General features: G+C 72.0%; 43 protein-coding genes. 21 read left to right on the top strand and 22 right to left on the bottom strand.

Features of this window, described 5'->3' with window-relative positions; all coding sequences use genetic code 11:
- Positions 1–51: 51 nt before the first annotated feature.
- Genes ABCR83_RS23685 through ABCR83_RS23675 form a run of 3 tightly spaced genes read right to left on the bottom strand, consistent with a single transcriptional unit; the run spans position 52 to position 2,597 of the window.
- Positions 52–936, bottom strand: a complete 885-nt coding sequence (locus ABCR83_RS23685; RefSeq protein WP_462697163.1) for an inositol monophosphatase family protein — start codon at positions 934–936, stop codon at positions 52–54.
- Positions 917–1,609: a hypothetical protein gene (locus ABCR83_RS23680; RefSeq protein ID WP_462697162.1), complete on the bottom strand. Its 693-nt coding sequence runs from the start codon at positions 1,607–1,609 to the stop codon at positions 917–919. Before ABCR83_RS23680 ends, ABCR83_RS23685 begins: the two co-directional genes overlap by 20 nt.
- 19 nt (positions 1,610–1,628) lie before the next feature.
- Positions 1,629–2,597, bottom strand: coding sequence for a hypothetical protein (locus ABCR83_RS23675; protein ID WP_462697165.1), 969 nt, complete (start codon positions 2,595–2,597; stop codon positions 1,629–1,631).
- Between the two features lie 180 nt (positions 2,598–2,777).
- On the opposite strand from ABCR83_RS23675, the gene ABCR83_RS23670 reads away from it, so the two are divergent.
- The gene (locus ABCR83_RS23670) at positions 2,778–4,196 is read left to right on the top strand and encodes a M1 family metallopeptidase (protein ID WP_462697161.1); all 1,419 of its coding nucleotides are present in this window, start codon (positions 2,778–2,780) and stop codon (positions 4,194–4,196) included.
- On the opposite strand, the gene ABCR83_RS23665 is transcribed toward ABCR83_RS23670, so the two are convergent.
- Complete coding sequence (locus tag ABCR83_RS23665) at positions 4,153–6,420, bottom strand: terpene synthase family protein (RefSeq protein ID WP_462697160.1); 2,268 nt, start codon at positions 6,418–6,420, stop codon at positions 4,153–4,155. The genes ABCR83_RS23670 and ABCR83_RS23665 overlap by 44 nt on opposite strands.
- 258 nt (positions 6,421–6,678) lie before the next feature.
- Between ABCR83_RS23665 and ABCR83_RS23660 the strand changes: the two genes are divergently transcribed.
- The 5 genes from ABCR83_RS23660 (at position 6,679) to ABCR83_RS23640 (ending at position 11,628) form a co-directional block, all read left to right on the top strand.
- The gene (locus ABCR83_RS23660) at positions 6,679–8,139 is read left to right on the top strand and encodes a purine-cytosine permease family protein (RefSeq protein WP_462697159.1); all 1,461 of its coding nucleotides are present in this window, start codon (positions 6,679–6,681) and stop codon (positions 8,137–8,139) included.
- A gap of 73 nt (positions 8,140–8,212) precedes the next feature.
- Positions 8,213–9,517, top strand: coding sequence for an OFA family MFS transporter (locus ABCR83_RS23655; protein ID WP_462697158.1), 1,305 nt, complete (start codon positions 8,213–8,215; stop codon positions 9,515–9,517).
- Positions 9,514–9,627 (top strand): MFS transporter small subunit, encoded by a 114-nt coding sequence (locus tag ABCR83_RS23650; protein ID WP_462697157.1) that lies wholly within the window; start codon positions 9,514–9,516, stop codon positions 9,625–9,627. Before ABCR83_RS23655 ends, ABCR83_RS23650 begins: the two co-directional genes overlap by 4 nt.
- 25 nt (positions 9,628–9,652) lie before the next feature.
- The gene (locus ABCR83_RS23645) at positions 9,653–11,038 is read left to right on the top strand and encodes a salicylate synthase (protein WP_462697156.1); all 1,386 of its coding nucleotides are present in this window, start codon (positions 9,653–9,655) and stop codon (positions 11,036–11,038) included.
- A gap of 59 nt (positions 11,039–11,097) precedes the next feature.
- On the top strand, positions 11,098–11,628 hold the full coding sequence (locus tag ABCR83_RS23640) for an N-acetyltransferase family protein (protein ID WP_462697155.1): 531 nt from the start codon (positions 11,098–11,100) through the stop codon (positions 11,626–11,628).
- Here ABCR83_RS23640 and ABCR83_RS23635 read toward each other — a convergent pair.
- Positions 11,602–12,720, bottom strand: a complete 1,119-nt coding sequence (locus tag ABCR83_RS23635; RefSeq protein WP_462697154.1) for a methyltransferase — start codon at positions 12,718–12,720, stop codon at positions 11,602–11,604. The genes ABCR83_RS23640 and ABCR83_RS23635 overlap by 27 nt on opposite strands.
- Positions 12,720–13,067 carry an MmcQ/YjbR family DNA-binding protein gene (locus ABCR83_RS23630; protein WP_462697153.1) on the bottom strand — a complete coding sequence of 116 codons (348 nt, stop codon included), beginning with the start codon at positions 13,065–13,067 and terminating at the stop codon, positions 12,720–12,722. Before ABCR83_RS23630 ends, ABCR83_RS23635 begins: the two co-directional genes overlap by 1 nt.
- 149 nt (positions 13,068–13,216) lie before the next feature.
- On the opposite strand from ABCR83_RS23630, the gene ABCR83_RS23625 reads away from it, so the two are divergent.
- Entirely contained in the window at positions 13,217–15,277 is a 2,061-nt protein-coding gene (locus tag ABCR83_RS23625; protein WP_462697152.1) for a phosphocholine-specific phospholipase C, read from the top strand.
- Between the two features lie 10 nt (positions 15,278–15,287).
- Here the strand turns inward: ABCR83_RS23625 and ABCR83_RS23620 are convergent, their stop codons facing one another.
- Both ABCR83_RS23620 and ABCR83_RS23615 read right to left on the bottom strand, forming a co-directional pair.
- Positions 15,288–16,508, bottom strand: coding sequence for a hypothetical protein (locus ABCR83_RS23620; protein ID WP_462697151.1), 1,221 nt, complete (start codon positions 16,506–16,508; stop codon positions 15,288–15,290).
- Positions 16,505–20,749, bottom strand: a complete 4,245-nt coding sequence (locus ABCR83_RS23615) for an SNF2-related protein (RefSeq protein WP_462697150.1) — start codon at positions 20,747–20,749, stop codon at positions 16,505–16,507. The genes ABCR83_RS23620 and ABCR83_RS23615 overlap by 4 nt, the downstream gene beginning before the upstream one ends.
- Positions 20,750–21,068: 319 nt before the next feature.
- Here ABCR83_RS23615 and tap point away from each other — a divergent pair, with 319 nt between their 5' ends.
- Together tap and tpg are read left to right on the top strand one after the other, a co-directional pair.
- Positions 21,069–23,150, top strand: coding sequence for a telomere-associated protein Tap (gene tap, locus ABCR83_RS23610; RefSeq protein ID WP_462697149.1), 2,082 nt, complete (start codon positions 21,069–21,071; stop codon positions 23,148–23,150).
- A 3-nt stretch (positions 23,151–23,153) separates the two neighbouring features.
- A complete protein-coding gene (gene tpg / locus ABCR83_RS23605; protein WP_462697148.1) occupies positions 23,154–23,711 on the top strand; it encodes a telomere-protecting terminal protein Tpg in 558 nt (185 codons plus the stop codon).
- Between the two features lie 43 nt (positions 23,712–23,754).
- On the opposite strand, the gene ABCR83_RS23600 is transcribed toward tpg, so the two are convergent.
- Together ABCR83_RS23600 and ABCR83_RS23595 are read right to left on the bottom strand one after the other, a co-directional pair.
- Complete coding sequence (locus ABCR83_RS23600; RefSeq protein WP_462697147.1) at positions 23,755–24,057, bottom strand: hypothetical protein; 303 nt, start codon at positions 24,055–24,057, stop codon at positions 23,755–23,757.
- A gap of 112 nt (positions 24,058–24,169) precedes the next feature.
- Positions 24,170–25,036 carry an EamA family transporter gene (locus ABCR83_RS23595; RefSeq protein WP_462697146.1) on the bottom strand — a complete coding sequence of 289 codons (867 nt, stop codon included), beginning with the start codon at positions 25,034–25,036 and terminating at the stop codon, positions 24,170–24,172.
- A 97-nt stretch (positions 25,037–25,133) separates the two neighbouring features.
- On the opposite strand from ABCR83_RS23595, the gene ABCR83_RS23590 reads away from it, so the two are divergent.
- From ABCR83_RS23590 to ABCR83_RS23580, 3 genes are all read left to right on the top strand, one after another.
- Positions 25,134–26,024, top strand: a complete 891-nt coding sequence (locus ABCR83_RS23590; RefSeq protein ID WP_462697145.1) for a LysR family transcriptional regulator — start codon at positions 25,134–25,136, stop codon at positions 26,022–26,024.
- A gap of 91 nt (positions 26,025–26,115) precedes the next feature.
- Entirely contained in the window at positions 26,116–27,327 is a 1,212-nt protein-coding gene (locus ABCR83_RS23585; protein ID WP_462697144.1) for an MFS transporter, read from the top strand.
- Positions 27,328–27,391: 64 nt separating this feature from the next.
- Positions 27,392–28,240: a class I SAM-dependent methyltransferase gene (locus ABCR83_RS23580; protein WP_462697143.1), complete on the top strand. Its 849-nt coding sequence runs from the start codon at positions 27,392–27,394 to the stop codon at positions 28,238–28,240.
- A gap of 7 nt (positions 28,241–28,247) precedes the next feature.
- Here the strand turns inward: ABCR83_RS23580 and ABCR83_RS23575 are convergent, their stop codons facing one another.
- A complete protein-coding gene (locus ABCR83_RS23575) occupies positions 28,248–29,306 on the bottom strand; it encodes an ArsR/SmtB family transcription factor (RefSeq protein WP_462697142.1) in 1,059 nt (352 codons plus the stop codon).
- A gap of 39 nt (positions 29,307–29,345) precedes the next feature.
- Positions 29,346–31,094 carry a TIGR03767 family metallophosphoesterase gene (locus ABCR83_RS23570; protein ID WP_462697141.1) on the bottom strand — a complete coding sequence of 583 codons (1,749 nt, stop codon included), beginning with the start codon at positions 31,092–31,094 and terminating at the stop codon, positions 29,346–29,348.
- Between the two features lie 219 nt (positions 31,095–31,313).
- Between ABCR83_RS23570 and ABCR83_RS23565 the strand changes: the two genes are divergently transcribed.
- From ABCR83_RS23565 to ABCR83_RS23540, 6 genes are all read left to right on the top strand, one after another.
- Positions 31,314–32,645, top strand: a complete 1,332-nt coding sequence (locus ABCR83_RS23565; RefSeq protein ID WP_462697140.1) for a hypothetical protein — start codon at positions 31,314–31,316, stop codon at positions 32,643–32,645.
- A gap of 231 nt (positions 32,646–32,876) precedes the next feature.
- Positions 32,877–34,244, top strand: a complete 1,368-nt coding sequence (locus ABCR83_RS23560; protein WP_462697139.1) for a TrpB-like pyridoxal phosphate-dependent enzyme — start codon at positions 32,877–32,879, stop codon at positions 34,242–34,244.
- A 9-nt stretch (positions 34,245–34,253) separates the two neighbouring features.
- Positions 34,254–36,059 (top strand): gamma-glutamyltransferase family protein, encoded by a 1,806-nt coding sequence (locus ABCR83_RS23555; RefSeq protein WP_462697138.1) that lies wholly within the window; start codon positions 34,254–34,256, stop codon positions 36,057–36,059.
- A 17-nt stretch (positions 36,060–36,076) separates the two neighbouring features.
- Complete coding sequence (locus ABCR83_RS23550) at positions 36,077–36,562, top strand: VOC family protein (RefSeq protein ID WP_462697137.1); 486 nt, start codon at positions 36,077–36,079, stop codon at positions 36,560–36,562.
- Entirely contained in the window at positions 36,559–37,437 is an 879-nt protein-coding gene (locus ABCR83_RS23545) for an L-tyrosine 3-hydroxylase (protein WP_462697136.1), read from the top strand. Before ABCR83_RS23550 ends, ABCR83_RS23545 begins: the two co-directional genes overlap by 4 nt.
- A 17-nt stretch (positions 37,438–37,454) precedes the next feature.
- A complete protein-coding gene (locus ABCR83_RS23540; RefSeq protein WP_462697135.1) occupies positions 37,455–38,639 on the top strand; it encodes an NAD(P)/FAD-dependent oxidoreductase in 1,185 nt (394 codons plus the stop codon).
- A 54-nt stretch (positions 38,640–38,693) separates the two neighbouring features.
- Here ABCR83_RS23540 and ABCR83_RS23535 read toward each other — a convergent pair whose 3' ends face one another.
- Complete coding sequence (locus ABCR83_RS23535) at positions 38,694–39,965, bottom strand: cation:proton antiporter (RefSeq protein ID WP_462697134.1); 1,272 nt, start codon at positions 39,963–39,965, stop codon at positions 38,694–38,696.
- A 4-nt stretch (positions 39,966–39,969) separates the two neighbouring features.
- Positions 39,970–41,517 carry a tryptophan halogenase family protein gene (locus tag ABCR83_RS23530; protein ID WP_462697133.1) on the bottom strand — a complete coding sequence of 516 codons (1,548 nt, stop codon included), beginning with the start codon at positions 41,515–41,517 and terminating at the stop codon, positions 39,970–39,972.
- Positions 41,518–41,736: 219 nt separating this feature from the next.
- Between ABCR83_RS23530 and ABCR83_RS23525 the strand changes: the two genes are divergently transcribed.
- Positions 41,737–42,408 carry a response regulator transcription factor gene (locus ABCR83_RS23525; RefSeq protein WP_462697132.1) on the top strand — a complete coding sequence of 224 codons (672 nt, stop codon included), beginning with the start codon at positions 41,737–41,739 and terminating at the stop codon, positions 42,406–42,408.
- 21 nt (positions 42,409–42,429) lie between these two features.
- Here the strand turns inward: ABCR83_RS23525 and ABCR83_RS23520 are convergent, their stop codons facing one another.
- Positions 42,430–43,062, bottom strand: a complete 633-nt coding sequence (locus ABCR83_RS23520) for a LysE family translocator (RefSeq protein ID WP_462697164.1) — start codon at positions 43,060–43,062, stop codon at positions 42,430–42,432.
- Positions 43,063–43,127: 65 nt separating this feature from the next.
- Here ABCR83_RS23520 and ABCR83_RS23515 point away from each other — a divergent pair, with 65 nt between their 5' ends.
- Positions 43,128–44,282 (top strand): methyltransferase, encoded by a 1,155-nt coding sequence (locus ABCR83_RS23515; protein ID WP_462697131.1) that lies wholly within the window; start codon positions 43,128–43,130, stop codon positions 44,280–44,282.
- A 220-nt stretch (positions 44,283–44,502) separates the two neighbouring features.
- Here ABCR83_RS23515 and ABCR83_RS23510 read toward each other — a convergent pair whose 3' ends face one another.
- From ABCR83_RS23510 to ABCR83_RS23500, 3 genes are all read right to left on the bottom strand, one after another.
- Positions 44,503–47,415 (bottom strand): hypothetical protein, encoded by a 2,913-nt coding sequence (locus ABCR83_RS23510; protein WP_462697130.1) that lies wholly within the window; start codon positions 47,413–47,415, stop codon positions 44,503–44,505.
- Positions 47,415–49,265, bottom strand: coding sequence for an HSP90 family protein (locus tag ABCR83_RS23505; protein WP_462697129.1), 1,851 nt, complete (start codon positions 49,263–49,265; stop codon positions 47,415–47,417). Before ABCR83_RS23505 ends, ABCR83_RS23510 begins: the two co-directional genes overlap by 1 nt.
- A gap of 126 nt (positions 49,266–49,391) precedes the next feature.
- On the bottom strand, positions 49,392–49,889 hold the full coding sequence (locus ABCR83_RS23500; protein WP_462697128.1) for a DUF4188 domain-containing protein: 498 nt from the start codon (positions 49,887–49,889) through the stop codon (positions 49,392–49,394).
- 85 nt (positions 49,890–49,974) lie between these two features.
- Between ABCR83_RS23500 and ABCR83_RS23495 the strand changes: the two genes are divergently transcribed.
- A complete protein-coding gene (locus ABCR83_RS23495; RefSeq protein WP_462697127.1) occupies positions 49,975–50,616 on the top strand; it encodes a MerR family transcriptional regulator in 642 nt (213 codons plus the stop codon).
- 24 nt (positions 50,617–50,640) lie between these two features.
- Here ABCR83_RS23495 and ABCR83_RS23490 read toward each other — a convergent pair whose 3' ends face one another.
- The 4 genes from ABCR83_RS23490 to ABCR83_RS23475 all read right to left on the bottom strand — a co-directional run bounded on the left by ABCR83_RS23490 (position 50,641) and on the right by ABCR83_RS23475 (position 54,341).
- The gene (locus ABCR83_RS23490; RefSeq protein ID WP_462697126.1) at positions 50,641–51,549 is read right to left on the bottom strand and encodes a DMT family transporter; all 909 of its coding nucleotides are present in this window, start codon (positions 51,547–51,549) and stop codon (positions 50,641–50,643) included.
- 184 nt (positions 51,550–51,733) lie between these two features.
- Positions 51,734–52,606 (bottom strand): hypothetical protein, encoded by an 873-nt coding sequence (locus ABCR83_RS23485; RefSeq protein ID WP_462697125.1) that lies wholly within the window; start codon positions 52,604–52,606, stop codon positions 51,734–51,736.
- Positions 52,599–53,249: a hypothetical protein gene (locus ABCR83_RS23480; protein WP_462697124.1), complete on the bottom strand. Its 651-nt coding sequence runs from the start codon at positions 53,247–53,249 to the stop codon at positions 52,599–52,601. The genes ABCR83_RS23485 and ABCR83_RS23480 overlap by 8 nt, the downstream gene beginning before the upstream one ends.
- Before the next feature lie 501 nt (positions 53,250–53,750).
- Entirely contained in the window at positions 53,751–54,341 is a 591-nt protein-coding gene (locus ABCR83_RS23475; RefSeq protein ID WP_462697123.1) for a transposase family protein, read from the bottom strand.
- Positions 54,342–54,620: the final 279 nt, after the last annotated feature.

The raw sequence follows: 54,620 nt of genomic DNA, 5'->3' as shown, positions 1-54,620 counted from the left end.
CAGATGTGCGTGCCGGGCGTCGCGAGCCCGGCATAGATCTTCAGTGCGCTCCTAGCCGATGCCGAGCACCGAGCTGCGGGTGACCAGGTCGAAGAGGCGGGAGAGGTCCTCCGGCCGGCCCGCGACAAAGCTGCGGTCGGTGTCGGGGCCCGTGACACCGCCCGGGAAGGGGCCGCCGTCCAGCGCCCGGATCTCCACTCCCGCCTCCCTGGCGAGCAGGGCCCCGGCCGGCAGGTCGATGGCCTCCGCCCGGTAGCCGATAAACCCATCGATGTCGCCACGGGCGAGCATGGACCAGGTCAGCAGGGGCGCCCACAGCTGGAGCAGCCGCCGACAGTGGCTCTCGAGCCCCTCCTTGAGGGCGCGCGCCACGGGGTCGTCGCGGGCCACGCCATACCCCTGGGTCCAGGCCAGCAGCGGTCCGGCCGGGGACGGCGGGCGGCTGGTGACGCTCATCCGTCCATGCGGGCCATGGGCGCCGCCACCGCTGAGCGCGCTCCAGGTCCGCTCGGTGACCGGGTCGTGCACCACGCCGACCACCGGCACATCGTCGGCGCACAGGGCGATGCCGACGACATACGCGGCCAGTCCGATGACCACGTTGTTGCTGCCGTCCAGCGGGTCCACCAGCCAGGTGCGCCGCGCCACCCCGGGGCCGGCGGCGGCGCCGTCCAGCGCGCCCGCCTCCTCGGCGAGGATCCGGTCGTGCGGGTAGCGTTCCCGGATCCGGCGCACGATCAGGCTCTCGGCGAGCATGTCGAGGTCGGTGACCACGTCCCCGAGGCGGCCCTTGGCCCGGATGCCGTAGTCGCTCTGGAAGCGGGACCGCAACAGCGCGCCCGCCTCGCGCGCCGCAGCGACCGCGAGCCGCTGTTCGTCCGCGAACCGCGCCGCGGGGAGGGGCGGTTCGGGTGTGTCATCGGAAGTGAGGAGCATCGATCCTCCTGAGGACGGTGCAGGCGGTCCGGACGGACTGCGCCACGTCGCACTTCTGTCGTACCACCCGGTGGCCGACGCCATCCACCGGTCCGAGGGAGAGGTCGCGGCATCCCGGCCGGGTGCGGCCCAGCAGCAGGGTCGCGGCGGCTCCCGCGGGGAGGACGGTGGTGTGGAACTCCCCCGCGGGCAGGGTGTAGATCTCCCCGGCGGCGCTGGTCCGTCCGCGACCCGGCCGGTAGCTCACCAGGCGGGAGGTCGGCCGGAGTTCGTCCACTCCCGAGGGGCTGCTGACGATCTCGAAGACACGGTGCGTGGGGCTCTCGCGTTGCTCCACCACCCGCACCGGCAGATTGGCCACCCGCCCGTACAGCACACAGCTGGTCAGATCCCAACTGTGCGAGTGCACGGACGAGGTGGTGAGCCCGGGCCCTCCGGATGCTCCGGGCACTCCGGATACTCCGGGCACTCCGGATACTCCGAAAACATGGACACAGACCCCGCGGTCGCCGTCGCGCTGCACGGGGAAGCAGAGGAATCCCAGCGGGTGCCGGATGGCGCACAACTCCCGTCGTCCGGTGGCGATGTCGTCGAGCGCGGACACGGCGGCCCGGAACAGTTCGCCGGTCCCCCGGCCGCCGTCCACCACCTGTTCGAGTAATCGGTAGTCCACGGCTCCTCCCTTCCGGCGCTCACCTCCGGTATGGATTCTCGGCGTGCAGTGCCTTGTCGACGATCTCGCTCACATCCCGGTCGGAGAAGGCCGCCGGGAGCGGCAGCCCGATGCCCTCGAACAGCCGGCGCGCCTCGTCGGCCGTGGGCTCCTCGCTCAGCGGTTCGGTGCGGTCGAGGCCGACGGTGACCGCCTGTTCCCGGCTCTGGTGGAGCTCGGTGACGTAGTAGTCATAGAGCGGCCGGTCCCGTTCCACCAGCAGGTTCACCCGCCGGGGATCGTCCTGGGTGATGATCAGGCACGAGTCGGACAGGTCGAAGCGCAGGGTGGGCACGGTCGAGGACAGATGGACGTCGGCCTCCAGGGTGTCCAGCCGCTGTTGGTACCAGCAGACCGCGAGCACCGTGGCGAAGGACTCCTTGCGGGTCCGGTCGGCGCTCCAGGCGTCGGGCGGTACCACATCCAGCCGGTGGGCGAAGGTCTGCCGGAAGCGCGCGTAGGCCGCGCAGGCCTGCTCATCGGCCGGATTCACGATATCGATCTTCATGGTGAGGGAACGGCGCCGCCGCCGCGCCTCCTGGACGCAGACCGGGAGGGTCACCGCCCGCAGATAGGTCCCGGTCCCGCCCTTGAACACCCAGCGCTCGGTGTTCTGCCGGGCCCGGTCCAGGGCCCGTTCGAGTTCGTCCCCCGACAACGACCGCACCATGACCAGGTCTTCGATGGCGCTCCTGGTCCCGGCCGTCGCCTCGTGGATGTCGGCCATCCGGCGCCTGCGCTCGGTCAGCGTGCCATAGACGAGCGCACCGAGGACCAGCAGCGTCGCTCCCGAGCCGATGCTCGGGTCGAGGCTGTGGTCGAAGATCTCCAGGAGGCCGATGACCAGGGCCGCGCCCATGGCGACGACCGCATCGAGATTCCTGATCGTCCAGCCGACGGCATTCTCGATGCGACGCCCCGGTTCCGCGGTACTGCGTGCCACTGCGATGGTCCCTCCCCCGGATGACGCCATGGTAGGAGCGGGCGGCGGCCCTCGGCCAGGTGTCCGGCGGGTTCCTCGCCATCCCACCGGTGCATCCGGACGGCCCCCGCCCGGATGCGGCCGGACACCGGCCCTGCCAGGCTGGCGCCCATGGGTGGAGGGCCCACGCGTTCGAGAGGACGGCTCATGGCGCGCTCCCGCCGGATTCTGCAACGGGTGGGCCTGGCCGGGGTGCTCGCCTGGGCCGCGGCGGCCTCGGCGTGGCTGGCGCCCGCGGCCGATGCCCCGCCCCGCTTCTCACCCGGCGCCCGGGGCATCGGCGATTCCTACTTCCCCCGGCTCGGTAGCGGCGGCTTCGACGCCCTGCACTACGACCTCGACATCGGCTACGCCCCCAGGTCCGGCCGTCTGAACGGCCGTACGACCCTCACCGCGCGCGCCACCCAGAACCTCTCCTCGTTCGGCCTCGGCCTCCGGCAGCTGACGGTCGCCTCCGTCGAAGTCAACGGCAAGCGCGTCGCCTTCACCCACGACGGGGACGAGCTACGCATCCGCCCGAGCCCGGCCCTGGCCAGGGGACGCACCTTCACCACCACCATCACCTATGGCGGCATACCCCGACCGCTCGGCGGCCCGGTCGTCTTCGGCTCCAAGTACGGCTGGATGCGGACCAAGGACGGTGTCTTCGTCGGCTGTGAACCCGATGCCGCCTCCACCTGGTTCCCCTCCAGCGACCATCCCTCCCGCAAGGCGACCTTCGACATCCGCATCACCGCCCCCAGGGGCCTGACCGCCGTCTCCAACGGCCGCCTGCTGAGCACCGGCCGCCGAGGGGACAGCACCGTCACCCACTGGCGGGAGACCCGCCCCATGGCCACCTATCTGGTCACCGCCACCATTGGACGGTTCGACGTCAGCAGGGGCCGGACGCCGGGCGGCATCCCCATCTATGTGGCCGCCGACCGCACGCTGCCCACCGGCGGCGTCGATGTCTACGGCATCACCGCCGAGGCCACCGACCACTGGTCGAAGGTCTTCGGCCCGTATCCCTTCGAGGAGACCGGCGCGATCGTCGACGACATGCCGGAGGCCGCCTTCTCCCTGGAGACCCAGACCAAGCCGCTCTACTCGGCCGTGCGGTCGGAGTCGACCATCGTCCATGAGATCGCCCATCAGTGGTTCGGCGACTCGGTCTCGGTCGAGCGCTGGAAGGACATCTGGCTGAACGAGGGCTTCGCCACCTATGCCGAGTGGCTCTGGGCCGAGCACAAGGGACGGTACACCGCCCACCAGGCGTTCCTCGGCACCTACGACCACCACCCGGCCGACGACCCCTTCTGGCAGGCCGACGCCGCGGACCCGCAGCGCGACATCATGCTCTCCCGCACGGTCTACGAGCGCGGGGCCATGACGCTGCAGGTGCTCCGTGAACGCATCGGCGACCGCGCCTTCTTCAGGCTGCTCCCACTGTGGACCGCCCAGCACCGCTACGGCAACGCCAACACCTCCCAATTCGTGCGCCTCGCCGAGCAGGTGTCGGGTCAGGACCTCAAGTCCCTGTTCACCACCTGGCTTTCGGCGCCGGGACGACCGGTGCGACCGTGACCCGGACGGCCGAGGTGCCGAGTCCCCTGAGGGCCGTGCCCGGTGGCGACGGGAGTGCTGCCGCGGCCGGATACCGGTGCAGCAGCTCGGCCTCGGTGTACCGGCGGCATTCCCGGTGCCAGGCGAGGATTCCGGCCAGCCAGTTCTTGAGGTCCTCGGCATGGCCCAGCAGCGCGGTCCGGGCCTCGCCATCGAGCTCGAATTCCTCGAACAGGGCGGGGAGTTGGGTGGAGACAAGGTGCTCGAACTCGCGCATCCTGGAGGTCATCAGGTCGCCGACGATCCCCAGGGCCTGGTCGTAGTCGCAGCCGAAGAAGTTCTGGACCACCAGCAGGGCGTTGTGGACCTCGCCCTCGAACCGGATCTCCTTCTGGTAGGAGAAGACGTCATTGACCAGGCAGGCGTAGTCCGAGGCGGCATCCTCCATGGCCTTGACCGGCCGGGTCCGCAGCAGGCCGGGCGGCACGGAGTCACCGCGTCCGATGCGCGACAGGCTCATGGTGAGATCGGCGCCGAAGGTCCTGCGGCGCATCTCGATGTAGTCGACCGGCTCGGGGATCCGGTTCTGCCGGTGATTGGCCAGCTCCCAGAGCCAGCCGGCGGTCATCTCCTCGACGGCGGTGCGGAACGCCCGGCGGTCGTCCGGGCCCATCGGGCCCGCCGTGCGCGGCCAGAGGTCGGCGAGGCCGCGTTCCAGGACGTCCGCCGGGGGCGGCATGGTGGTGACGTCCAGCGGCATAAAGGCCGAAAGCCTTGCGTTGTACGCCCGGGCGGCGGCCGGATCGGGGGTGCGCCCGAAGACCAGCGGATAGTAGTCGTCACCGTAGGTTCCCCAGGTGAGCCAGTCCGTGGCCAGGTCCAGTTCATCGGGGGACGCGTCGGGGTGGATTCCCGCCGAGCACAGGGCGAAGTCGAATTCCCCGAGCCGTCGTTCGTCCCAGAGACCGGAGCCGGGGATGCCGGGGGCGGGTTCGAGCATTCCCATGGCGCCGCTCCACCGGAGGCCATGGCGGCGCGAGGCCTCCAGGTGCGGGCTCAGCCGGGTGGCGAACGGCATGTGGAAATCGGGCAGCTGGGACGGTCCGACCGGCTGGAACGGCACATGGCCATGGCTGCGGGCCCGGCCGGGGGTCGTCACGGCCAGCGAGGGGATCACCCGGGCCGCCGAGGTCCCCAGGCCGAGGGGGCCGTCCGGCACGGCCGACGCGCCCCGGGAGGCCTCGTTCATATAGCGGCTCGAGCGCAGGTGCCACTCGTGCCCGCCGGCCTGCCAGTCCTGGAGCCCCTTGACATAGGCGAAGACGGCCCGGCAGGCATCGGCGTCCAGGCCGTGTTCCCGGACCAGCGGCGGCAGTTCGGTGAGGGTGGTGTGCTCGAACTGCTGGAGCCGGGAGGTGAGGAGGTCATTGACCGTGTCGGCCGCCTGCTGGGTGTCACAGCCGAGAAATCGCTCCAAAACCAGGACGGCATTGGCCAGTTCACCCTCCTCCTGGGTTTCGCGCTGGTACGAGAAGAGGTCATTGCGCAGATGCACCCCGTCCGCGAACGTGTCCTTGAGGACACGCATGGGCCTGCTCGCCGCGATGGCGGCGGGCACTTCGGCGCTCGCCACATATTCGACGAGGTTGGCGGACCAGGGCGCGCCGCCGACCTTGCGCCGCATTTCGATGTATTCGACGGGATTGGCGATGCGGCCTTCATTGATGTTGGACAGCTCCCACAGGGACTCCTCAAGGAGGTGCCGGGTGCTCTCCGCGAAACGGCCCCGCCAGTCCTCGGACATCGACGGGACCGTCCGGGTCCATAGATCGGCCAGCCCCGCCTCCACTTGATTGGCAGGGTCTTCTTGATTGACCGGGTCTTCGTGGATTGCGGTGTCATGCACCGGCATAAAGGCCGAGAGCCGGTCCAGATATGCCCGCGCGCCCCGCATGTCACCACTGCGTTTGAAGGTGTCCAGGAAATGGTCGTCGAAGAAGAACACCCAGACGTACCAGTCGGTTACCAGCTCGAGCTCGGGCCCGGAGGCGTCGGGATGGGTGTACGCACAGAGCAGCGCATAGTCATGGGAGTCGAAGGCCGCCTCGTCCCAGACACCGGAGCCCTCGATCATCCGCAGGCCGCGCGCCCATGCCTTGGAGTGCTGCCGGGCGGTCTCGAGATGGGGGTTCAGACGTGCCGGGTACGGCGTGTAGAAGCGGGGAAGCCGGAAGGGCTGAGACATGGCACTGGTGCCTTTCGTGTGTCCCGGGTCCTCGAGTCGCTGCTGCCTCTTGAGCGGTCGCCAAGGTAACCCCCGAGACCGGAGGCCATAGATCGGACAGTCATACACCGCTCGATGAGGTGAACCCGGAGCCGTCGCGGTGACCGTTGGTGAGGGCGCGGATCCGCTACATGAATCTATTCATTCAATGCATTGACGTTGGACTTCATTCATGTCAGATTCTGCGCAGCATCGCGCGAGCCAGGGGAGACGTCCGCCATGAAACCCGCCATAAAACCCGAGCAGCCGCCAGAGTCCCGTCTCACCGTCGAACACCGGACCATAGAGGTGGTCCCCGACGCCGAACGGCATGGCTCGCCGCGCAGTCAGTTCACCCTGTGGTTCGGCGCCAACATGCAGATCACCGCGATCGTCGACGGCGCGCTGGCCGTGGTCTTCGGCGCCGACGCGCTCTGGGCGATTCCCGCGCTGCTGCTGGGCAACATCCTCGGCGGGATCGTCATGGCGCTGCACTCGGCCCAGGGTCCCCGCCTGGGCGTGCCCCAAATGATCTCCAGCCGGGCGCAGTTCGGGGTGTTCGGCGCCGTACTGCCACTGGTCCTGGTGATCCTGATGTACCTCGGCTTCGCGGCGACCGGCAGCGTGCTGGCGGGGCAGGCGGTCTGCAAGGTCCTGCACATCCACGACGCCAAGCTCGGGATACTGATCTTCGGGGTGCTGACCGCCGTGGTGGCGGTGACCGGGTACCGCCTCATCCACCTCGCGGGCCGGATCGCGACCGTCGCCGGAGTCGCCGGTCTCGGCTATCTCATGATCGCCCTGTTCGCCAAGTACGACGTGACCGGGCACCTCGGCGACAAGCCCTTCGACACCGTGACCTTCCTGCTCGCGGTCTCGCTCGGGGCCGGCTGGCAGCTGACCTTCGGCCCCTATGTGGCCGACTACTCCCGCTACCTTCCCCGTGCCACCAGCGAGCGGGCGACCTTCTGGTCGACGTTCGCCGGCAGTGTCATCGGTTCCCAGTGGGCCATGACCCTGGGCGCGCTGATCGCCACCGTCGCCGGCGACGCCTTCCTGCCCGACCAGGTCGGATTCGTCGGGAAGTTGGCCGGACCGGCGGTCCTCGGGTTCCTGGTCTACCTGGTGATCCTGGTCGGCAAGCTGACCGTCAACTGCCTCAACGCCTATGGCGGTTTCATGTCGGTCCTGACGACGGTGACCGCATTCAACGGCCGGTCCAGGATCTCACCGGCCGCCCGCGCGGCCTACATCATCGGCTTCACGGCCGTGTCCGTGGTGATCGCCACCGCGGCCAGCGCGGACTTCCTCGACAACTTCAAGAACTTCGTACTCCTGCTGCTCATGGTGTTCACCCCCTGGAGTGCCATCAACCTGACCGACTACTACCTGATTTCGCGCGAGCGGGTCGACATCCCCGCGCTCTACGACCCCGACGGCCGCTATGGGCGCTGGAACATACCGGCGCTGAGCTGCTACGTCCTCGGCGTGCTGGCGCAGATACCGTTCCTGGCCCAGAAGCTCTACACCGGTCCGCTGACGCACCGGCTCGGCGGCGCGGACATCTCCTGGCTCGTCGGCCTGGGTTTCACCGCCGCCGTCTACTACGCCTGGGCCCGGCGCACCGCCAATCCGCCCGCCGAGACGATCCACCCGGCCGGACACGAAGCGGCGGCTCCCCTAAGCCCGTTGCGCGGGTAACCCCCGGCGCACGGTGAACTCGGCCACCGGTGCGGCCTTTCGGGCGGATCGCCGGGGGCTGTAACGTCCGTCCATGCTCGCCCGCTCCCGCATCGTCGCGCCACCGGGCTGGAGTCGCTGGCTCGTCCCACCCGCCGCGCTGTCCATTCACCTCGCCATCGGCCAGGCCTATGCCTGGAGCGTGTTCAAGCCGCCGCTGGAGTCCTCGCTCGGCCTGTCCGGCACCGCCTCGGCGCTGCCCTTCCAGGTCGCGATCGTGATGCTCGGCCTCTCCGCCGCCTTCGGCGGCACGCTGGTGGAGCGCAACGGCCCGCGCTGGGCGATGCTGGTGTCGGCGGGGTGCTTCTCGTCCGGCTTCCTGGTGGCCGCCCTCGGGGCGGCCACCGGCCGGTACTGGCTGGTGGTGGCAGGCTATGGCGTCATCGGCGGCACCGGCCTGGGCATCGGGTACATCTCGCCGGTGTCCACCCTCATCCAGTGGTTTCCCGACCGCCCCGGCATGGCCACCGGCATCGCCATCATGGGCTTCGGCGGCGGCGCCCTGATCGCCTCTCCCTGGTCGGCCGAACTGCTCTCCGCCTTCGGCACGGACACCTCGGGGATCGCCAGGACATTCCTGGTGATGGGGGCCGCCTATGCCGTCTTTATGACGCTCGGCGTGCTGCTCGTCCGGGTGCCGCCCGGTGGACACGCCCCCGCCACGCCCCGGCCCGCCGCCACCACCGGGCAGGTGTCCGCCCGCAACGCCCTGCGCACCCCGCAGTTCTGGTGCCTGTGGGTCGTCCTGTGCACCAATGTCACCGCGGGCATCGGCATCCTGGAGAAGGCCGCGCCCATGATCACGGACTTCTTCGCCGCTTCCGCCTCCCCTGTCGGCCCGGCCGCCGCGGCGGGCTTCGTCGGCCTGCTCTCGCTCGCCAACATGCTGGGCCGGATCGTCTGGTCCTCCGTCTCGGACCTCGTCGGCCGCAAGAACGTCTACCGCCTCTACCTCGGTGCCGGCGCGCTGATGTATCTGCTCATCGCCCTGACCGGCTCCGGGGCCAAGCCGCTGTTCATCGTCTGTGCCGCCGTCATCCTCTCCTTCTACGGTGGTGGTTTCGCCACCGTCCCCGCCTATCTGACGGACCTCTTCGGGACGTACCAGGTCGGCGCGATCCACGGCCGGCTGCTGACCGCCTGGTCCACCGCCGGGATCCTCGGCCCGCTGATCGTCAACGCCGTCGCCGACGCCGGGAAGTCGGCGGGCCGGACCGGCCCCGGCCTCTACACCACCTCGTTCCTCATCATGATCGGGCTGCTGGTCGTGGGGTTCGCGGCCAATGAGCTCATCCGGCCCGTCCACCCCCGCCACCAGGAGAAGGGCGCGACCCCATGACGGCCTCCCGCAAGGCGCTGCTGGTGCTGAGCTGGCTGTGGGTGGGGGCTCCCTTCGCCTACGGTGTCTATGAACTCGCCACCAAGCTCAGGCAGTTGTTCACCGGCTGACCGTGGCCCCCGGAGGAAAAGCCCCTTGACCGCCTCCCCCTGGCCGGAATGGGCCCGCCTGCCACCTCCGCTGGACCACACCGCCACCGTGGCGGCCCCCGACGACCCGGCCGAGGCCGCGGTACGCCTCGTCCGGGCCGCCGACGGGCCCTATGTCTGCTACGAGCGCCATGGCACCTGGTATGTCGCCCTGGCCCCGGCGGCCACTCTCACCGTCGACGCCCGACGCGTCATCGCGACCGCGGCGGGCCGCAGTTGGGACGCTCCGGCGGGCGGACGCCCGCTGGCGGCCGTGGCCGGGGCGCTGGCCGCGCTGCCACCGGACGGCCGGCGGGCCTATGGATGGGCGGCCTTCGAACTCGGCCATCTGCTCCACGCGGACCGGGCGGCGGCCGGCTCCGGCCCCCTGCTCCACCTGATGCTGCCCGCCGCGGAGGCCGCGCTCTCCCCCGGCAGGGCCGTCCTCCGGGCCGCCGACGACGCCTGGCCGAGGAACGCGGCCGCCCTGCTGTCCCGGCCCCTCCCACCCGGCCCGGCCGCCGCCGCCTCGCCGCCCCTCGCGCCCGAAGCCCTCCTCACCGGCGACCCGGCGCGCTACCGGGAGGCGGTCACCCGGACCATCGAGGACATCCGAAGCGGCCTGCTGCACAAGGCCGTTCTCTCCCGGGCGCTGCCGCTCCCCGCCCTGGCGCGGCCGGATCTCGCGGCCGGTTACCTCGCCGGGCGGCGCGCCAACACCCCGGCCCGGTCCTATCTGCTGGACCTCGGCGGCTGGCAGGCCGCCGGCTTCAGCCCGGAGACCGTCGTCGAGGTCGAGGCCGACGGTCGGGTCACCACCCGGCCGCTCGCGGGCACCCGCGCCCTGGGTCCCGACGCCGACCGCAACCGCCGGCTGCGCGAGGAGTTGCTCGCCGACCCCAAGGAGGTCCAGGAGCACGCCCTGTCCGTCCGGCTCGCCCTCGCCCAACTGACCGGCATCTGCCGTTCCGGCAGTGCCGTCATCGAGGAGTTCATGACCGTCCGCGAACGCGGCTCGGTACAGCACCTGGCCTCCCGTATCGCCGGACGCCTGCGCGAGGGAGCGGGAGCCTGGGACGCCTTCGCCGCGCTCTTCCCCGCCGTCACCGTCACCGGGGTGCCCAGGGCTCCCGCCCTGCGGGCCATCCACCGCCGCGAGGAGGGGCCGCGCGGCCTGTACGGCGGTGCGGTCTTCATGGCCGACGCGGCCGGTTCGCTGGATGCCGCACTCGTCCTGCGGACGGTCTTCCGCCATCAGGGCCGCTCCTGGCTGCGGGCCGGTGCGGGAGTCATGGGCCAGTCCACGCCGGAGCGCGAGTGGGAGGAGACCTGCGAGAAGCTGCGCAGCATCGCTCCCCATCTCTCCGGTCTCCCCGGCGAACACATCACCTGATGGCCGAAATACGTGCGTAACAGTGTCCGGCTAGCCTCCCGCGCCGGAAGGGAGAACCGATGCACAACGGCACCACGGCCCTGCGGGTCCGCCCGGCGGAAGCCGGCGACCTCGGCGAACTCACCGAGATCTACAACCACTATGTGGTCCACACCCCGATCACCTTCGACATCCAGCCCTTCCGGGCCGACCAGCGCCGGGCCTGGCTGGAGTCCCACCAGGCCGGAGGGCGGTACCGGCTGCTGGTCGCCGAGGAGGCGGGCAGGGTGCTGGGCTATGCCTCCAGCAGCCCCTTCCGCCCCAAGCAGGCCTATGAAACCTCGGTGGAGACCAGCGTCTACCTCGCCCCCGGGTGCACCGGACGCGGCATCGGCGGCCTGCTCTACGCCACGCTCTTCGAGGCCCTGACCACCGAGGACGTGCACCGGGCCTACGCCGGGGTCACCCAGCCCAACGTCCCGTCCATGCGGCTGCACCAGCGCTTCGGGTTCCGCCGGATAGGCGTGCACGGGCAGGTGGGGCGCAAGTTCGACACCTTCTGGGATGTCGCCATGCTGGAGAAGTCATGCGACGGCGAGGCGCCACAGTGAGGTGGTCTCCGCGGTGCGAGCCGCGTGCAGGGGGTCGGTGGTGTCCCTCGCCCGTGGATGGCGCGGTGTGGTGTCCAGCCTGTCCAGCACACGCAGGCCTGCCGCCTCGAAGGCGGCCGGCAGCGCGCCACGGTCTCTGAGTCCGAGGAGTTCGGCCAGGTCCGACAGGATGAGCCAGCCCTCGCCGCCCGGTTCGAGGTGGGTGGTGAGCCCGTCCAGGAAGCCATGGAGCATGCCGCTGTCCGGATCGTAGACGCCCTGCTCGAGGGCGGAGGACGGCCGGGCCGGAATCCAGGGCGGGTTGCACACGATGAGCTCGGCGCGGCCTTCGGGGAACAGGGCGGGGCCCACCACATCGACCCGTCCGGTGAGGCCGAGGCGGTGGACGTTCTCCCGGGCGCAGGCCAGCGCGCGCGGGCTGCTGTCGGTGGCCATCACCCGGCCGACTCCCCGGCGGGCCAGGACGGCGGCGAGCACTCCGGTCCCGGTGCCGAGGTCGAATGCGGTGCGGGGTACGGCCGGCAGCGGCGCCTGTGCCACCAGGTCCACATACTCCCCTCTGACCGGGGAGAACACCCCGTAGTGCGGATGAATACGGGCGCCCAGAGCGGGCACGTGCACCCCCTTCTCGCGCCACTGATGTGCCCCGACCACACCGAGCAGCTCCCGGAGGGAGACCACCGAGGGCTCTCCCGGCGGACCGTAGGCCTGTATGCACGCCCGACGGACGTCGGGGGCCCTGCGCAGGGCCAGGCCGTGGTCGTCCTCCAGCAGCACCAGCAGCATGCCCAGCACCCGGGCGCGGTGACGGCGGGCCCGGCGGTGCGCCCGGAAGGACTCGGCCGTTCCGGACTCCGCTGGGGGAGTCTTCCGGTCGATGCGGCGGCCCATCGCCTGGAGCAGTTGCCGGGCCTGGTGGAAGTCGCTCCCCCGCCACAGCAGGGCGGTGCCTTCACAGGCCAGGCGGTAGGCCGTGGCGGCCTTCAGGCGGTCGTCCGCGACGACGACCCGGCGCGGAAGCGGTGCTCCACTCTCGGAATGCCAGCGGGCGGACCGGCCGACGTCGGCCTCGGTCCAGTGCAGAGTGGACATCAGTCGTTCCTCGTGGGCAGGGTGTCGGCGAGGCGCTCCGGTGCGGCCTGCCGCCAGGAGTCCACCAGAATATCGCGCAGCTCGTCCAGGTCCTCCAGGGCGGCCAGCCGCACCCGCACCCATGCGGAACCGGCCTCGTGCGGCGGCACCCAGAACTTCTCCGGCTCCGCCGCGATCAGTTCCGCCCGTTCGTGCCGGGGGCACCGGACGGCGATGGACGTCTCGTCGTCGGGGACGGTGAGGTACATCTTCCCGGCGACGCGGAAGGTCGGCATGCTCCATGCCTCCTTCTCCACCGTCTCCGGGAGGGAAAGCGCGATACTGCGGACATTCCGAGCATTGATCATGATCTCTACATTAGACAGACGAAGAGGCCCTGTTCGCCCCGCGTACCACCCGGCGTCACGGTGCCGCCATCGCTTCTTCCGCGCGCCTCGCTCTCCTTGGGATGCTCCACTCGCTGCTGTCCCCCACACCCGCAGAGGTCACCGTGCCCATGCCAGAACTCAACCGACGGCGCTTTGTACAACTCGCCGGAGGCACCGCCGCCTTCACCGTGCTGTCGGACAGCATCGCCCGGGCCGCGTCCATTCCCGCCCGGCGCCGCACCGGCAGCCTCCGGGACGTCGAGCACATCGTGGTGCTGATGCAGGAGAACCGGTCCTTTGACCACTACTTCGGCTCGCTGCGCGGGGTGCGCGGGTTTGGTGACCCCCGGCCCGTGACGCTGCCCAGCGGGAAGCCGGTCTGGCACCAGTCGGACGGCACCAAGGAGGTGCTGCCGTTCCGCCCCGCGGCGGACAACCTGGGACTGCAGTTCATCCAGGACCTCAACCACGACTGGGCGGGCGGGCACAAGGCGTTCAACCAGGGCAGATACGACCAGTGGGTGCCCGCCAAGACGGCGACGACCATGGCGTACCTCACCCGCGAGGACATACCGTTCCACTACGCGCTCGCCGACACTTTCACCATCTGTGACGCGTACCACTGCTCGTTCATCGGCTCCACCGACCCCAACCGCTACTACCTGTGGACGGGGTACACCGGCAACGACGGCACCGGCGGCGGCCCCGTCCTGGGGAACGACGAGGCCGGGTACGGCTGGACGACCTACCCCGAGCGGCTGGAGAAGGCCGGGATCTCCTGGAAGATCTACCAGGACGTCGGCAACGGCCTGGACGCCGAGGGTTCCTGGGGCTGGATCGGCGACGCCTACCGGGGCAACTACGGCGACAACTCGCTGCTGTACTTCGACAACTACCGCAACGCCAAGCCCGGTGACCCACTCCACGAGAAGGCCCGCACCGGGACCGACACCAAGAACGGCGGCGGGCTCTTCGACGTCCTCAAGGCCGATGTGCAGGCCGGGCGGCTTCCGCAGATCTCCTGGATCGCCGCGCCGGAGGCCTTCACCGAGCACCCCAACTGGCCCGCGAACTACGGCGCCTGGTACGTCGCGCAGGTACTGGACGCGCTCACCGCCGATCCCGAGGTGTGGAGCCGGACGGCGCTGTTCCTCACCTATGACGAGAACGACGGCTTCTTCGACCACATCGTGCCGCCGTACCCGCCGTCCTCCGCCGCCCAGGGCCGGTCCACGGTGGACGTCTCCGCCGACCTCTTCGCCGGGAGGGGCGGCTATCAGGCGGGACCCTACGGCCTGGGTCAGCGCGTTCCGATGCTGGTGGTCTCGCCGTGGAGCACCGGCGGATTCGTGTGCTCCGAGGTCTTCGACCACACCTCGGTCATCCGGTTCATGGAACGCCGCTTCGGAGTGCACGAACCAAACATCTCGCCCTGGCGGCGGGCCCTGTGCGGCGATCTCACTTCCGCCTTCGACTTCAGCCATGCGCACGGCAAGCCCGCCGCGCTGCCGTCCACCGAGGGCTACCGGCCGCCGGACCGCAACCGGCACCCCGACTATGTGCCCAAGCCCCCCACCGTCGGCAGCCTGCCCGGGCAGGAGCCGGGCTCACGCCCGACCCGGCCGCTTCGGTACGCGCCATTCGCCGATGGCACCGCCGGCGCCGTCGGGGACGCGGGCCGGTTCACCCTCACCTTCAGCGGCGGGCCCGCGGCCGGCGCCCAGTTCCACGTCAGGTCCGGCAACCGCGCCGACGGGCCCTGGACCTACACCACCGAGGCGGGCAAGCGGCTCTCCGACACCTGGCACACGGCCTCTTCAGGCGGTTACGACCTCTCGGTCTTCGGCCCCAATGGCTTCCTGCGGACGTTCCGGGGCACCGCCCGTGCCGCCGGGCCCGAGGTGACCGCCCGCCACAACGCGGCCACCGGCAACCTCGACCTGACCATGACCAACCACGGCCGCGCCGACTGTCACCTCACCGTGGGCAACGCCTATGGGAAGCGGGCCGAGACCTTCCGGGTGCGCTCCGGTGTCACCGTGCGCCACACGGTCCAACTGCGCGACAGCAAGCGCTGGTACGACGTGACCGTGGTCGCCGACCGGGACCGTGGGTTCCTGCGCCGGTTCGCCGGGCATGTCGAGACCGGGGCGCCCGGGGTGAGCGATCCGGCCATCGCCACCCACTGAGCGGCCCTCCTCAGCCACCCCCCGGCTGGGTGGCCCGGGCCAGCCGGGCGGCCTTGTAGGCGGCGGCCGGATCCGCGTCCGGCCCGGGGGCCGGCCGCCAGGTGCCGAGCCAGTCGGTGAACGGGTACCAGCGGCCGTCGGGCCCCAGCCGGAGCTGGACTCGGGCGGCCGGGTCGGTGATGCGGTTGTGGTCCCGTTCGAGCATGGACAGCTGTGCGGGCCTGATGGGCTGGATGGCGGCCTCGGCCCGGGCGAGGGTGTCCGGGTCGGCGGGCGTCCGGTGCACGGTGACCTGCACGCCGTCCGCGCCTCCGTACGTATGGGCGGCGATGAGGTGCCGCAGCCGGCCGGGGGCGAGCGAGAGGCGGTCGGCCGCCGCCTCGGCGTACGGCTCCCCGCCGGGAGTGGACAGCAGGCGCACGGCGTCGGTGAGCACGGCATCGGTGAGCACAGCGGCGGCCGGAGGGGTGTGGTCGCCGGACAGCAGCGCGGCCGCGCGCTGTGCCGCGTCCCGGACCAGCACGCCGAGGATCTCCAACGAGGGGGCGGGTGCGGGGGGTTCCTCCCGGCAGGTGTCCAGGACCGGTGTGCCGTGCCGGGCGTCGCTGCTCCGCGGCGGTGGCAGGTCGGGTGACCTGCGGCTCCAGCGGTGGTAGGCCTGCTCGGCGCAGACCGCCTCCCCGGCATCCTCGTCCACGGGGGCGGTGGCGGCGGCCCGCAGGTATGCCTTGAGGTGTTTGTGGGCACGGCCGCGCAGGGCCAGCAGCACGGCGGGTGCGGTGCGCGCCCGGTCGGCCAGTCCATAGGCCACGGCCGCGGAGTGCGGGCAGATGCCGGGGGCGGCACGGCAGGTGCAGGTGAAGACGATGTCGGCGGGGCCGGGGACGATCGGCCACCCCGCGGTGCGTGCCGGGTCGGCGAGCGCGTCGCTGAGGCGCTCGGTGCGCAGCACGGCGGCGAGTTGGGCATCCTGGGCGATCGCGGTGTAGATCTCGTCCCATTGCCGCCGGTCGAGGACCGGCACGGTGATCAGCGGGCGGATCTTGGCCTCGGTGCCGGGGGCGGGGATCTTGGAGGTGGCGACCCCGGCGCAGACATTGAGCTGTCCCAGCGTTCCGGCGAGGGCGCGGCCGGCGGTGAGGGCGGCCGGGTCGTCGGCGGCGGCCGTTTCGAAGGCCGTGGTCCAGACGGTGGCCCAGCGTGCGGTGGGGTGTTGGCCGGCCGTGCTCATGGGTTCCTCCCCAGGGTGACGAGGGCGGCGAGTTCCTGGTCGGACAGGGCGCCCAGAGCGCGTTCTCCGCCGGCCAGGATGGCGTTGTGCAGGGCGCGCTTGCTGTGCAGCAGGGCGGCGATCCGGTCTTCCACGGTGCCTTCGCTGATGAGCTGGTGGACGTGGACGGTGCGGTGCTGGCCGATGCGGTGGGCGCGGTCGGTGGCCTGGTCCTCGATGGCGGGGTTCCAGGTCCGGTCGTAGTGGATGACATGGGTGGCGCGGGTGAGGTTCAGCCCGGTGCCGGCCGCGCGCAGGGAGAGGATCAGGATCCGGTGGTGGCCGGCCTGGAAGGCGTCGACCATCTGCTGGCGCTGTGCGGTGCCGGTCGCTCCGTGCAGGAACAGGGGGTTGAGGCCGAGGCCGGTGAGGTGGGTGTGCAGGAGGTTGCCCATGACCACGTAGCTGGTGAAGACCAGGGCGGATTCACCGCGTTCGCCGATGGTGGCCAGCAGTTCCTCCAGCGCCTTGAGCTTGGCCGACCGCTCGGCGAAGGGCGGCTCGTCGGCTGTGGGTTGTGGGTTGCGGTTGTGCAGGTAGTGGGCGGGGTGGTTACAGATTTGCTTGAGGGCGGTGAGGAGTTGGAGGACCATGTTGTGGCGGCCCGGTCCCCGGGTGCCCTCGACGGCGGCCATCGCCTCGCGGACGTTGGCCTCGTAGAGCGCGACCTGTTCGGCGGTGAGCTGTACGACGCGTTCCTGGTGGACCTTGGGCGGGAGTTCGGGGGCGATCCCCGGGTCGCTCTTGCGCCGTCGCAGCAGGAACGGGCCGATCAGCCGGGTCAGCTGCCGGGTGACCGGGCCGTCGGTGTCACCGGCGGCCTCCCGGGTGACGTCCCGCGCGTACTGGGCGCGGAAGCGGGCCAGGGTGCCGAACAGGCCCGGGTTGGCCCAATCCAGGATCGCCCAGAGTTCGTCGAGGGTGTTCTCCACCGGCGTCCCGGTGAGCGCGACCCTGGTCCCGGAACGGAGTTCGCGCAGCCGGTGCGCGGTCCTGGTGCGGTGGTTCTTCACATGCTGGGCTTCGTCCGCCATCACCAGCCCCCAGCCGATGGCGGCCAGTTCGGCGTGGTCGCGGCGCAGGATGCCATAGGTGGTCACCACGACCGACGCGTCGGACAGCGTGGCCAGGGTGCGGTCGTTGCCGTGGTAGCGGATGACCTCGGTGCCGGGAGCGAAGCGGCCGATCTCCCGTGCCCAGTTGGTCACCAGCGAGGACGGGCAGATCACCAGGGTGGGGCCGGGGCTGCCGTTCTCCTTGCGGTGCAGGTGGAAGGCGATGCCGGTCAGCGTCTTGCCCAGGCCCATGTCGTCGGCCAGGCACACCCCGAAGCCGAGTTCGGTGGTGCGCGCCAGCCAGGTCAGTGCCCGGTGCTGATAGTCGCGCAGCCGGGCGGTCAGGGCCAGTGGCACGGCGACCGGCCGGCCGGCGGACTCGCCGTCGCGCAGGGTGGCGACCACCTCGGCGAGGGCGCCGGCCGGCTCGCAGGCGAAGTCCTGGCCGTCGACGGTGACGGTGCCGGACAGCGCGGCGGTCAGGGCCGCGGTGCCGGTGAGCGGTTCCAGCCGGCGCTGACCGGCGCGGCGCGCGGTGTGCGGGTCGACGAGGACCCACTGGTCGCGCAGCCGTACCAGCGGGCGGGTCGCCTCGACCAGCCGGTCCATCTCCGACTCGCTGAGCGGCGCCCCGTCCAGCAGCAACTGCCAGCGGAAGTCCAGGAGTTCGGTGAGCCCGAACCGGCCGTGCGCCGGGTCGCCGACCACGGTGCGGGTGCCGAGTGCGGTGCGCAGCCGCTCGGGCCAGCGGACCTCGACCCCCTGCTCGGCCAACGACTCCTCGGCCTCGCCGAGGAGTTCCAGGATGTCGGAGCCGGTCAGGGTCAGGCCGGTGGGCGGGTTCTGGTCGGCCAGCCGCTTCAGCGGCGGCCAGTGCCGCGCGGCCCGGCGCAGCGCCCGGACGGCCTTCGGCCGGACGGCCGGGCCGAGGCCCGGCGGGTGGGCGGTGCCCTCGAACACCTGGGCGGCCTCGGCCTCGTGGGCGGCGCCGTCCGCCGCGGGGGCGCCGGAAGGGCGCAGCAGCAGGGTGGCGCGCAGCCGGCCGTCCGCCGCGTCCGGTGCGGAGGGGGGGTGGATGCGCAGGACGAGGCCGGGGGGGGCGCCGCCCTCGCACCGGTCCTCGAGGGTGTCCGTCCACAGGCGCAGATGGTGGGCGGGGCGTGCGGTGGGGGTGACATGGGGCAGGTCGCCGAAGAGTGCCGGGGCGCCGGGGGGGCGCAGCAGGGCGTCGGCCAGGGCGTCGAGGAAGTCCCGCAGGGTGTGGTGGGCGGGCGGGATGCGGGGTTGTCCGCCGACGGCGGTGCAGTGTGCGTGCGGGGGCATCCGTTCGGCGAGTCCGTCCAGGGCGAGCCGGGCTCCGTCCGGGAGGGGACCGATGCGCCAGGTGTCCAGCCCGGCGGTGGTCAGCGCCGGGTACACCAGGCGGGCGGCGATCAACTGCAGGCCGATCCGGGCCGCTTGGGCCCAGGCCCGTACGGAGTGGTGGGCCGCCGGGTGGTCCGCCACGTTCAGGAGGGTCCCGGCCGCGTCGGCCAGGGGCAGTGCCCAGCCCTCGACCGGTGCGCGGCGCACGCCGTCCGGTCCGGTCAGCACCAGTTCACGGGTGGTGCGGGTGAGCGGTGCGGCCAGGGGGGTGGCGGGCATGGGTCTGCCGTCGGCCCGGTGGATGAGCAGCCGGGCGGCCCGCGGGGTGGGGCCGGGGAGGTACACCAGGGCACAGCGGGCCTTGAGGGCTTCCTCGGCGATGGACATCGCGGCGCGGCTCGCGGCCGGCGGCGCGGGGTTCTTCCGGGCGGCCGGCACGGTCGCCGCCCGGGTCGCGGGGGGCGGTGCCGGGGCGGTGCCGGTCGTGCAGAGGGCGCCGATGAGTGCGCGGGCGGCGGCGATCCGTGACTCCGCCTTCGTCCTGGCCTTCCCGGTGGCCTGCACGCCCGGGCGGCGGCCGCGGTAGTCGCAGCTCACCGTGCAGGTGATCGCCGCACGGGCGCCGGGTCCGGCCCGGTGGAACGCGTAGACGGGCTTGGTGATGACCTCGAGCTGGGTGTATTTGTTCAGGAGTTTCAGCGGGTCCTCCCCCGGTCCGGCGGGGGCGACCTGCTTTTCGCTCTCCGGCCGGTCGAGGACCGTCACCCGTGGTTCCGGCAGGCCGACCAGCCGGGCGAGCAGGTTCACGGCCGCGTAGTGGCGTGCCACCTTGTGGCTCTTGGCCTGCCGCGGGCTGCCGTGCACCGTGCCGTTGCCGGTGTCGAAGCTCGCCGTGACCGTGTGGACGGCCGGTGCGGCGTCGTTTCCGCCGGTGCCGTCGTGGTAGGCCGTGCCCGGGCAGGCGGTCCGTTCGGCGTGCCAGTGCAGGAGGGTTTCGGCGGTCGGGGGCATTCTGGCCGCGGTGTCGAGTGCGGCGCGGCGCGCCGCGGTCCAGGGCGGGCCGTCGGTGTGGAACAGGAGGAGTTCGACGTCGCGGTGGCGCAGCCGGCTGGACGCGGCCCGGAGCAGGATCTCCTCCAGGAGTTCCTCTCCCGGCCCGTCGTCCTGGGCGGCGCGCCGGTGCAGCAGTGTCTCGAACACCTCTTGGTCCAGGCCCGGTGGCGGGGTGCGGGAGGCCCGCGGGAGGGGCACCGAGGCACCTTCCAACGGGTCTGCCACGCCTGCCAGTCGGGACAGCAGGTTCAGCAGTGCACGCTGCCGGGCGGCCTTGGGGGTGGCGGCCGGGCAGGCGGCCCCCGCGACTTCGCGGCCGGGTGGGCCGATCCGGGCGCGGGCTTCGTGGATGGTCTCTCCGGTGGCGGTGCTGCGGGTCGATTCGGTGACGGCGGGCGGGGGCCACAGCTCCATCTGGGCGTGCATCAGCAGCAGTTGCCCGGCCAGGTCGGGGCCCTGGGCGACCTGGGCGATCGCGGCCTCGCGCGCCGGGTGCCAGCCCGGGTGGCCGTCCGCGACCAGCAGGAGGATGCGCAGGTCCCGCAGCGACAGTCGGCCCTCGGCCGCCCGGTGGGCCGCCTCTGCGGCGAGGGCCGGGGCGAACTCCCTGTTGACGCAGGCCGATTTGAGGGTGGTGGACCAGTCGTCACCGTCCGGGGCCGGGGGGCCGGTCCGGACACCGGGCCGGTGTTCGGCCACCGGGTGGCGGCCGTCGTGCTCAGACGTCAAGAACAACTCCTCGCGGGCATGTGACAGCCGCCGGGCTTGTCGCGGCCCGGCACACCGCCGGCGAACACCTTCCCGGGGAGTCAACCAGAGCGGCCGGGCCCCGGGGGACGGAAGACCACAGACGCTCCTGAGGAGTCCGGGCGTGATCGATATGGCCAACCCGCCTGCCGGGGTTTGTCCATGCATGCAAGAAGTCGATCGCCTCTCACCCCGCAGCGACCGCGCACCCTCCCGCCACCCCAAGGAGTGATCGCGGAAAGTCCGGTCAATGACCGTCAAAAGCGCGCTTCGGATATAGGGTGCGACCCGGAGGTGCTTGATGTCCGAACGCATTGACGCGGTCGATGCCCTGATCGCCAGTCGGTCCGTGCTGCCGCCGCCCGCCGAGCGGGAACGGCTGCGCAAGGCGCACGGCCTGACCCAGGACGAGGTCGCCGAGGCCCTCGGAGTGCGCCGGTCGACGCTGGTGAGCTGGGAGAACGGGAAGACCGAGCCACGGCCCCCGCAGCGCGACGCCTACGCCCACCTCCTCACCGAGCTCGCCAGGCTGTATCCGCCCAACGGCACCGCTCCCGCACAGGTCACAGCCCCGGCACCGCGGACGCCCCCGCCCACCGCCCCGGCACCCCGAGCAGCGCCGGCAGCACCTGCGCCGGCGGCGCGGCGCCCGGCGCGGCAGGCCGCCCCGGCCCGTACCGCCGCGCCCGCGACGGCCGTTGACCCGCGGTCCGTTCCGTCCGACGCCTTCGCGGACGGCCCGTTGACGGTGCTGGACGGCGACGGCAACGCCTACTGCCCCGGCGGCCTGGTGCTGGACTGCCCGGCCCGGGACCTCCCCTCGCTGGTCGACTGGGCCCTGAACCAGGCCCGGCTCGGAGCACCACGGCTGCACCGCTCGGGCAAGGACGCCGACCCGCTGGTGGTGCTCACCGAGGCGGCGGCCGTACGGCTCGGCCTCCCGGCCGAGCTCGAGGACCGCCGCAGCCTCCGGCTGCCCGCGGGCCACCCGGTCGTCAGGCAGCTCACCCGGGCGAAGTGGCAGCTCACCCGCCGGGGTTTCGGCCCCTGGGCCAGGATCCACCGCCCCGCCGAGGGCGGCCGGCGCCGCTGCGTCCAGCTCGCCGTGCTGCCCTGGGGCGCCCTCGACGCCCGTACCTGGGCCGACGCCGGACAGCTGCCGCCGGCCGAACTCGCCCGGATGCTCGGCGACTACGCGGCCCGCGTCATCACTCCCTGCGGCTCGAGCGCGGTGAGCGGCCTGGAGCTGATGACCGCGCTGCGCCCGCCGACCCGGGCCGTCCTGGACGAGGCGTCCGGCTCCTATGTGTCCGGTCCGATGCCGGGTTCGCTGACGGCCCCGGTGGATCCGGCCCCGCCGGAGGCCCCCGACGAGCACCCGCTGGTCGCCGCCCACCGCTCGCGCGGCCATCGGCACACCCCCGCCGAGGCCTTGGACGAGGAGGCCTTCGACTGGATCCGCGATCCCGAGCTCCTCACCGACGAGGAGTGCACCAAGGCCTATGCGGTGGGTCTCGATGTGAACACCGCCTTCCTCGCCGCCGCGAACCGGCTGACCGTGGGCCTGGGTCCGGCCGTCCACGTCAACGCCCCGGAGTTCGACAAAAGGCTGCCCGGCAGCTGGCTGGTGGACCTCTCCGCCGTCGATCCGGACCCCCGGCTGCCCAACCCCTTCACCCCGCACGGCACTCGCCCCACCGGGCCCGCCTGGTATGCCACCCCGACCGTGGCGTACGCGGCGGAGCTCGGCCATCCGGTCCGGCCGGCCGAGGCCTGGGTCCGGCCGGAGCACGGCGCCTATCTCGACCCCTGGTACGCCAGGCTGAGCACGGCGTACAAGGAGACGATGGCCGAACTCGGCGTCACGGCGGGCATGGACGAGCGGGAGTTCCTCGCCGCGATGGAGACCCACCAGCGGGCCGACCCGGTCCGGGCCGCGGTGCTCCGCGCCGTCAAGGCGACCGTCAAGGGCGGCATCGGCAAGCTGCGCGAACGGCCGCAGGGGGCGAAGTACCGGCCGGGCGAGCCCTGGCCCGCCCTGGAGCGCCCGACCTGGCGGCCGGACATCCGCGCCGCCGTCATCTCCACGGCGCGGGTCAATATGCACCGCAAGATGCTCCGGATGGCCTCCGTCGGCCTGTTTCCGATCGCGGTCCTGTCCGACTGTGTCGTCTATCTCTCCGACGGTCCCAGCCCGTTGGACTTCCTGCCGCGCACCGTGGACGGCAAGCCGCTGCCGGGCTCGTTCCGGCTCGGGGTCTCGCCCGGGATGGCCAAGTGCGAAGGAGTCCAGCCGTTTTTGTGGGCGGCCCAGCTGCTCGACTCCGGGCACAACCCGGCGCGCCACATCAAGGGCACCGACGCCGCGCTCGAAGGAGAGTGACCCATGGGCATCTTCGGCGACAGCCTCGACAAGGCCGCACAGAACACGACCACCCGCCCGATCCCCAAGACGGCCCCGGCCCAAGTGCGTTTCCTGGTCAGGAAGGAGAAGGGCTCCACCAGGGCGGTGGCCCGGCGGCTGGGCGTCTCCCAGCGCACCGTCGAGCGCTACCTGACGGGCGAGTTCACCAGGCCCCGCAGGGACCTCGCCGGCCGGCTGGCGGCCGAGGTCCGCAAGGACTGGCAGCCCCGGGTGCGCGAGCGGGCCAGGAAACTGGCCGCGACATCCGCCGGCATCACCGTGGAGACCAGGGCCAGATTCGGGTTCACCGCGGCCCCGGGCAGCACCGACGACGGCCGGGTCCGGCGGATCACCCAGCACCTGCCCCCGCGGTACGCGGAGCGGCTCTTCGCCGCCCAGGACGCCGGAGCACCGGACCGGGCGCTGCGGGACCTGGTCGCCGAGGGGCTGCAGGAGATCTACTTCAGGGACGACGGGCGCCGGGCGGACGGTCTGGTGGTCGAGTTCACCGATATCGACTATGTCGACATGGACTACTGACCATCGCCGCCCGCGCGGCACGCATGCCCCACCGACAGCGGGCTCAGCCGTCGGGATTGGCCTCGAGGCAGGTCAGTTCGATGTCGTCGATCATCGCCTCATGCGTCTTCCCGGTCAGCATGGCGACGTTCTCGATCCCCACGGCCATCCATCCCGCCAGGCTCATGATGAACACCCGCAGCCCGTCCACACCATGCTTGGCCAGCACCCGGTCGGCCGTCGCCAGCGCCTCCTCGGGCACCCGCTCCGCGGGCTCCAGGCCCACCACCGTCCGCATCAGACCGATCGTGGTGTGGGAGATCTCCGGCGCGATCGCCCGCAGCCGCCGATCCTCGTCCTCGTTCATGCTTCCCCTCCCATGCGCCGGTCGCGTGAGAAGCACGGTAGGGCAGACGGCACCCGGGCACCGACGCTTCCCGGAGGGAAAGCGCAGGGCCCATCGAGGATCCGTTCGGGTGTCACTCGTCACCGGGCGGCTCCTCGCGGCGGCCGGAGCGCGCGGCCCCCACCGCGGCGACGGTGACCGTCAGCACGCCGAGCAACTGCATCGGACCGGCCGACTGGTGCAGCACCGCCACCCCGACGACCAGGGCGATGGCGGGCTCGAGGCTCATCAGGGTGCCGAATGCCGAGGTGGTCAGACGGCGCAGCGCCACCATCTCCAGGGCGTACGGCAGTACGGGCATCAGCAGGGCCAGGCCGAGCCCTTCCAGCGCCAGGAGCGGAGTGAGGTGGGGCAGCGCCTGTGGCAGTCCGGCGAAGGCGGACACGACCGCTGCCACGGGCATGGCCAGCGACAGGCCGACCAGCCCGTCGAAGCCATCGGCGACCCGCTGGGTGAGCAGGATGTAGCCGGCCCAGCAGGCCGCCCCGCCCAGCGCGAACCCGAGGCCCGGCAGATTCACCGAGCCCTGCCAGGGCTCGGTCACCAGCAGCACCCCGGCGAACGCGAGCGGCGGCCAGCGGCGGGCGCCGGGCTTCAGCATCCCCACCGCCAGCGGGCCGAGGAACTCCACGGCCACCGAAGTGGCCAGCGGTATCCGGGAGATCGCCTCGGAGAACAGCAGGGTCATCCCGGCGCTGACCGCGCCCAGGACCGCCGGGCCGAGCAGCTGCCGGGGGCGCATGGTCCACACCCGGGGCCGGGCGATGACCAGGAAGGCGAGCGCGGCCCAGGTCACTCGCAGCCAGGCGGTGCCCGCCGGACCCATGGCCCCGAACATATGTATGGAGGCCGCGGCGCCCAGCTGGACGGACACCATCGACGCGAGCGCAAAACTCGCCGCGGGGCTGTGCCGCCGGGTCGGAGTCACCGTGATCGTCATGTCCGCCATCGGACCCCAGAGCAACCATCCGCGTCCACCGCGTAATTCCGTACACATAGTCCTGGAATCACGGATGGAATCGGGGACAATGGCCGGCATGGACACCCATCGCCTGCGGTTGCTCGTCGAACTGCACCACCGGGGCACCATGCGCGCCGTGGCCCAGGCCACCGGGTATGGCACCTCGACGATCTCCGCCCACCTCGGGACGCTCGAACGCGAGGTGGGCACGCAGCTGCTGGAGCATGCCGGGCGCACCGTGCGGTTCACCCCGGCCGGGCATCTGCTGGTCGAGCACGCCGAGCGGATCCTCGCCGCCGTGGAGGCCGCCCGTGCGGCCATCGGCCCCGGTGCGGCGCCCTGCGGGCGGCTGCGGGTGGCCTCCTATCGCAGCGCGCTGTCCGCGGATCTGCTGCCGATCACCCGGCAACTCGCCACCAGCCACCCGGACTTGCGGCTCGAGCTCCAGGAGCGCGAGCCGCCCGAGGTCGCCGCGCTGCTCGACGACGACGAGATCGACCTCGGCTTTGTCTACGACTACAACCTGGTGCGCAAGCTCCGTGACGACGGGGCGACCGTCCGGGAGATCTGCTCGACACCGGTGCTCCTGGCCGTGCCGGAGGGCGCGGACCCCGCGCAGTTGCCCTGGGTGGTCAACTCGCGCGGCACGGACGACTTCGAACTGGCCTTGCGCTTCTGTGTCCTGGCCGGTTTTGAGCCACAGATCGCGCACCGGGCCGACAGTCTCGACCTGGTGCTGGAGATCGTCGCCGCGCGCCTCGGCATCGCCCTGCTCCCGGCGTTCGCCGGCGCCCGGCCCGGAGTGAACCTGATCCCGCCGCAGGGGCTGGACATCCGGCGCCGGATGTTCGCCGTGACCAGGCCGGGCCGCCATCTGTGGCCGGGCGTCGCCCTGGTCACCGATCTGGTCTCGGCCCGGGCCCGGTCCGCCGCGAAGGAGGCCGGCGGCTCGGTTCCCGACGGGTGACGGGGTGGCCTGCAGCCGGGCGGCGCACCCGTCTTGTATACGGTGAACACGATCCCAGGACCCCGCTGTCGAGTGGTGAGGAAGAGACCGGATGGCAACTGCGCAGTCCGCTCCTTGGCGAAGAGTGGCCGTCGTCGGCGCCCTTATGCTGGCGGCGTTCACCTTCAACACCACCGAAAGCCTCCCCATCGGGCTGCTGAAGCTGATCTCGTCCGACCTCCAGGTGTCCCTGCCGGCCGTCGGCTATCTGATAACCGGCTATGGCCTGACCGTGGCCGTCGCCTCACTGCCCATCGCCCATGCGACCCGTGCGATCCCGCGCCGCCGGCTGCTCACCGCCCTGCTGGCCGTGTTCGTCCTGGCCAGCCTGGCACCGGCGGTGGGCTCCTCATACGGGCTGCTGCTCGCCGGCCGGGTGCTGGCCGCGGTCGCCCAGGCGCTCTTCTGGGCGGTGATGGGCCCGGTGGCGGTGGGGCTGTTCGCGCCGCGGGTCCGTGGGCGGGTGATCGGCGTCCTGTCGGTCGCGGGCTCGCTCGCCCCGGTGCTGGGGGTCCCGGCCGGTACCTGGCTGGGACAGCAAAGCGGCTGGCAGACCCCGCTGGTGGCACTGGCCGGGCTGGGGGCGGTCTCGCTCGTCCTCATCGCAACCCTGCTGCCGACCACCCGGCCCGAGGAGGGGCACGCCGCCTATGGGGCCGACCCGGACGCCCGCCGGTTCGGGGTGGTCCTGGCGACCACGGCGCTGTCGGTCACCGGCGCCTTCACGGGCTACACCTATCTGGTCACCTTCCTGGGCGAGGTGAGCGGCTTCTCCGACGCTTCGATCAGCGCGCTGCTGTTGGTCTCCGGCATCGCGGGCCTGGCGGGCGTCAGCGTCACCGGACCGTTCCTGGACCGTTTCCCGCGTGCGACGCTCGTCGTTCCGGTGGCCACCCAGGCGACGGGGCTGCTGGGCCTGTACGCCCTCGGCGGCTCCCGGGAGGCGGCGGTCGTCATGCTGGCACTGCTGGGGGCCTCGCTGGGTCCGGTCTTCATGGCCGGCCAGGCCCGGGTCCTGCAGCTGGCGCCGGGCCGCACGGAGATCGCCCTGGCCGCCAACTCCGGCGCCTACAACGTGGGAGTGGCGGCCGGCGCGTTCCTCGGCGGTGTCCTGCTGTCCGCCGTGGGGGTGCGCGCCACCTTCCTCGTCGGCGGTGTGCTGACCCTCGCGGCGCTGATCCTGCTGCTGAGCGAGCGACTGCTCCCGGCGGCCCGCACGCACCGCGTCACCACGGTTCCGGGCGGGGCCATCAATTGCGGCTGAACGCCGACGGCGGGGTGGCCGGTGGACGGTGTGCCGCCGCGATTTCTCCGGTAGAAACAGCGTCATGACGGCTGAACACGGCGAGTTGACGACCGCCGGCATGCTGCGGGCCAACGCGCGGAACTGGGACGCCCGCACCCCGGTGCATGTCGCCAGCGCTTTCTACGGTGCGGACGGCTCCCGGCCGGCCGACAGCTGGTTCGCCCCCTTCGAATGGGAGGACCTCGGCGATCTCCACGGCCGGAGCGTGCTGCATCTGCAATGTCATCTGGGCACCGAGACCCAGGCGTTCGCCGGGCATGGCGCCGCGCACACCGTCGGGCTGGACTTCTCCGGTGCGTCCATCGCCGAGGCCCGGCGGCTGGCGGCCGGGTCGGGGCGGGACGTCGAGTTTGTCCAGGCCGATGTCCATGAGGCCGTCGAGGCACTGCGGGGGCGGCAGTTCGATGTGGTCTATACGGGCAAGGGTGCGCTCTGCTATCTGCCGGACCTGCCCGGGTGGGCGGAGGTGGTCCGCGCACTGCTGCGGCCGGGCGGGGTGCTGTATGTCGTGGAGTTCCATCCGCTGCTCAACGCACTGGGCCCGGTTCCCTGCCCCGATGAGAGTCAATTGCTGCTGCGGCACGACTACTTGGCGGGCGGTGGTCCGATCACCCATGTCTCGCCCCACACCTATACCGACGGCCCGCCACTGCGGGAGGCCACCACCAGCTATGAATGGCGGCATGGCATCGGCGAGACGGTTACCGCCGTGATCGGCGCGGGGCTGCGTCCGGACCTGCTGCGGGAGACGGACCTGCTGCCCTGGAAGCGCTTCGGCACCATGCTGCCCGCGGAGAACGGGTGGTGGCGCCTGCCGCCGGATTCGGCACCGAGGATTCCGCTGATGTTCGCGCTCCGCGCGACCGCTTAGCCGACGATCAGCCGGTGGGCCGCGGCCTGGTGCCGTTCAGCAATGCCATGCCGAGTTCGGTGAGCGAGTGGTGCACGGTGTAGCCGGAGCGGCGGGTGCTGATCAGCCCGGCGCCGCGGAGCACCGTCGCATGCTGGCTGGCGGAGGCCTCGCTGACGCCGATGCGCCGGGCCAGTTCGCCCGTTCCACAGCCGTGCGCCAGCTCGTGCAGCACCTGGGCCCGGGTGCGGCCGAGCAGGGTGACCAGCGGGGCCCGGGTGCCTTCGTCCATCCAGTGGGCGCGGTGCGGGACCGGGTGCACCAGGACCGGCTGGGCGCCCGGTTCCAGCAGGGTGATGGGTTCGTTCGCACAGAAGAAGGACGGCACCAGCGTCAGTCCCCGTCCCTCGAGGTGGAGGTCCTGGGACAGCGGATAGGGCAGCGACAGCACGGGAGGCTCCCAGCGTGCCGCCGGATGCAGTCCGAGCAGCAGCCGCTCCATGCCGCCCGCGGTCAGTGCGGCCACCCGGGTCGCGCGGTCGGCGGCGATGTGTTCGGTCACCTGCCGCCAGTACGGGGCGAGCGCCAGCCGGTGATAGGTCCGCATCGCCCGGCCCAGCGCGTCGAGCGTCCCGGTGTCGCCGTCGGCGAGCCGGGCGAGCTGCCCGGTCATCGGCCGTCTCGCCGCCGCGAGACGGCCGATGTCGGCCCGGAGCCGATGGCGAGGTGTGGCGAGCACGGTGTCGATGGCGCACTCCAGCTCTGCGGCGCCCGCCGTGGGGGTGAGAAAGTCCGCGGAATAGCCGGTGGGCGGCGCCAGTTCCCCCAGCAGCCGGGCGTGCGGCGCGGGCAGGCCGTCGGTGAGCCTGCGCCGTACGGTTCCTCGCCAGCGTGCGAAGCCGTCGGCGGCCGGACGGGCCGCTTTTGTCTGCACCAGGTGGACGCTGAGCAGGGTCTCCCACAGCACATCGGGCCCATCGGCGAGCCGGGTTCTGAGCAGATCCGCCCCGGTGAAGTGGATACGCAGCACCATGTGTGACCAGACGCGGCCGTCCGCTCCGGCGGTTGCCCAGGGCCACGGAGCCACTCCTTCGAGTGAAGACCTTGGGTGAGCGGCGGCGGCCGGTCAGCCTCGGGGCTTGGTCAGCAGCAGTTCGGTGTTGTGATCGGAGGGGCTGCCGAGCTTCTTCGCCGGGGTGGCATGGGGGTCGTTGTAGGACAACTCACGGTAGAGCGCGGCGAGTCCGGCATCGGAGGTGTCGCCGAAGTCGGTCGGGTGACGAGCGGCGGACTCCACCAGGGTGGTGAACAGTGACAGGGTGCCGTCGCCGTTGTCGGCTATCTCGATGATCCGGGCGTGCTGCGGGTAGTCGATGTGGGAGGCGGTGTTGATCTCCCAGAAGGCGCGTTCCGGCGTCGCATGGCCATGGGCGAGGACGCGGTTCTCATGGGTGTGGCCATTGACCCAGGCGATGACGTTGGGGTAGCGCTGCAACAGTGCCACCAGTGCGTTGCCGTCGTGGCGGCCCTCGAACGGGTGGTGCGGGTCGGGCAGCAGATTGCCCATGCTGGCGCTGGTGTGGTGGCTGAAGACGACCACCAGTTGCCGGGACCCGCCGCCCTTGACCAGGCGGCCGTCGGAGTCGTACCAGTGGCCGCTGTGCGACCGCAGGACGGACTCCAGCCACTTCAGCTGGGTGGTCCCGATGGAGCCGTCGGCGAATCCGGCCGGGTTGGTGGTGTCCAGGCTGACACCCAGCACGCCGTCCGCGAGCGGGAAGGTGTAGTACAGCCGCCCGCCGGCCGCGGCGGACGCCGTGAAGCCGTGGCCCACCGGACCGGGGCCGGTGTACGCGGGGTTGAGGTGGGCCTTGGCGAACTCCGCGGGGGTGAACGGCGCGCGCCGTGGATCGGGGGTGATCCGGCGCACCGGTCCGGCGTTCTTCAGCAGCCGGGCGAGCCGGGCGACGGCCTCGGCGGGATCCCTGCGCAGGGCGTCGGCCAGCTTGGCGGCGTCGGCGTCGTCGCATCCCTCGAGTTTGCGGTCGCCGGTGTAGAGGGAGTGCAGCAGGCCGAGGTCCGGCAGGGTGCCCTCGATGCTGTCGTCGTGGTTGCCGATGGTGCTGTACCAGGGGGTGCGCAGGCCGGGCGCGGTGAACGGGCGGCCCGCGGCGGAGAGATAGCCGGGCACCTCGGGGAAGCCCTTGGCCTTGTAGGAGTCCCGGAAGGAGGATTCCGGGTTCCAGTACTCGGCGCTGCCGGAGTTCTGCACGCCCTCGTAGCGGGTGGGGTCGCCGCTGTTGGGGGTGATCGCGCCGCCGCTCATCACCGTGAGGTACCAGTCGAGTTCGATGTGCTCGTGGTTGTCGGTGTTGTCACCGGTCGCCATCACCAGGGAGAACGGCTTTCCGGTGAACGGCCCGCCGGGCAGCGAGTTGATCCGCTCCACGAGCGAGGAGGCGCCGCGTACGGTCAGCGCCTCCTGGGGGCGGTGCGCGCTGTCGTTGTAGCGGGCGAGGTACTCGAACCGCACCGGCGACTCGGTGTCGACCAGGTGCAGATCGGTGAACTGCACCAGGCTGGCGAGCCCGGTGCGCCGCCCGTCGCGCGCGGGGGCCGCCGCGGCCAGGTCGGTGCGGACCACCAGCGGCCAACCGGGGCCGGAGCGCAGGCGTTTGTAGGGGCCGCTGCCCGTCGGGGTGGCGACCTGCTCCAGCGTGGTCCCCTCGGTGCGGACGGCACGGGCGGCGGTGGCCGCCACGGCGCGGTCGTGCGCCGAGGCGGTGGCGAACCGGCTGTCGGCCAGGGTGAGGGCCGCGGCGGAGGCCGCCGCCGCGGCACCGGTGAGCAACTGGCGTCTGCTGTATGCGGGCATGCGGCGTTCTCCTGGGTCGCATCTCGTTACCGGCGAGTAAATATTCGCCGGTCAGCCTGGCGGCCGGGAACGGCCATTCCGTGAACGATGTGGGAAGAAATGGTGAGCAGCGGTTGTCGGATGGCCGCCGCCGCTCGATCGCCTGCGGGTAACCGCCCGGTCACCGCAGGTCCCACGGGGGGTCATCTCCCCTTCCCCGGGCGTGCTTAGCGTCCCTGCATGACGACCTTTCAGGCGTCACCGGTCCGTCTTCGCGTACAGGCCCTGGCGATGCTCATCGCGCTGGCGGCACTGTGCGCGGCGGCCGTGACCGGCGCCGTCATCGTGCGCGGTGCTGCCGCCCGGCTGCGCGACACCGTCGCCGGGCGCGCGGCGACGGCCGCCGAACTGCGCTTCGCACTCGCGGACCTGGACGCCCAGCACGCCGACTCCCTGGTTCCGGGCCACTCCGCCGACCGCCCCGCCGTGCTCCCGCCCGGCCGTTCCGCGGAGGACTATGGCGTCGGCAACCGGCTCCTCGCGCTGCTCACGGCGCAGCAGCGGCGTGCCGAAGTCAGCGATCTGCTGCGGCGCCTGGGGGCGGACCGGGACGAGGGCGGCCGGATCCGCTCGCTGTTGGACGGGCTCGGCCGCTATGACGACCTCAGCGGGCGCAGTGCCCAGGCGGACGAGCGGCAGCCCGACCGTCCGGCCGGGCATCCGCCGGAGGCCGCCGTGATGGTGTCGGCCGAGGCGGCCGAGGTGATGCACACGGTGCTGCTGCCCACCGTCGCCGCGCTGTCGGGTGGCTATGAGCGGCAGGCGGCTGCCCTGGAGAACCGCGCCCGGGACGCCGCCGGGTTCGCGGCCTTCGCCACCGGTGGGTGCGGTCTGGGGGCGCTCGCGGTCCTGGGTTACTGCCAGTGGCGACTGGCCCGCCGCTACCACCGGGTGGTCAATCCGCCGCTGTTGGCGGCCACCCTCGCGGCCGCCGCGATCACTCTGGCGGGTTCTTCGTCCTTCCTCTCGGCGGCCGACGATGCCCGGGCGGCCGGCCGCGACGGTCTGCGGCCGTGGTCGCGGCTGGCCGAGGCGCGCGCGGTCGCCGCGGAGGCGGCCGCCGCCCAGGGGCGTTGGTTCGTCCGCGACGCCCGTACCGGTGCGCTGGAGAGCGCGCGGTTCGACACCCTGGCCGGCCGGCTCGACGCGCTGCTGGCTCCGGACGGCGAGGCCACCGCCGCCCAGCGCCTGGCGTACCGGGACCTGTCCGTCCGCTATGGGCACTTCCGCTCCGATGACCGGCATCTGCGGGAACTGCGGTCCGCGGGGCGGCTGGAGGAGGCCACCACGGTGCTCACCGAGATCGGCCGGGGGCGGGTCGCCTTCGACTTCTGGGACTTCGCCACCGCCCTGGACCGCCTTGCCCAGCGCCGTCTGGCCGTCTTCACCGCCCACGCGGACGACTCGGGGGGCCGGTTGTCCGGCTGGCCCGCGGTCCCGGCCGCCGCGCTCGGCGCGGCGGGGGTGCTCGTCCTGGCCGGGGTGCGCCTGCGGCTCGTCGAGTACCACTGATCCGCCCGCGGCGATCACCTGGCCGGGGCGCGGCCCCCGGCGTACTCGCCCGGCAGATTCCACCGGCATGCGCGGCCCGCCGACAAGGTGCCCTGCCCCTTTCGGACTAGTCCGAACTGACCAGGCCGGTGCCGGGTATCGGGCACAACGGCCGAAGCTCACGGGCTCCCGTCGTCCCTACGATGCTCGCGCGTCATCGACCTGCCCGGCCCTCGCCGAAGGGAAGCACCGATGTTGAAGCGAGTCCTGCTGTCAGAATCCGACCTGCCCGACCGTTGGTACAACATCCTTCCCGACCTGCCCGCTCCCCTGCCCCCCTCGCTCAACCCGCTGACCATGGCGCCCCTCAAGCCGGAGGACCTGGCCCCGCTCCTCCCCCGGCAGGTCATCGAGCACGAATTCACCCGGGAGCGCTGGGTGGAGATCCCCGAGCGGATCCGGGACGTCTACACGATCTGGCGGCCCTCCCCCTTGACCCGGGCGGAGCGGCTGGAGCGGGCGCTGGACACCCCGGCGCACATCTACTTCAAGTTCGAGGGGGTGTCACCCTCCGGCTCGCACAAGCCCAACACGGCCGTGGTGCAGGCGTATTACGCGGCCGAGGAGGGAGTCCGGCGGCTGACCACGGAGACCGGGGCGGGCCAGTGGGGTTCCGCGCTGTCGTTCGCCGGTGCCCTGTTCGGGCTGGAGGTGAACGTCTATATGGTCCGGGCGTCCTTCGAGCAGAAGCCCTACCGCAAGTCGCTGATGCAGAGCTGGGGCGCGCAGGTCTATGCCTCTCCCACCCAACGGACCAAGGCCGGGCGGGACATCCTGGCCGAGAGCCCCGATTCGCCCGGGAGCATCGGCATCGCCATCAGCGAGGCCGTCGAGGACGCACTGAGCCGGGACGACACCAAGTTCGCCCTGGGCTCGATCATGAACAATGTGCTGCTGCACCAGACCGTGATCGGTCTGGAGGCGAAGAAGCAGATGGAGATCATGGGCGAGTACCCCGACGCCGTGATCGGCTGCGTCGGCGGCGGCTCCAACTACGCCGGGCTCGCCTACCCGTTCCTGCGGGACCGGCTGACCGGCGAACGGCCCGGGACCCGGTTCATCGCCGCCGAACCCGAGGCCTGCCCCACCCTCACCCGCGGCAAGCTGGCCTACGACTACCCGGACACCGCGGGGCTGACCCCGCCGCTGTATATGCACACCCTGGGGCACGGCTTCATCCCCGGCGCCATTCACGCCGGCGGGCTGCGCTACCACGGCGACGCCCCCAGCCTGTGCCTGCTCAAGGAGCACGGGCTGGTCGAGGCCCGGGCCTTCCCGCAGACCGACATCTTCGACGCGGCCGTCCGCTTCGCCCGCAGCGAGGGCTTTGTCATCGCCCCCGAGTCCTCGCACGGCCTCAAGGCGGCCATCGTGGAGGCGCTCGCCGCCCGGGAGGCCGGGGAACAGCGGGTGATCCTCTTCAACATCTCCGGGCACGGCAACTTCGACCTGGCCGCCTTCGACTCCTTCCTGGCCGGCACCCTGGAGAACCCGACCGTCTCCGATGAGCAGATCGCGGCAAGTCTGAGCGATCTGCCGTCGCCGTCGGCCGCGGTCTGAGGCGCCGTCATGGTCATGATGCGCCCCGAACTGCGCGGCACCTTCGGCGCGGTGTCCTCGACGCACTGGCTGGCCTCGGCGGCGGGCATGGCGGCACTGGAGCGCGGCGGCAACGCCTTTGACGCCGCCGTCGCGGCCGGGTTCGTCCTGCAGGTCGTGGAACCGCATCTGAACGGGCCGGGCGGCGAGGTGCCGATCCTCGCCTTCGAGGCCGCCGGTGGCCGGGTCCGGGTGGTGTGCGGGCAGGGGCCGATGCCCCGGGCCGCCACCCCGGATGCCTTCCGGTCCCTGGGGCTGGCCCGGATTCCCGGGTCGGGGCTGCTTCCGGCGACCGTGCCCGGGGCCTTCGGGGCCTGGCTGAGGCTGCTGGCGGAGTTCGGCACCCTGCCCCTGGGCCAGGTGCTGGAGCCTGCCATCGGCTATGCCGCGGACGGCTATCCGCTGCTGCCCAAGGCCGCCGAGTCCATCGCGGTCCTGGCCCCGCTCTTCCGGGAGGAGTGGACGGAATCCGGGCGCACCTTCCTGGTGGGCGGCGCCGCGCCCCGGCCGGGATCCCGGATGCGCAACCCCGCGCTCGCCGACACCTACCGGCGGATCCTCAAGGAGGCCGAGGCCGCCGGGCCCGGCCGGGAGCGGCAGATAGCCGCCGCCCACCGGATGTTCTACGAGGGCTTTGTCGCCGAGGCCATCGACGGTCACCTGGGGCGTGCGGCCCTGGACGCCACCGGGCGGCGGCACCGGGGGCTGCTCACCGGTGACGACCTGGCCCGCTGGGAGCCCCGCACGGAGGCCACGGTCAGCCGCGGCTACCGGGGCCTGGAGGTGCACAAGCCCGGGCCCTGGTCACAGGGGCCGGTCTTCCTCCAGCAGCTCGCGCTCCTGGAGGGCTTCGACCTCGCGGCGATGGGCCTGGACAGCGTCGGTCAGCTGCACACCGTCACCGAGTGCGCCAAGCTCGCCTACGCGGACCGGGAGGCATGGTACGGGGACCCGGAGTTCACCGACGTCCCGCTGGCCACCTTGCTGGGCGACGACTACGCCGAGCAGCGACGGCGGCTGGTGGGCGACCGGGCCTCGGACACCCTGCGCCCCGGCGCCCCCGACGGCCGGCGGCCGTGGATCCCGGCGGTGGACCGCGCCGAGCCGCCCCACGGCCCGCACTGGCAGGCCCAGTTGTACGAGGGGCTGCCGACGGTGGCTCCCCCGGTGGTGGCGCTGACCGAGGCACGCGGCGACACCTGCTGTCTGGCGGTCACCGACCGCCACGGCAACATGGTGGCCGCGACGCCCAGCGGCGGCTGGCTGAAGAGCTCCCCGGTGGTCGCGGGGCTCGGCTTTCCGCTGGGCACCCGGGGGCAGATGGCCTGGCTGGAGGAGGGACACCCCAACTCCCTCGCGCCGGGCAAGCGGCCCCGTACCACGCTGAGCCCCACGCTGGTCCTGGACGAGGGCCGGGCCCGGCTGGCGTTCGGCACCCCGGGCGGCGACCAGCAGGACCAGTGGACGCTGGGGTTCTTCCTGGCCCACGCCGACTTCGGGCTCGACCTGCAACGCGCCACCGAGGCCCTTGCGTTCCACTCCGAACACGTCCCGGCCTCCTTCACCCCCCGCACCCACCGGCCGCTCGTGATGAAGGTCGAGAGCCGGTGCCCCGACGAGGTCGTGGCCGGCCTCGGCCGCCGTGGGCACACCATCGAATCCGTCCCCGACTGGTCGCTGGGCAGGGTGTGTGCCGTGGGCGTCGAGCCGGGCGACGGAATGGTCCGCGCCGCCGCCTCCCCACGGGGCGAGCAGGCGTACGCGGTCGCCAGATGAAAGGAACCCCGCTTCCCATGGACGCAGCACAGCGACCGGGCACCCTCCGGACCGGCCTGCACCATATCGCGGTGGAAACCGCCGACCTCGACAACTGCGTCGGCTGGTACACCGAGTTCTTCGGCGGCACCGTCGCCTGGACCCTTGACGACTTCTCCGAACTGACCCGCGGCCGGCTGCCCGGAATCGTCCGGCTGACCGAGGTGGTGGCCGCCGGCACCCGGTTCCATCTGTTCACCCGCTCCACCGGCTACGCCCGTCCGCTGCCGGACCTGCTCCAGTTCCAGCACCTCTGTCTGACCTCGGAGTCCACCGCCGAACTGGAGGGGTGGCGGGACCGCTGGCAGCGCCTGTTCGCCTCGGGGCGGTTCGACTTCGCCCGCCCGGAGCCCGCGACGGAGATCGTCGTGGACGGCGACGGGGTCAGCAGTTTCTACACCTACGACGTCAACGGGCTGGAGTATGAGTTCACGCACATACCCGCGGCAGCCAAGGGGCGGTGACCACACTGAACGCCTACTCGGCCACCGATCTGGCGGGGATCGCCGAGTTCGGCGGCCGTGCCTATGGGGTGGAACCCCTGGTGCTGCCGCCCGATCCGGTCCGCGGCGGTGGCGGTACGGATCCGGTCGAACGGTTCTGGGAACCGCCGAACGCCCTCGGCCCACCGGACTCCGCGGACCAGCTGTTCTGGTTCCGCTGGATCACCGGGCACCAACTGACCTTCATCCTCTGGCAGGAGCTGGGACGGCGGGCCGCCGAGGGCACCGCCGGCCCGGCACCGCCGGACGCCATCCGGGCGGCCGCGCATCTGATGCGGGGCTACTCGGCCATGCTGCTCTACACCGCGTCATGTCCCCGGGCCGTCTACCACCGGGTGGTCAGACCCGGCATGGCCCTCTACCACCCCGGGTTCAGCGGCGCCTGGGCGCGCGACTACGGACCGGTGCGGGCGCTGCTGCGCGGCCGCCTACCGGCGGGCTGGGACGGCCGGGCCGGCCCGCTGCTGCGTGAATGCGCGCTCAACGAGAGCCTGCACGAGGGCATCGCCGCCAAGCTGGTGCCGGGCGAGCCCTCGCTGCTGCAGTCGTCGGCGGGCCATGGCCGCAATCTGCCCCGGGACACCCGCGCGGCCCTTTTCGACACCTATTTCCTCACGCTCCGGGCGCCCTGTTCGCCGTCGGAGGTCACGGCCCAACTGCTGCGCCGGGTCGGGGCCGTGCGGGACGACCTGAGCAACAACGGCCTGTACCCCGACTTCGCCTCCAGCCGTCTTGAGAAGCCGGACGCGCTGGCCACACCGGACGTCGAGGAGATCGAGCGAGCGATAGCGCATCTCCTGAGCGTCATCGCCTTTGAGCGGATTTCCAGCGGCTGAGGAAGGAACCGGTTCTCTTGACACCTGATGTGATCGTGGTGGGCGGCGGCATCGCCGGCTGTGCCTGCGCCGAACGGCTGTCCGCACGCGGGCTGAGCGTACTGCTGCTGGAGCGCGGCCCGTTGGCGGGCGGAGCGACGGGGCGCAACCAGGGCGGTCTGCTGCCGAGTCCGCTGCCCGCCTGCGGCGGCCTGTACGCCGAGGCGGTCTCCTACTACCGGCAGGTGGCGCAGGAGGGTGATGTGCCCTTCCAACTGCGCCCGCACGGTTATCTGTTGGTCGCGAACGACGAGGACAGCATGGTCCGGGCGCGCGGCCACGGCCGGGCGCTGACCGAGGGCGGATTCCCTTCGCATGAGGCCGACACCCGTGAACTCCTGGAGCTGGAGCCCGGCTTGGCACCCGATCTGGCGGGCGCGGTGGTGGTCGAAGGGGCGCACGCCTTCCATCCGGTACTGGCCGCCACCGCCCTCGCCCGGCGGGCCCGGCGCGCGGGTGCCCGGATCCGGACCCAGGTGCCGGTGCGGGGGCTGCTGCGGGACGGCGACCGGGTCACCGGTGTGATCACCGACGAGGGGCCGCAGCCGGCGGGCGCGGTGGTGCTCGCGGCGGGCGCCTGGTCCAGGAGCCTGGCCCAGCAGGCCGGGAGCGACATTCCGGTGTTCGGGGCGCGCGGCTGGCTGGTGCGTACCGCGCCGGTCACCGGAGCGGTGTTCCGCCACACCCTGATGCAGTCCACCTGGCACGGCCCCGTGGGGCTGAAGCGGCAGGGGCCGCCGCTGCTCGAGGACACGGCCGACCCCGGTCTGACGGAGGCGGGCACCCAGGTGGTCTTCTCGCTTCAGCCGCTGCCCGGCGGTGAGGTGGTACTGGGCTCCAGCAGCGGTCCCGCACTGCAGCTGGACGACGTCCGGGACGGAGAGCGGGCGGTCTCGCTGATCTCGGCGGCCGCGGCGCGTCATGCGCCGGTGCTGGGCAAGGCACCGGTGCGCGCGGCGTGGTCGGGGGTGCGCCCGATGTCCCCGGACGGCCTGCCGATCGTGGGGCCCGCGCCGGGCGCCCCGGGGCTCTGGCTGCTGTCGGGGTACGGCATCGACGGCATGCCACTGGCACCCGGGACGTCCCGGCTGCTGGCGGACCACCTGGTGGACGGGCGCCGCCCGGCCGGAGCGGAGGCGTTCAGCCCCGGCCGGTTCGGCTGAGCGATGGTGGGAGGCGGCGAGCACAAAGCCGCCGTCCGCCGGGTTGGGAACATCTCACTCCTCGTCGGCTCGGCTGTCCGTCAAGGGGGCCGCCACGCTGCCGGCGGGGGCCGGGCACCGGCGCTCCACCAGTGACAGCAGCGGCCCGGTGGCGGCGGTGGTGACCAGTGCCATCAGCGCCAGTACCAGGAAGAGCCCCGGGGTGAGGATCCCCGCCGACACCCCGGCCTGGAGCACGGCGATCTCGGTCAGGCCCCGGGTGTTCATCAGTACGCCGAAGCGCAGGGCCGCCCGGGTGGGCAGCCGGGCGGCATGTGCTCCGGCGTAGCCGCCCGCCAGTTTGGCCGCGGCCGCGAGCAGCAGCGTCAGGAGCATGGTCACCCCGGAGAACCCGGCCGGCCCGTCGATGGCCGTGGCGAGCCCGGTGGTCACGAAGAACGCCGGAACCAGCAGCAGGCCGAGGCCCGCCACCCGGTGCACCACACGGGTTCGGTGCCCCCGGGTGCCGTCCTCGGGCACCGCCAGGCCGACCAGCACGGCACCGTAGATCGCGGTGAGTCCGGCGCGCTCGGTGGCGGTGGCGGCGGCCACCGCCACCGAGCCCAGCAGGACCGTGGCGGCGATCGGCCGGCGCGCGCACCAGGCGCCCACGCCCGGCCGGCCCAGCACCGCCCGGGCCGCCCGGGCGGCCGCGGCGCCGCCGAGGATCACGGCGACCGCCTGCCCGAGCCGTTGGCCGCCGCCGGCCGCCACGGCCAGCGCGGCGGCCAGGAACAGCCAGGTCAGGGCGTCGATGGACACCGCGGTGAGGACGGACAACCGTCCCTCGGGCGAGTCCAGCAGGCCCCGGTCGGTCAGCACCCGGACCAGTACCGGCACCGCGGTCACCGCGAGCGCCGCGGCGAGCAGCAACACCAGGGCCGCGGCGGGTGCGTCCCCCCGTTCTCCGGGGGCGTCCCGCCACACCACCCAACAGGCCAGCAGGGCCCCCGCCGCCAGCCCGGGCAGCAGGGAGCCCGCCAGCAGCCAGGCGTACGAGCGGGGTGTCACCTCGCTGCGGCGCGGCCGGGCGGTGTGCCCGGCGCCGGTGAGGTACAGCGCGAGACCGGCCACCCCGGCCGTGTGCAGGTGGTCCCGCACCGCCTCGGGCAGCAGCGTTGTGGTGACGCCGCGTCCGGCCACCGCCGACAGGGCGGGGACGAGCACCAGGCCGAAGGCGATCTCCCCGATCACCGGCGGCTGGCGCACCCAGCGGGCCGCGCCGCCGGCCAGCCGGGCCGCCACGAGCGCGACGGCCAGCACCACCGCGGCATGGAGCACGGTCACCACGTCAGTGCATCCCGGCGAGGTACTCCGCCTGGCCGGGCAGCGTGTCCACCAGGGTCCGCGCCTGCTCGCGCACCCGGTCCAGCTCGCGCCGGGCGCGGCCGGGGTCCAGCAGGTCCAGGGCCGGCGGATGGCGCAGCGGAATGCCGCCGAGCCCCAGGGTCATGCACACATAGGAGTAGGGCTCAAAGGCGTGGTAGTAGGGGTAAGTGGTGTCGTTGTCGGGGAGTTTGCTCTGCCACTGTGCCAGGCGCTGTGCCATGCCCTCGGGCAAGGGGCGGTTCTTGGCATCCCGCCAGTAGTCGTTGTCCGCGCGGGCGGCGCCCCGGTAGTGCAGGACCAGGAACTCGCGCACTCCCTCGATGGCCCTTGCGGTGCCGAGGTTGTAGCCGTCGCGCAGCGCCTGGTTGCGGTCCCGGCCGGGGAAGTATCTGACGAGCTGTTCGATCGCATGCTGGATGAGGAAGATGCCGGTGGACTGCAGGGGTTCCACAAAGCCGGCGGACAGTCCGATGCCCACGCAGTTGTGGACCCAGGCCCGTCGGCTGCGGCCGATGCGCATGCGGATGTGGTTGGCCTCCAGTCCTTCGGCCGCAGGGCCGATGAAGCGGCGCAGCACCCGTTCGGCCTCCTGCGGTTCGCAGTAGTCCCCGGCGTAGACGTATCCGGTGCCGATCCGGTCGTACAGGGGGATCGTCCAGATCCATCCGGCGTCCTGGGCGGTGGCCGTGGTGCAGGGCCGGATGCCGTCCCGGGCGGTGTCGGCCGGGACGCGCAGGGCCACCGCGCGGTCGTTGGGCAGGGAGTCCTGGAAGGAGATGAACGGCTCGTCCAGGGCCTGGCCGAGCAGGCGGCTGCGGAAGCCGGAGCAGTCCACATAGAGGCCGGCCCGCAGCTGTCCGTGCCCGGCGGTCACCAGGTGGTCGATCCGGCCCTGTTCGTCGAGCCGGACGTCCACGACGTCGTCGACGATCCGGTGGGCGCCGCGCTTGACGGCGTAGCGGGTGAGGAAGTCGGCGAGGAGGGAGGCGTCGAAGTGGTAGGCGTAGGGGAACTGGGTGTTCTGCTCGGCCAGGGTGGTGCGGTAGAGGGGGCGGTGGGGGTCTTCGGCGAAGTCCTGCTCGAAGAGCCTGCCGTCAAGATGGCGGGGAGACAACTTGGCGTCGCAGAGCCAGGGGATCAGGAAGCAGTCCCGGTCGAAGTGGCCGGTCGGGCCGATCCGTTGCCACCAGTCGGTGAGGGGCACTCCGTCCACGATCCGCATGCGTTCGAACGGATGGTAGAAGTGTTCTCCCGGTGCCCGCCAGTTCTCCAGCCGCACCGCCAGTTTGTAGGTGCCGTTGCACTCCGGCATCCAGTCGGTCTCGTCGAGGCCGAGGTAGTCGAAGAAGTGCCGGACCGTGCTGAAGGTGGCCTCCCCCACTCCGATGGTGCCGATCCGGCGGGATTCCACGACCGTGACGTCGACGCTGTCGCCAAATGCCGCCCGCAGGTAGGAGGCGGTCATCCAGCCGGCCGTCCCGCCGCCCAGGATCATCACGCTCTGTGTCATGGTCCTTGACCCTAGGTTCGGACCCGGTGCGGCGCCCTCGGCAGATCTGACGGATCCCGGCGGGGCCGCGCGCCGAAGGGACTAGGCCGAACTGGCCGGTGGATGTGGGGAATGTGCCGGCAGGATGTGGCGGAATTCAGTGCCGCCAGGGGAGATGGTGCGCGGGAGGATGCTGATGGTCCGTTCGTCCGGTCCGGCCGACTCCGGGAGGGGAGCCCCATGGAGGACAGTCCCGGTTCCTTACGCGTCTTCCTGATCGACGACTGTGCTCTGGTCCACGCCGGGCTGCTGGATACGTTTCGGGACCATCCGGATCTGCGTCTGGTGGGCAGTGCGCGGGACGGCTCCACGGCGCTGGAGGCCTGTCTGGACTCCTCCTTGGACGCGCTCGTCGTCAACTCCTCCTGCCGTTCCCTCGACATCGTCCACCTGATCCACCGGGCGGCCCACTACTCCGAGACCGGTGCCTCCCGAATCCTGTTGCTGACCAATGACCTTGACGATGCCGTCTGTCTGGAGGCGAGCAAGCTGGGTGCCGGGGGCGTGCTGCTGGCCTGGGAGGCACCGGCCCATCTGGTGTCCGCCCTGCGGCTCATGGCCCGGGGGTACCGGATCTGTGCACCGGGCCTCGGCCGGCCGCCCGGTGCACAGCAGGTCCGGACCGCCCACCGGGAGGCGCTGGACCTGCTCACCCAACGCGAGCGCCAGGTGCTCCAGTTGATGGCGCGGGGGATGAAGAACGCGGAGATCGCCCATGAGTTGGTGGTCAGCGAGAGCACCGTCAAGACCCACGTCCAGAATCTGCTGGTCAAGCTCGGTCTGCGCAACCGGGCCAGCGCGGTGGCGGTCGCCTATGAACTGGGCATCAACCGGACGGCGATGGCCGGTTGAGCGCATGGGCGGCGGCCCAGGTCAGTCGCGGCCGGACAGCGCCAGGTGGACGCCCAGACCGATCATCACCACCCCCGCCGCCCCGCCGATCACGGAAAGGCGACGGGGCGAGGCGCCCAGCCAGTTGCGGGCCGTCCCGGCGAGCAGACCCCAGGACGCGTCGGAGACCAGGGCGATCGACACGCAGATCATCCCCAGCAGCAGGAGCTGTACCGGAACGCTGCCCCCGTCCGGGTCCACGAACTGCGGCAGCACGGCCGTGAAGATCAGCAGCCCCTTGGGGTTGCTGACGCCGACCACAAAGCCCTCCCGCAGGAGCCGGCGTGAGGTGGCCGGCCGCTGGTCCGCCGCCTGGCCGACCGCCAGGTGTTTTCGGTGCCGCCAGGCCTGGACGCCCAGATAGACGAGGAAGAGGGCACCGGCGAACTTCAGCACCGAGAAGACCAGCAGTGAACGTTCGACGATGTCGCCCAGTCCAAACGCCACCAGGACGACCTGCACCACCAGGCCCGCCTCGTTTCCCACCGCCGTGGCCACCGCGGCCCGTCGCCCCAGCGCGACTCCGCGGCTGACCACGAACAGGACGCTCGGCCCCGGCACGGCGATCAGCGTGGCCACCACGGTCACGAAGACGGCGAGCCGATCCCATTCCATCACCGGCTCAGGGTATCCACCGGGTGTGCTCGGGAACACCGTCGAGCCGTTAGCCTGAGGGCACAATGAACCGATTCTCCACCTCCTGGGGTGACCTCGATCTCACCCGCTTTCCCGAGGACCCCCGTGACCGGCTGCGCGCCTGGGACGCCGCCGACGAGTATCTGCTGCGGCACCTCGGGGGAATCGACGGCGAGCCCATCGGCCTGTCGGGCACCGTGGCCGTCGTGGGCGACCGATGGGGTGCCCTGGCGACGGCGCTCGCCGGACACCGCCCCGTGCAGATCAGCGACTCCTTCCTGGCCCAGCAGGCGACCCGGGCGAACCTGGCGCGCAACGGGTTCCCGGCGGACGCCGTGCGGCTGGTGTCCACCCGGGACGCCCCGCCGGAGGGGATCGACGTGCTGCTGATCCGGGTGCCCAAGAGCCTCGCGCTCCTGGAGGACCAACTGCACCGGCTCGCGCCCCGGGTGCACTCCGGCACCGTTGTGGTGGGTGCCGGCAAGGTCACCGAGATCCACACCTCGACGCTCAAGCTGTTCGAACAGCTCCTCGGTCCGACCCGGACCTCACTGGCGGTCAAGAAGGCACGGCTCGTCTTCTGCACGCCGGACCCCGGCCTCGTCCGGGGTGCCAACCCCTGGCCGCACCGCTACGCACTGCCCGCCGACGCCGGGGCCGCGGCGGGCCTGACTGTCGTCAACCACGCGGGAATCTTCTGCGCCGACCGTCTCGACATCGGCACCCGGTTCTTCCTGCACCACCTGCCGCAGCGCCACGGTCCCGAACGGGTGGTGGACCTCGGCTGCGGCAATGGAGTCGTCGGAACGGCCGCGGCGCTGGCCAACTCCCGGGCCGAGACGGTGTTCATCGACGAGTCCCACCAGGCGGTGGCATCGGCCCAGGCCACGTTCGCAGCCAATGTCACCACGGGGGCCAAGGCCGAGTTCCTGGTGGGCGACGGTCTGGCCGCGGTACCGGACGGCACAGTGGACCTGGTGCTCAACAACCCGCCGTTCCACACCCATCAGGCGACGACCGACGCCACGGCCTGGCGCATGTTCACCGGCGCACGCCGGGTGCTGCGCCAGGGGGGCGAGCTATGGGTCATCGGCAACCGGCATCTGGGCTATCACGCGAAACTCCGCAGGCTCTTTGGCAACTGTGCGGTTGTCGCGAGCGACCCCAAGTTCGTGGTGCTGCGGTCCGTCAAACGGTGAGGGTGCTGTGAGGGGTTTTGTGCCCCGGTCCCGCCCTTTCACCGTTTCTTCCGGGGGCAGGCCCCCGGGCCCCCGCAATGCGGCTCCGCCGCATTGTCCTCAAACGCCGGACGGGCTGATTTCAGCCCGTCCGGCGTTTGAGGACAGCACGCGCAGCGTGCTGCGGGTTTGGGGCGAAGCCCCAGGAAACGGTGAAAGGGCGGGACCGGGGCACAAAACCCTACCCCTCCCCCTCCGCACCCATCCGTTCACGGACGTTCGCGAGGATCTCGGCCGCATCGGGCAGCCCGGCCCGCTCACAGCGGGCGATCGCCGCGGTGAGCCGGGCGGCCGCCGCCTCGCGCGCGCCCAGTGCGTCGCCCTCGATGAGCGCGGCGACGCGCACCGCCTCCGCGCGGGGTGCCTCGGCGGGCGGCCCGCCCGGCTCATACGCGGATATGGCCCGTTCCATCTCCGCGAGTGCCCCGGCGAAGCGCTCGGCCCCGGCGAGGGCGCGGGCCCGCTCGTAGTGGGTGGCCCCGGCCTGGTACCAGTGGACAAAGTCGGCGCCGTCGGGCACCGCGGCCCGTACCGCGTCGCAGGCGGCGAGATGCTCCAGGGCCGTCTCCAGGCCTTCGGGGCCCCGCTGAGCCATCGTCAGGCTCGCGAGCTCACGCATCATATGGGCGACCGGGCCGGGGTTGGGCGCGTCCCGGTGTGCCACGGTGGCCTGTTCGCATGCGGACCGGGCGGCGTCCCAGCGGCCCGCCCGGGCCAGCGCAACGGCTGCCTCGGCGGCGGCCAGGGTGAGGACGGCCCCGCCCCCGTCCTCCCAGGCGGCCACGGTGCCGGCCAGGCGCAGGAACTCCTCGGCGGCTGCCCGGTGTTCCTCCAGTTCGGTCAGCCCGCGCCCGAGGTCGAGCCGGATCTGGGCGGCGAGCCGGGGGTTGAGGGCGGTGGCCGCGTCGTCCGGCAGCAGGGACTCCAACACCGCGACAGCATCGGTCCGTTGCCCGGACCGGGTGAGGGCATCGGCGAGTTCGAGCCGGAGCTCCGCCGCCCCGTTGGCATTGCCCTCCTTGTCGAGCCGGGCCGCGGCTTCGGAGAGGTGGCGGACGGCGCCGGAGAGGTCTCCGGCATGGGCGCAGGCGTGGCCGAGCAGCCCGAGGGTGGCGGTCACGGGGTAGAAGGCGTCGTCGTAGTGCGCGACGGTGGCCAGTGCCTGCTGCAGCAGGGGCACGGCCTCTTCGGCCCGGCCCTGTTGCAGCCGGACCTGGGCCAGTAGGCCTTGCGGCCGTGGGGTCCGCCAGGGCTGGTCCGCGGCCTGCAGGGCGTCCAGCGCCTGCCGCAGATGTGCGGCGGCCTCGTCGAGTTGGCCGGTGCCGGCCGCGACGCCCGCCCGGTACTGGTGGGCGACGGAGCGCTGGTGGGGCACGCCGAGCCGGTCCGCCTCGGCCAGCAGGGTCCGGGCCAGGGTGTCGAACCGTTCCCGGGCGGCCGGGGAGATGTCCGCCAGGTCCCGCATGACCTCGCTGTTCGCGGCGTGCACCTGGCACTGCAGCACCACCAGGTACTTCTGGGCGGCGGTGGCAGGGGCCTCGTCGGGCGTGCCGGCCGCCAGCAGCCGTTGCGCATCGCGCAGGGCCGCGTCCAGGGCGTCCCAGTGCACGGCCTGGGCGGTGGGCTCATCGAGGGAGGTGCCGGACGGGCAGGCCGCGCGGGCCCGGGCGGCCACCGCGTGCCAGGGCATGCCGATGCCCTCGAACAGCTTGGCGGCCTCGGCCATCGCGGCCCGTTCCTCGGCGGGCCGGTCCTGGTGGGAGGCGGCAAAGGCGCGTTCCTCGGCCAGTTCCGCCCGGAGACGGTCCCAGGGTCCCAGTGCGGGGTCATGGACGTAGTCCGGGGCACCGACCCGCTCGGCGATCCGCTTCCACAGGGCGGTGTCGCCCGGGTGTCCTTCGGCCGCCATGCTCCGGGCCCGGGCGACCAGGGTCGCCAAGTCCTCGGGGACGGGCGGCCGGAGGGCCGGCGCGGGCGTGCCGGGGACGGTGGTGGCCCGCAGTCCGAGGGGCAGCGGCTCGGCCGTCAGGGGTCGCCGGGCCAGCCGCTCGCGCCGCCGGTCGCCGACCTCGGTGGTGCCGTTGCGCGTGTCGAAGGCCTCGGCCAGTGGTCCGGCCTCGGTGGCGGCGTGGGCGAACAGTTCCCGGGCGGTCCAGGCGCGGCCGATCGGGCCGGGAACGGCCGTCGCGGCATGCCCGTCCTCGACGAGCCGGTGCATCAGTGCCTCGACGCCGGTGAGGAAGGAGAGGTGGGACCACGGGGCACCGGTGGCTTCGAACAGCGCCCGGTTCTCCGCCAGGATCTCCAGCCCGCGGCCCTCGTTGCGGGTCAGCGCGCAGAATTCCAGATGCAGGCCGATCTCCTCCGCCATGCCGGTCTTGCCCCGGGCGGCGCGGTAACCGGACAGGTGGTGGGAACGGGCCTCGTCGGCCCGTCCCTGCCGCAGCAGCGGCAGCAGCACATGGGCCTGGCTGATGCCGGGCTCCTCCCGGCAGGTGGCCTCGCCCTCGAAGACTGGCCGCCAGGTCTGCAGCGCCTGCCGGTCGTCGCCGGTGCGCACGTGGTGCAGGGCGCGGTGGCGGATCTCGCAGGCGTGGCAGTCGCTCAGCTCCGTGCGGGGCTGGGTGGTCCAGGCCTCGAAGTCGGCGCGGGCGTTGGTGCCGGTGTGGGCGGCGACCTCGTAGCGCATCGCGGCCACCGGCTGCTGTCCGTGGCCCGCGGCGCGGTAGCGGTCGCGCATCTGGTCGATCCACCCGTTGATCGCGGTCAGCGGGACGTCCGGTACCTGCAGCAGCGAGGTGGTCACCCACTTGAAGCGCCACAGGACCTGGCGGGCCTCCCAGTCGTCGAAGCTCTCCGGGGCGGTGTCCTGCAGCTGGAGGACGCGGGCGAACACCACCGGCGACTTGCGATACTCGCCGGTGAACTCATAGGCGGACATCAGCTCCAGCAGCGCGGTGACCAGCAGGCCGGGCTCGGGCAACTGCTCGGCCGCCTCGACCAGTTCCTCGGCGGCGACGGTGCGCTGCGGTCCGTACGGCCGCTCGGCGTTCTCGCGCAGCGCTTCGAGCACGGCGTCCGGGGTCTGCAGCATTACGCGTCCTTCCGGGGCCCGGTGGCGCCCTGGTCGTGCATGGCGTGGGTGAGCAGGCCGATGAAGGCCCGGTTGAGCAAGGCGCTCTCGGCGGCGCGCAGCGGGCGCCGGGTCAGCAGCAGCGCCTGTCCGTAGAGCGCCTCGGCGGCGGTGACGGCGAGCCCGCGTTCGGTGATCGTCGCGGCGCGGCGCACCAGCGGGTTGAGGTGGTTGAGGACCAGTTGGGCGCGGGGGGTCTCGGCCCGCAGGGAGCCGAGGATGTCGGCCCACAGTCCATCGCTCTGGCCGGCAAGTTCGGCCCGGGTCCGCTCATGGCGGGCCTCCCGGTTGTCCAGCAGCAGCGCGGGGGCGGTGACCGGCTGGAAGCTGCGCAGGACGACGTCGCAGTCGTACTGGCCGATCGCCTCGCGGGCCGTGGCCAGGAAGGCGGCGGCGGAGAGTTCGGCGGCGGGGTCGACGGGGTCCAGGTGCGCGGTGACCGTGTCGGGGTCCAGGTCGGTGACGCTGGTGCCGGGGCGGATCTCCGGCAGCCGGTGCACCAGGTCCCGGTCGTAGGTGTAGCCGCCGTTGATCACGCCCAGGCCCGCGGCGGCGGCGATGGGCGCGACCTGCCGGAACTCCTCGACGCTGCGGGTGACCAGGACGGTGGGGTGGGTCCGGGTGAACTCTTCCAGGGTGATGTTGCCGTCGGTGGTCTCGAACGGCAGCCAGGGCAGCAGCATGCGCAGCAGCTCGTCGTCGTAGCGGGCGAGTGCCTTGACGGCGAGGTGGTGGATGGTGATGAAGCGGTGCAGGAGGTTGGGGTCGCTGGCGGCGAGGCCGGTGAGCCAGTCGCGGATGCGTGCGCCGAGGGCGTCGCGGATCGCGGCCAGGGTCTCGTCCTCGTAGAGCCCTTCGCGGGAGGCGGTCGGGCGCAGGCTCGGGGTGTCGACGACACAGCGGACGAAGAACGCCCATTCCGGCAGGAGTTCGGTCGCCTGGTCGGACAGCAGCATGCCCTTGAGGTGCACCCGGTGGCCGGTGTGCCGGGAGGGGTTGACGGGGGTGGGCAGTACGTAGCCGACGCCGCGCAGGCCCGCGGCCGGCAGGTCGAGGTCGATGGTGTCCAGGGGGGTGAAGCCGAAGGTGGCGTCGCAGTACCGGGCCAGTGCCTCGGTGCGGGCGAGCGGCGAGGGGTGGCGGGCCTCCCAGGGCGGGGCCTCGTTGATCCGGGTGGTGCCGCCGTGCGGGTCGACGATGGTGACCTCGTGGCGCAGCAGGCTGCCGTAGTGCCGGGCCAGGGCGGCCACTTGGCCGGGCCGGGTCCATTCGCCGCTGTCGGGGCGCGGGGTGAGCCGTACGGTGGTGCCGGGCTCGGGCAGGGTGTCGGCGGGCAGGGTCCGGATGGTGTAGCGGCCGTCGGAGCTTCCTTGCCATTCCACGGTGGGTGCCCCGGGGTCGGTCGCGGACCGGCTGATGACGGTGATGTCGTCGGCCACCACGAAGCAGGCGAGCAGCCCGATGCCGAACTGGCCGATGAAGTCCCCGCGCGTCGCGTCGAGTCCGGTGCCGTCCAGGACTCCGTCGGTGACGCGCTTGGAGCTGCGGCCGATGGTGGCGAGGAAGGTGTGGACGTCGGCTTCGGTCAGGCCGATGCCGGTGTCGGTCACGGTGAGGGTGTCGCCGGTGCGCACGGTGATGCGGGCCGGGGAGCCGGGGGCCGCGGCCTGGCGTGCGGTGACCGCGTCGACCGCGTTCTGCAGCAGCTCCCGCAGATAGACCCGGGGGCTGGAGTAGAGGTGGCGGGACAGCAGGTCCACCAGGCCACGCAGGTCGACCTGGAAGGTGTGGACTGTCTGGGGGTGGGACACCTGGGGAACTCTCTCGGTCGACGGCTCTGCAGGGCCGTGGAACCACCACCCCCTGGAAAAGAATGATTATCATGGCGGCCGCCTGTGTCGCACCCGCAAAACCCCGGGACCGGGAGGCGTACGCGGTCAGCCGCTCCGGTGCGCGAAGCGGTCGGCCGCACGCCGGCCGCGGCTCTCGACGGGCAGCACCCCGGTGGCCGCGGCCAGCCCGGAGGGCGGCATCTCGGCGTAGATCGATTCATACGATCCCTCGGGCACGATGTACGCCTCGTGCCAGATCCCCACATGCTGACGCAGCTTGCCCTTGCGCTCCTTGCGGTTGATGATCGCCTGCACCCGGTGATGGAGCATGTCCGGTGCCGAGGCGTATGCGTAGAGCTTCTCCTTGGACTCCCAGTACTGGAGCACGTAGTACGTACGCGGCGATCCGGTCAGCAGAATGTGCCCGAGCAGCCCCCGGCTCCCGTCCTTGGCCAGTTCGCGGAGCAGGCGCGGCATGGCCAGCAGCACCGGTACCCAGTGGTGCACCGCCCAGAAGTGGTTGATGCGCATTCCGAGCAGCAGCACCACCACGTCTCCTTCGGCGGCTGCGGTGGTGCGGCCCGGGATCGGTTTGGCGGACATGCTGCCTCCAAAGCACTTGTTGGATAACGGAGTTATCCATGGGCGATGCTTGGATAATGGCGTTATCCGAGGAGGGGCACAAGGGATGCGGCTGACGGAGTTGAGCGAACGGAGTGGCGTCTCCACCGCGACGATCAAGTACTACCTGCGGGAAGGGATGTTGGCGCCGGGCCGTCGGATCGGTGCGACGACGGCCGACTACGACGAGCGCCATCTGCGCCGACTGCGGCTGGTGCGCGCGCTGATCGAGGTCGGCCGGCTCCCGGTGGCCACGGCCAAGGAGGTGCTGGGGCACATCGACGACGAATCGCTGGGCCGGACGATCCGCCTCGGCGCGGCGCTGTGGGCGCTGCAGCAGGGACCCGATCCGGACGACGGGGACGAGTCCGTGGCCATGGCCCGCCGCGAGGTGGACCGGCTGTTGCACACCCTGGGCTGGTCGACCGCCCGGGAACTGGGCGATCTGGCCCCCGACCACCGTTCGCTGGTGGTGGCGGTGGCCACGCTCATCCGGCTCGGCTACCCCTGGGACGCCGAGCTGATGGCACCGTATGCCCGGCTGATGCACCAAGCGGCCGTCCGCGACCTGGACTTCATGGAGAGCCATGCCTCCGAGGCGGAGCAGGCGGAGACCGCCGTCGCGGCGGCGATCCTCTTCGAGCCGGTGCTGCGGGCGCTGCACCGGCTGGCCCAGGAGGAGGAGTCGGCCCGGCGGTACGGGCTGTAGGGCGTGTCCGATGGGCCGCCCGGTTCAGACGGCGGACGGTGTGCGGACCCGCTCCGGATCCACCGCCCGTTCCGGTGCGCTCGGGGGGATCGGCCGGGGTGCCGGTCGGCGCACCGCGGCGAGGGCGACGCCGGCCAGCACGGTCAGGCCTCCGACGCCCGCCATGGGGGCGGGCAGCGCGCCGAGCAGCACCGCGTCCAGGGCCAGGGCGGCGACCGGCACCGCATAGAGGACAAGGGAACTGGTGGACGCCGAGGCCGCGTTGAGCACCCGCGACCAGGTGCAGAAGGCGAAGACCGTACAGCCGAGGCCGAGCCATAGCACCGCGGCGCTCTGCTGCCAGCCCGCCGCGACCACCTGACCGGCCGCTCCCGGGGCGAAGGGCAGCAGCGGGAGGAGCCCGAAGAGGCTGCCGTAGAAAATGCAGTCCATGCCCGAATAACGGCGCAGCAAAGGCTTTTGCAGAATAAAGGAGGTCGCCTGGGCGGCCGCCGCAAGCACGACCATGAGCATGCCCGGCCGCGATCCGCCGCCGCCTCCGCTGGTCACCGCGACCACCAGTGCACCGCACAGGGCCACACCGAGGCCGGCGACGCCCCAGGCCCCGGGGCGTTCCCGCAGCACCAATACGCCGAGCAGGGTGGCGAATACCGGGGAGGTGGCCACCAGCATCGCCGCCGTTCCGCCCTCGACATGACGCTCGCCCGCATAGAGAAGCAACTGGTAGGCGGTCATACCGGTCAGCCCGAATCCCGCCATGCGCAGCAAATCGCCGCGCCGCAGTCGGCTGATGCGGCCGGTGCAGAGACAGGGGAGCAGCAGCACCACGGCGAACACCAGGCGCAGCACCGCCATATCCGTCGGGGAATAGCCGTTCAGCGCGATGCGAATCGCCGGAAAGGCCGATCCCCACAGGATTGCTGTCGCGGCCATGAATGCCCAAGGAGTCGCCGCTTGGCGCTCGCCCGCCACGGAGGTACCGCCCATCGGTCGGAGAAGCGAAGAGGGCAGGAAATGCGGCCCTCTTCGGATACCGATGAAGCTACCTACATTTTCCCCATAAGTCGAATAAAGAATTTCGACAGAACCTCAAAGGATTTCTTTGGGGAATTCTTTCTCACCAGGGGCCGAGGGGGACCAGATAGGGGCCGACGGCGTGCCAGTCGTGGCCTCCGTCGGCGACCCGGTGGAAGAGATGCCCGCAGTACCAGGCCACCAGGTCCTGCCCGTTGATGTCCTCCCGGTTGAGGTAGGCGGCGAGTCCGTCGTCGGCGGCGCTGCCCTGCCTGCCGTGGCGGTCCTCGCTGTCGTGGTGGCGCAGCAGCCAGAGGTCGGCGTGGGAGAAGGCGTCGGCGGTGCCGTCGTTGGGCCCGGGGAGCAGATGGTATCCGCGCCCGCTGTCCAGGCCGACCACGGCCCAGCTGCGGCCGGAGTGCGGATTCTTCACCCGGCTGGTCTCGGTGGGGAAGGGGTGCCAGCCGGTGCCGAAGCCCTCGTCCGCCGCATAGGAGTTGTACTCCAGGGCGAGGTCGCGACGGGCGCCGTCGATGTCGAAGTCGAAGCGCCAGTAGGTGTGATGGCGGTGGTCGAAGGGACACTGCAGGCCCGCACTGAAGAGCCTGGGCATCACCACGCCGTTGGTCCAGAAGACCCAGCGGTGGGTCAGCCGGTAGGCGCCGATGGTGTGGTACGAATCCAGGCTCAGGGCGCGCTCACCGCGGTCGGCGTAGGAGTAGACACACACCCGGACCCGGGGGCAGCGGGTGGTCGGGTGGGAGTTGTCGTAGTTCAGGGGGTCCTTGTACGGGCCGCAGGGGCCGTTGTACTGCACGCGCAGCGAGGGCAGGCTGGCCTTGGCGAAGACCTGGTGGCCGCGGTACGCGGCGCGGAGGATCACGATGCCCTCCTCGTCCGGCGCGTCGGCCAGTCGCCAGTCGAAGGACCACAGGGGCCGGTCGGCGGGCCAGGCGATGCGGCCGGACTCACTCATCGCCGCCACCTCCCGGGTCCAGCACCCGCTCCTCACCGAGGTCCACGACGACCCGCACCCGGGGCAGCCGCCGGTCGGCGGGGCCGAATCCCACATAGGCGCGGCGGTGGCCGTGGTGTTCGTCGCCCTCGGCGACATCGCTGGTGAGCAGGACCATGGGCAGACAGTCGGCGGTCAGCCGACGGGCGACCTCGGGGTGGGCCCGGGCGATCTCGGTGGCGCGCTCGATCTCGGCGCCGGACAGGCCCGGCTGTGCCGCGCTCGTGGTCACTCCGGTGATGACGGGGGGTGCTCCGTCCTCGAGCGAGATCTCCAGCGTGTGCCGGTCGGTGTGGTCGTAGACCAGGGCGACCAGGGTGGGCGCGGTGCGGCTCTTGCCGTCGGTGCGGGCGCCGACCCCGAGGATGACGCTGCGGTGGCCCTCCAGTGCGGACCGGATCCGCTCGTCGGCCGCCAGCGCCGGGGCGACCCGGCCCAACAGCTCCTCGCCGACGGGCCCGGCCGTCCGCTCGCAGGTCACGGGCTCGGCCGGGGAGGGTGGGGCGCCGGCGCCGGGGATGTCCCGGATCGCGGGCTCGACAACCGGGGGGAACTCCCTGAGATCAGGTCGTCCCGGTGGTGGGCCGAGTCGGATCGTTGGCATGGAACACCCTCCCCTCCCGGAGCGCCGGCGCCACACTTCGCGACCGTGCAACTCCGATGATTCCAGAGTGCATTCACCCAGTCACCCACGGTAGCCAGTGAGTTGGTGTGCGGGCCGTCCGTGCACGCCCCGGCGCACATGGAGGGGCGCATCACCGGTCAACTCACCTTGTGGAGACGGCTGTTCACGCGGGCGCCGCGCGCTCCTCCGCCGGCCGCCGGTCCGGGAAGCCGACGATCCCGGCCACACATTGGGCCGGGTCCTCGCCTGCGCACTCCCAAGTACCCCAGGCCGAAGGCCTTCAGCGGCAGCATGCGGGCGAGCAGTGGGGTTCGTGCCGGGCGTCCGCGTCCAACAGCTCGGTCCGGTAACGGAATTCGGCGTCCATCCAGGGGACGGCTGTTCGCGGGCGACACCGTGCCGTGCACCAGAGCCAGGCCCGGCCCGGAGCCGGTGCGATCATAGGCAACGGTGGCCTCGCCACTACTGAGCATTTCCGATCTACGCCCTGGCGAGTGAAGATCGCTTCCGGTTGAGGGGAAGAACGCGTGCAGGACATCGGCGCTCGGTTCGGACTGATCCGTAGCCGGTCCAGTACGCGCCGCCAGCGTTTGAGCTCGGCGAAGGGGCGCTCGGCGGCGGCACGGAGTCTGGCGTGGTCGGTGCTGGCCAGCTTCTCCCAGCCGTTGTTCCCTTGTCCGGCGGCCATTTGACCAGGGTGCGGACGGTTCCTCCGGCACCCTGGTACCCGGAGTCGGCAGTGGTCTCTGCACCTGCCGCGGTGATGGCTTCGATGATGCCGTCGGCGCGTGCGGCGCTCAGGTCGTGCGTGGAGCCGGGCCGGGCTTCGCCGGGGAAGACCAGTTCGCCGTCAGTGGTGCTCGGGCCCTGGACATTCACGCCGTGGTCGTGGTGATTGCCGCTGTACAGCGGGCCGAGATTGGCCTTCCAGTAGCAGGCAGCGGTCCATGCCGGAGGCGGCGATAGCCTGTTCCAGCGTGGGCGCGAGCTGGGCCAGGGCGTCCACGGCTTCGTTGACGTAGCGTCAGGCTGTATCAGTGGAGGCTCCGAAGTGTGCTGCGAGCTGGGCAAAGGGTCGCCCTTGGCGAACCAGACAATGTCATGACGGCCTGGTCATAGGAGGTCAACGCCCGCCAGGAAACGAGGTCGTCGGGAATGTCGAGGGTGGCACGAATAGGTGATCACGAAGCTCCTTGCTCCGCTCCGCAGGATGGTTGCCCCCCTGCAACGACAGGGAGCTTCCTGCGCCACGGGCCACCGCGTCACCCGAACCGGCGGTGATCAGAAGAGCTCAATGAAGGTTTCTCATCCTGTGCCGCAGGGGTGATGATGGTGCGGACGAGGGCGTAA

This window comes from Streptomyces xingningensis, from assembly GCF_054957865.1.
The sequence above is the reverse complement of the archived record's forward strand: the minus strand, read 5'-3'. Positions and strand labels throughout refer to the sequence as shown.

Excerpts from the sequence above, each read along its gene's own strand:
- ABCR83_RS23685 (WP_462697163.1), bottom strand. The coding sequence starts at position 936 with ATGCTCCTCACTTCCGATGACACACCCGAACCGCCCCTCCCCGCGGCG.
- ABCR83_RS23670 (WP_462697161.1), top strand. The coding sequence starts at position 2,778 with ATGGCGCGCTCCCGCCGGATTCTGCAACGGGTGGGCCTGGCCGGGGTG.
- ABCR83_RS23665 (WP_462697160.1), bottom strand. The coding sequence starts at position 6,420 with ATGTCTCAGCCCTTCCGGCTTCCCCGCTTCTACACGCCGTACCCGGCA.
- ABCR83_RS23660 (WP_462697159.1), top strand. The coding sequence starts at position 6,679 with ATGAAACCCGCCATAAAACCCGAGCAGCCGCCAGAGTCCCGTCTCACC.
- ABCR83_RS23655 (WP_462697158.1), top strand. The coding sequence starts at position 8,213 with ATGCTCGCCCGCTCCCGCATCGTCGCGCCACCGGGCTGGAGTCGCTGG.
- ABCR83_RS23650 (WP_462697157.1), top strand. The coding sequence starts at position 9,514 with ATGACGGCCTCCCGCAAGGCGCTGCTGGTGCTGAGCTGGCTGTGGGTG.
- ABCR83_RS23640 (WP_462697155.1), top strand. The coding sequence starts at position 11,098 with ATGCACAACGGCACCACGGCCCTGCGGGTCCGCCCGGCGGAAGCCGGC.
- ABCR83_RS23635 (WP_462697154.1), bottom strand. The coding sequence starts at position 12,720 with ATGTCCACTCTGCACTGGACCGAGGCCGACGTCGGCCGGTCCGCCCGC.
- ABCR83_RS23630 (WP_462697153.1), bottom strand. The coding sequence starts at position 13,067 with ATGATCAATGCTCGGAATGTCCGCAGTATCGCGCTTTCCCTCCCGGAG.
- ABCR83_RS23625 (WP_462697152.1), top strand. The coding sequence starts at position 13,217 with ATGCCAGAACTCAACCGACGGCGCTTTGTACAACTCGCCGGAGGCACC.
- ABCR83_RS23620 (WP_462697151.1), bottom strand. The coding sequence starts at position 16,508 with ATGAGCACGGCCGGCCAACACCCCACCGCACGCTGGGCCACCGTCTGG.
- tap (WP_462697149.1), top strand. The coding sequence starts at position 21,069 with ATGTCCGAACGCATTGACGCGGTCGATGCCCTGATCGCCAGTCGGTCC.
- tpg (WP_462697148.1), top strand. The coding sequence starts at position 23,154 with ATGGGCATCTTCGGCGACAGCCTCGACAAGGCCGCACAGAACACGACC.
- ABCR83_RS23600 (WP_462697147.1), bottom strand. The coding sequence starts at position 24,057 with ATGAACGAGGACGAGGATCGGCGGCTGCGGGCGATCGCGCCGGAGATC.
- ABCR83_RS23595 (WP_462697146.1), bottom strand. The coding sequence starts at position 25,036 with ATGACGATCACGGTGACTCCGACCCGGCGGCACAGCCCCGCGGCGAGT.
- ABCR83_RS23590 (WP_462697145.1), top strand. The coding sequence starts at position 25,134 with ATGGACACCCATCGCCTGCGGTTGCTCGTCGAACTGCACCACCGGGGC.
- ABCR83_RS23585 (WP_462697144.1), top strand. The coding sequence starts at position 26,116 with ATGGCAACTGCGCAGTCCGCTCCTTGGCGAAGAGTGGCCGTCGTCGGC.
- ABCR83_RS23580 (WP_462697143.1), top strand. The coding sequence starts at position 27,392 with ATGACGGCTGAACACGGCGAGTTGACGACCGCCGGCATGCTGCGGGCC.
- ABCR83_RS23570 (WP_462697141.1), bottom strand. The coding sequence starts at position 31,094 with ATGCCCGCATACAGCAGACGCCAGTTGCTCACCGGTGCCGCGGCGGCG.
- ABCR83_RS23565 (WP_462697140.1), top strand. The coding sequence starts at position 31,314 with ATGACGACCTTTCAGGCGTCACCGGTCCGTCTTCGCGTACAGGCCCTG.
- ABCR83_RS23560 (WP_462697139.1), top strand. The coding sequence starts at position 32,877 with ATGTTGAAGCGAGTCCTGCTGTCAGAATCCGACCTGCCCGACCGTTGG.
- ABCR83_RS23555 (WP_462697138.1), top strand. The coding sequence starts at position 34,254 with ATGGTCATGATGCGCCCCGAACTGCGCGGCACCTTCGGCGCGGTGTCC.
- ABCR83_RS23550 (WP_462697137.1), top strand. The coding sequence starts at position 36,077 with ATGGACGCAGCACAGCGACCGGGCACCCTCCGGACCGGCCTGCACCAT.
- ABCR83_RS23530 (WP_462697133.1), bottom strand. The coding sequence starts at position 41,517 with ATGACACAGAGCGTGATGATCCTGGGCGGCGGGACGGCCGGCTGGATG.
- ABCR83_RS23525 (WP_462697132.1), top strand. The coding sequence starts at position 41,737 with ATGGAGGACAGTCCCGGTTCCTTACGCGTCTTCCTGATCGACGACTGT.
- ABCR83_RS23520 (WP_462697164.1), bottom strand. The coding sequence starts at position 43,062 with ATGGAATGGGATCGGCTCGCCGTCTTCGTGACCGTGGTGGCCACGCTG.
- ABCR83_RS23515 (WP_462697131.1), top strand. The coding sequence starts at position 43,128 with ATGAACCGATTCTCCACCTCCTGGGGTGACCTCGATCTCACCCGCTTT.
- ABCR83_RS23510 (WP_462697130.1), bottom strand. The coding sequence starts at position 47,415 with ATGCTGCAGACCCCGGACGCCGTGCTCGAAGCGCTGCGCGAGAACGCC.
- ABCR83_RS23500 (WP_462697128.1), bottom strand. The coding sequence starts at position 49,889 with ATGTCCGCCAAACCGATCCCGGGCCGCACCACCGCAGCCGCCGAAGGA.
- ABCR83_RS23495 (WP_462697127.1), top strand. The coding sequence starts at position 49,975 with ATGCGGCTGACGGAGTTGAGCGAACGGAGTGGCGTCTCCACCGCGACG.
- ABCR83_RS23490 (WP_462697126.1), bottom strand. The coding sequence starts at position 51,549 with ATGGCCGCGACAGCAATCCTGTGGGGATCGGCCTTTCCGGCGATTCGC.
- ABCR83_RS23485 (WP_462697125.1), bottom strand. The coding sequence starts at position 52,606 with ATGAGTGAGTCCGGCCGCATCGCCTGGCCCGCCGACCGGCCCCTGTGG.
- ABCR83_RS23480 (WP_462697124.1), bottom strand. The coding sequence starts at position 53,249 with ATGCCAACGATCCGACTCGGCCCACCACCGGGACGACCTGATCTCAGG.